This is a genomic window from Acidovorax sp. GW821-FHT10E03 (assembly GCF_059415205.1).
The window spans coordinates 1-56468 of record NZ_JBWKMU010000008.1 but is presented as its reverse complement, the minus strand read 5'-3'; the positions used below and the strand labels follow the sequence as shown (position 1 = coordinate 56468).

At 66.7% G+C, this 56468-nt stretch carries 49 protein-coding genes and 2 pseudogenes (1 of these 51 running past the window's edge); 23 read left to right on the top strand and 28 right to left on the bottom strand.

Features of this window, described 5'->3' with window-relative positions:
• On the bottom strand, nt 1–1331 hold the 5' portion of the coding sequence (locus tag AC07OD_RS15290; protein ID WP_218297646.1) for a transglycosylase SLT domain-containing protein. The gene continues 196 nt to the left of window position 1, outside the view; the window shows 1331 of its 1527 coding nt (coding positions 1–1331); its start codon is at nt 1329–1331; its stop codon lies off the left edge, out of view.
• Nucleotides 1328–2104: a hydroxyacylglutathione hydrolase gene (gene gloB, locus AC07OD_RS15285; RefSeq protein WP_494597397.1), complete on the bottom strand. Its 777-nt coding sequence runs from the start codon at nt 2102–2104 to the stop codon at nt 1328–1330. The genes AC07OD_RS15290 and gloB overlap by 4 nt, the downstream gene beginning before the upstream one ends.
• Between gloB and AC07OD_RS15280 the strand changes: the two genes are divergently transcribed.
• From AC07OD_RS15280 to AC07OD_RS15265, 4 genes are all read left to right on the top strand, one after another.
• A complete protein-coding gene (locus tag AC07OD_RS15280) occupies nt 2103–2972 on the top strand; it encodes a class I SAM-dependent methyltransferase (protein ID WP_218297644.1) in 870 nt (289 codons plus the stop codon). The two genes, gloB and AC07OD_RS15280, sit on opposite strands and share 2 nt — an antisense overlap.
• On the top strand, nt 2969–3418 hold the full coding sequence (rnhA, locus tag AC07OD_RS15275; protein ID WP_218297643.1) for a ribonuclease HI: 450 nt from the start codon (nt 2969–2971) through the stop codon (nt 3416–3418). Before AC07OD_RS15280 ends, rnhA begins: the two co-directional genes overlap by 4 nt.
• 178 nt (nt 3419–3596) lie before the next feature.
• Complete coding sequence (locus tag AC07OD_RS15270; RefSeq protein WP_494597396.1) at nt 3597–4991, top strand: efflux RND transporter periplasmic adaptor subunit; 1395 nt, start codon at nt 3597–3599, stop codon at nt 4989–4991.
• Nucleotides 4992–5006: 15 nt separating this feature from the next.
• Nucleotides 5007–8162, top strand: coding sequence for an efflux RND transporter permease subunit (locus AC07OD_RS15265; RefSeq protein WP_218297641.1), 3156 nt, complete (start codon nt 5007–5009; stop codon nt 8160–8162).
• Between the two features lie 97 nt (nt 8163–8259).
• On the opposite strand, the gene AC07OD_RS15260 is transcribed toward AC07OD_RS15265, so the two are convergent.
• The 6 genes from AC07OD_RS15260 to moaA form a co-directional block, all read right to left on the bottom strand.
• Complete coding sequence (locus AC07OD_RS15260; RefSeq protein WP_218341613.1) at nt 8260–8592, bottom strand: thioredoxin family protein; 333 nt, start codon at nt 8590–8592, stop codon at nt 8260–8262.
• Nucleotides 8593–8693: 101 nt separating this feature from the next.
• Nucleotides 8694–10052, bottom strand: a complete 1359-nt coding sequence (gene moeA, locus AC07OD_RS15255) for a molybdopterin molybdotransferase MoeA (protein ID WP_494597395.1) — start codon at nt 10050–10052, stop codon at nt 8694–8696.
• A gap of 19 nt (nt 10053–10071) precedes the next feature.
• A complete protein-coding gene (locus AC07OD_RS15250) occupies nt 10072–10617 on the bottom strand; it encodes a GNAT family N-acetyltransferase (protein ID WP_218297638.1) in 546 nt (181 codons plus the stop codon).
• Between the two features lie 17 nt (nt 10618–10634).
• Nucleotides 10635–11291: a molybdenum cofactor guanylyltransferase MobA gene (mobA, locus tag AC07OD_RS15245; protein WP_494597394.1), complete on the bottom strand. Its 657-nt coding sequence runs from the start codon at nt 11289–11291 to the stop codon at nt 10635–10637.
• 31 nt (nt 11292–11322) lie between these two features.
• Nucleotides 11323–11706, bottom strand: a complete 384-nt coding sequence (locus AC07OD_RS15240; RefSeq protein WP_369642774.1) for a DUF6713 family protein — start codon at nt 11704–11706, stop codon at nt 11323–11325.
• Nucleotides 11707–11830: 124 nt separating this feature from the next.
• Nucleotides 11831–12970 carry a GTP 3',8-cyclase MoaA gene (gene moaA / locus AC07OD_RS15235; RefSeq protein WP_218297635.1) on the bottom strand — a complete coding sequence of 380 codons (1140 nt, stop codon included), beginning with the start codon at nt 12968–12970 and terminating at the stop codon, nt 11831–11833.
• A gap of 166 nt (nt 12971–13136) precedes the next feature.
• Between moaA and AC07OD_RS15230 the strand changes: the two genes are divergently transcribed.
• Entirely contained in the window at nt 13137–13979 is an 843-nt protein-coding gene (locus AC07OD_RS15230; protein WP_492245460.1) for a type IV pili methyl-accepting chemotaxis transducer N-terminal domain-containing protein, read from the top strand.
• 34 nt (nt 13980–14013) lie between these two features.
• On the opposite strand, the gene AC07OD_RS15225 is transcribed toward AC07OD_RS15230, so the two are convergent.
• From AC07OD_RS15225 to AC07OD_RS15205, 5 genes are all read right to left on the bottom strand, one after another.
• Nucleotides 14014–14667 carry a hypothetical protein gene (locus tag AC07OD_RS15225; RefSeq protein ID WP_494597393.1) on the bottom strand — a complete coding sequence of 218 codons (654 nt, stop codon included), beginning with the start codon at nt 14665–14667 and terminating at the stop codon, nt 14014–14016.
• A 17-nt stretch (nt 14668–14684) separates the two neighbouring features.
• A complete protein-coding gene (locus tag AC07OD_RS15220) occupies nt 14685–15659 on the bottom strand; it encodes a bactofilin family protein (protein ID WP_369642771.1) in 975 nt (324 codons plus the stop codon).
• 389 nt (nt 15660–16048) lie between these two features.
• Entirely contained in the window at nt 16049–16810 is a 762-nt protein-coding gene (locus AC07OD_RS15215) for an SDR family oxidoreductase (protein WP_218297631.1), read from the bottom strand.
• Between the two features lie 58 nt (nt 16811–16868).
• Nucleotides 16869–17486 (bottom strand): DUF2889 domain-containing protein, encoded by a 618-nt coding sequence (locus AC07OD_RS15210; protein WP_494597392.1) that lies wholly within the window; start codon nt 17484–17486, stop codon nt 16869–16871.
• 356 nt (nt 17487–17842) lie between these two features.
• Complete coding sequence (locus tag AC07OD_RS15205; protein WP_218341622.1) at nt 17843–19276, bottom strand: aldehyde dehydrogenase family protein; 1434 nt, start codon at nt 19274–19276, stop codon at nt 17843–17845.
• A gap of 391 nt (nt 19277–19667) precedes the next feature.
• Between AC07OD_RS15205 and AC07OD_RS15200 the strand changes: the two genes are divergently transcribed.
• From AC07OD_RS15200 to AC07OD_RS15180, 5 genes are all read left to right on the top strand, one after another.
• A complete protein-coding gene (locus tag AC07OD_RS15200) occupies nt 19668–24425 on the top strand; it encodes an RHS repeat-associated core domain-containing protein (protein ID WP_494597391.1) in 4758 nt (1585 codons plus the stop codon).
• A complete protein-coding gene (locus AC07OD_RS15195; RefSeq protein WP_494597390.1) occupies nt 24416–24793 on the top strand; it encodes a hypothetical protein in 378 nt (125 codons plus the stop codon). The genes AC07OD_RS15200 and AC07OD_RS15195 overlap by 10 nt, the downstream gene beginning before the upstream one ends.
• A gap of 328 nt (nt 24794–25121) precedes the next feature.
• The gene (locus AC07OD_RS15190; RefSeq protein WP_494597389.1) at nt 25122–26636 is read left to right on the top strand and encodes an RHS repeat domain-containing protein; all 1515 of its coding nucleotides are present in this window, start codon (nt 25122–25124) and stop codon (nt 26634–26636) included.
• A complete protein-coding gene (locus AC07OD_RS15185) occupies nt 26605–26973 on the top strand; it encodes a DUF6984 family protein (RefSeq protein WP_492253475.1) in 369 nt (122 codons plus the stop codon). Before AC07OD_RS15190 ends, AC07OD_RS15185 begins: the two co-directional genes overlap by 32 nt.
• 251 nt (nt 26974–27224) lie before the next feature.
• The gene (locus tag AC07OD_RS15180; RefSeq protein WP_492253474.1) at nt 27225–27485 is read left to right on the top strand and encodes a hypothetical protein; all 261 of its coding nucleotides are present in this window, start codon (nt 27225–27227) and stop codon (nt 27483–27485) included.
• Nucleotides 27486–27745: 260 nt separating this feature from the next.
• On the opposite strand, the gene AC07OD_RS15175 is transcribed toward AC07OD_RS15180, so the two are convergent.
• Nucleotides 27746–27925, bottom strand: coding sequence for a hypothetical protein (locus tag AC07OD_RS15175; protein WP_492253473.1), 180 nt, complete (start codon nt 27923–27925; stop codon nt 27746–27748).
• A 16-nt stretch (nt 27926–27941) separates the two neighbouring features.
• On the opposite strand from AC07OD_RS15175, the pseudogene AC07OD_RS15170 reads away from it, so the two are divergent.
• The 3 genes and pseudogenes from AC07OD_RS15170 to AC07OD_RS15160 form a co-directional block, all read left to right on the top strand.
• Nucleotides 27942–28553: pseudogene (locus AC07OD_RS15170) on the top strand (RHS repeat-associated core domain-containing protein); the annotation flags it as partial.
• 8 nt (nt 28554–28561) lie between these two features.
• Entirely contained in the window at nt 28562–28966 is a 405-nt protein-coding gene (locus tag AC07OD_RS15165) for a type II secretion system protein GspG (RefSeq protein WP_492253472.1), read from the top strand.
• 141 nt (nt 28967–29107) lie between these two features.
• Nucleotides 29108–30436, top strand: a complete 1329-nt coding sequence (locus tag AC07OD_RS15160) for a hypothetical protein (protein ID WP_494597388.1) — start codon at nt 29108–29110, stop codon at nt 30434–30436.
• On the opposite strand, the gene AC07OD_RS15155 is transcribed toward AC07OD_RS15160, so the two are convergent.
• On the bottom strand, nt 30345–31049 hold the full coding sequence (locus tag AC07OD_RS15155) for a Crp/Fnr family transcriptional regulator (protein ID WP_492253470.1): 705 nt from the start codon (nt 31047–31049) through the stop codon (nt 30345–30347). The genes AC07OD_RS15160 and AC07OD_RS15155 overlap by 92 nt on opposite strands.
• Nucleotides 31050–31199: 150 nt before the next feature.
• Between AC07OD_RS15155 and AC07OD_RS15150 the strand changes: the two genes are divergently transcribed.
• The 3 genes from AC07OD_RS15150 to AC07OD_RS15140 all read left to right on the top strand — a co-directional run bounded on the left by AC07OD_RS15150 (nt 31200) and on the right by AC07OD_RS15140 (nt 33800).
• The gene (locus AC07OD_RS15150) at nt 31200–31724 is read left to right on the top strand and encodes an Mpo1 family 2-hydroxy fatty acid dioxygenase (protein ID WP_218297627.1); all 525 of its coding nucleotides are present in this window, start codon (nt 31200–31202) and stop codon (nt 31722–31724) included.
• Between the two features lie 169 nt (nt 31725–31893).
• Nucleotides 31894–32775 (top strand): bile acid:sodium symporter family protein, encoded by an 882-nt coding sequence (locus tag AC07OD_RS15145; RefSeq protein ID WP_494597387.1) that lies wholly within the window; start codon nt 31894–31896, stop codon nt 32773–32775.
• A gap of 5 nt (nt 32776–32780) precedes the next feature.
• A complete protein-coding gene (locus tag AC07OD_RS15140) occupies nt 32781–33800 on the top strand; it encodes an MBL fold metallo-hydrolase (RefSeq protein WP_369643759.1) in 1020 nt (339 codons plus the stop codon).
• Between the two features lie 42 nt (nt 33801–33842).
• Here AC07OD_RS15140 and AC07OD_RS15135 read toward each other — a convergent pair whose 3' ends face one another.
• From AC07OD_RS15135 to AC07OD_RS15115, 5 genes are all read right to left on the bottom strand, one after another.
• The gene (locus tag AC07OD_RS15135) at nt 33843–34997 is read right to left on the bottom strand and encodes an ABC transporter permease (RefSeq protein ID WP_494597386.1); all 1155 of its coding nucleotides are present in this window, start codon (nt 34995–34997) and stop codon (nt 33843–33845) included.
• 1 nt (nt 34998) lies between these two features.
• On the bottom strand, nt 34999–36171 hold the full coding sequence (locus tag AC07OD_RS15130; protein WP_218341627.1) for an ABC transporter permease: 1173 nt from the start codon (nt 36169–36171) through the stop codon (nt 34999–35001).
• 218 nt (nt 36172–36389) lie between these two features.
• Entirely contained in the window at nt 36390–37382 is a 993-nt protein-coding gene (locus AC07OD_RS15125) for an HlyD family secretion protein (protein WP_218297622.1), read from the bottom strand.
• A gap of 30 nt (nt 37383–37412) precedes the next feature.
• Nucleotides 37413–38846, bottom strand: coding sequence for a TolC family protein (locus AC07OD_RS15120; RefSeq protein ID WP_218297621.1), 1434 nt, complete (start codon nt 38844–38846; stop codon nt 37413–37415).
• A gap of 133 nt (nt 38847–38979) precedes the next feature.
• Nucleotides 38980–39801: a metal-dependent hydrolase gene (locus AC07OD_RS15115; protein ID WP_218297620.1), complete on the bottom strand. Its 822-nt coding sequence runs from the start codon at nt 39799–39801 to the stop codon at nt 38980–38982.
• Between the two features lie 121 nt (nt 39802–39922).
• On the opposite strand from AC07OD_RS15115, the gene AC07OD_RS15110 reads away from it, so the two are divergent.
• On the top strand, nt 39923–40531 hold the full coding sequence (locus AC07OD_RS15110) for a TetR/AcrR family transcriptional regulator (RefSeq protein WP_218297619.1): 609 nt from the start codon (nt 39923–39925) through the stop codon (nt 40529–40531).
• Nucleotides 40532–40574: 43 nt separating this feature from the next.
• On the opposite strand, the gene AC07OD_RS15105 is transcribed toward AC07OD_RS15110, so the two are convergent.
• The 6 genes and pseudogenes from AC07OD_RS15105 to AC07OD_RS15080 all read right to left on the bottom strand — a co-directional run bounded on the left by AC07OD_RS15105 (nt 40575) and on the right by AC07OD_RS15080 (nt 45587).
• A complete protein-coding gene (locus AC07OD_RS15105; RefSeq protein ID WP_218297618.1) occupies nt 40575–40961 on the bottom strand; it encodes a VOC family protein in 387 nt (128 codons plus the stop codon).
• Between the two features lie 17 nt (nt 40962–40978).
• Nucleotides 40979–43522, bottom strand: coding sequence for a cation-translocating P-type ATPase (locus tag AC07OD_RS15100; protein ID WP_494597385.1), 2544 nt, complete (start codon nt 43520–43522; stop codon nt 40979–40981).
• Nucleotides 43523–43634: 112 nt separating this feature from the next.
• Nucleotides 43635–43787, bottom strand: a pseudogene (locus tag AC07OD_RS15095) (rubredoxin); the annotation flags it as partial.
• A gap of 47 nt (nt 43788–43834) precedes the next feature.
• A complete protein-coding gene (locus AC07OD_RS15090; RefSeq protein ID WP_494597384.1) occupies nt 43835–44602 on the bottom strand; it encodes a cytochrome b/b6 domain-containing protein in 768 nt (255 codons plus the stop codon).
• A 44-nt stretch (nt 44603–44646) separates the two neighbouring features.
• Complete coding sequence (locus AC07OD_RS15085) at nt 44647–45171, bottom strand: diheme cytochrome c (protein ID WP_494597383.1); 525 nt, start codon at nt 45169–45171, stop codon at nt 44647–44649.
• 11 nt (nt 45172–45182) lie between these two features.
• Nucleotides 45183–45587: a DUF1924 domain-containing protein gene (locus tag AC07OD_RS15080; protein WP_494597382.1), complete on the bottom strand. Its 405-nt coding sequence runs from the start codon at nt 45585–45587 to the stop codon at nt 45183–45185.
• Nucleotides 45588–45699: 112 nt separating this feature from the next.
• Between AC07OD_RS15080 and AC07OD_RS15075 the strand changes: the two genes are divergently transcribed.
• The 3 genes from AC07OD_RS15075 to AC07OD_RS15065 are packed head-to-tail and all read left to right on the top strand — an operon-like array spanning nt 45700 to nt 48188.
• Nucleotides 45700–46095, top strand: coding sequence for a PepSY domain-containing protein (locus tag AC07OD_RS15075; protein WP_010458002.1), 396 nt, complete (start codon nt 45700–45702; stop codon nt 46093–46095).
• Nucleotides 46096–46101: 6 nt separating this feature from the next.
• Nucleotides 46102–46776, top strand: coding sequence for a response regulator (locus AC07OD_RS15070; protein ID WP_218297611.1), 675 nt, complete (start codon nt 46102–46104; stop codon nt 46774–46776).
• Nucleotides 46773–48188: a sensor histidine kinase gene (locus AC07OD_RS15065; RefSeq protein ID WP_494597381.1), complete on the top strand. Its 1416-nt coding sequence runs from the start codon at nt 46773–46775 to the stop codon at nt 48186–48188. The genes AC07OD_RS15070 and AC07OD_RS15065 overlap by 4 nt, the downstream gene beginning before the upstream one ends.
• A gap of 276 nt (nt 48189–48464) precedes the next feature.
• On the opposite strand, the gene AC07OD_RS15060 is transcribed toward AC07OD_RS15065, so the two are convergent.
• Both AC07OD_RS15060 and AC07OD_RS15055 read right to left on the bottom strand, forming a co-directional pair.
• A complete protein-coding gene (locus AC07OD_RS15060; protein WP_494597380.1) occupies nt 48465–50813 on the bottom strand; it encodes a DUF1631 family protein in 2349 nt (782 codons plus the stop codon).
• A 114-nt stretch (nt 50814–50927) separates the two neighbouring features.
• A complete protein-coding gene (locus AC07OD_RS15055; protein WP_494597379.1) occupies nt 50928–53009 on the bottom strand; it encodes a sodium-translocating pyrophosphatase in 2082 nt (693 codons plus the stop codon).
• A 268-nt stretch (nt 53010–53277) separates the two neighbouring features.
• On the opposite strand from AC07OD_RS15055, the gene ppa reads away from it, so the two are divergent.
• The 3 genes from ppa to AC07OD_RS15040 form a co-directional block, all read left to right on the top strand.
• Entirely contained in the window at nt 53278–53817 is a 540-nt protein-coding gene (ppa, locus tag AC07OD_RS15050) for an inorganic diphosphatase (protein ID WP_218297607.1), read from the top strand.
• A gap of 305 nt (nt 53818–54122) precedes the next feature.
• A complete protein-coding gene (locus AC07OD_RS15045) occupies nt 54123–55280 on the top strand; it encodes an esterase-like activity of phytase family protein (RefSeq protein ID WP_492253456.1) in 1158 nt (385 codons plus the stop codon).
• A 244-nt stretch (nt 55281–55524) separates the two neighbouring features.
• The coding region (locus tag AC07OD_RS15040; protein WP_494597378.1) for a methyl-accepting chemotaxis protein at nt 55525–56468 on the top strand (944 nt) is incomplete at its 3' end.

The following is a 56468-nucleotide window of genomic DNA, read 5'->3' as shown; positions in this document are numbered from 1 at the left end:
GCCGCGAGCTTGTAGCGGCGGGCGATGCTCGCCACGGTTTCGCCCTTGCCCGCCCGCACGGTGGTGCGGCGGGTGACGATCTCCGGCGAGAAAGCGACCTGCCCGTTGTCCGCCAGGTGGGACGACACGTCCTGGCGGATGGCCGAGGAGCGCGGAACCATGAGGGCCGAGCCCGCCTTGATCAGCATGCGGGGCGGTATGTTGTTGACGCTGCGCAGGTCGTTCTCGCTCATGCCCGCGCGCTGCGCCGCTTCGGCCACCGTCATGGTGGAGGGCACGGACCACACGGTCCAGCTGGCGTACTGCCCTTCGCGGCGGGCTTCGAGGTTGCGCTGGAACACCTTGGCGTTGTCCCAGGGCAGCAGGATCTGCGGCGTGCCGGCCGCCAGGATCACCGGCTTGTTGAAGGAGGGGTTCAGCGCCCGGAAGTCCTCCTCGCGCACGCCCGCCAGCGTGGCCACCAGGGCCACGTCGATGTCGTGGGTGATGTCCACCGTCTGGAAGTAGGGGTGGTTCTCGATGAGCGGCAACTCGGTGCGGAAGGCCTCGGGGTGGGCAACGATGTTCTTGACGGCCTGCAGCTTGGGCACGTACATGCGGGTTTCGGCCGGCATGTTGAGGTCGGTGTACGTGGTGCCCAGCCCCTGCTTCTGGTTGCGGGCGATGGCCCGGCCCACGCTGCCCTCGCCCCAGTTGTAGGCGGCCAGGGCCAGGTGCCAGTCGCCGAACATGCCATGGAGCTTTTGCAGGTAGTCGAGCGCGGCGCGCGTGGAGGCGAGCACGTCGCGGCGGTCGTCGCGGAATGCGTTCTGCTTGAGGTCGAAATAGTTGCCCGTGGCGGGCATGAACTGCCACATGCCGGCCGCCTTGGCGCTGGAGACGGCCTGGGGGTTGAACGCGCTCTCGATGTAGGGCAGCAGGGCCAGTTCGGTGGGCATGCCGCGCCGCTCCAGCTCCTCGACGATGTGGAACAGGTACTTGCTCGAACGCTCGGTCATGCGCTGCATGTAGTCGGGCCGCGTGGCGTACCACTGCTCGCGGTCCTGCACCAGTTCGTGCTGCAGGTCGGGCATCGCGAAGCCCCGGCGGATGCGGTCCCATAGGTCGGCGGGGGTGGAGAGCGATGCGACCTCGCCGCTGGCCGCCTGCGCCGCCGTGATGGGGCGCAGCGGTCCGTTGGGAATGACGGGGGTGTGGGAGGCGGTGCGGGGCGCAGCGCCGGTGGAGGATGAAGGGGCGGTGCCGGCTGCGCTGTCCTGCGATGGCGCGGTGGTGGCGCAGCCCGTGAGCCAGAGCGCGCAGGCCAGGCAGGCGATGTGCAAAATTTTCATCGAAACTCGTTTTTCCATTGGCGCAGCGCGGCCAGTACCGCCACTGCATCGTCTTGATTCACCTGCGCGTCGTAGCCTCGGGCGGCCTGGGCCACCGCGGGCTGGCGCACACGCAGGAAGGGGTTGATGTCTCGCTCCAGGGCCATGTGCGAAGGCAGCGTGGGCTGGTGGCGTGCCCGCAGCGCCTCGCACTGGCTGCTGTAGTGGAGCAGCGCATCGTTGCCGGGTTCCACGGCCCGTGCGAATTTCAGGTTGGACAGGGTGTACTCGTGCGTGCAGCACACGCGGGTGTTGCCGGGCAAGGCCGCCAGCTGGTCCAGGGAGTCCAGCATCTGGGCCGGCGTGCCCTCGAACAGCCGGCCGCAGCCGCCGGAAAAAAGCGTGTCGCCGCAGAACAGCAGGGGCTCACCGTCGATGCGGGGGCAGTAGTAGGCGATGTGGCCGGCGGTGTGGCCCGGAACGTCGATGACCTCGAAGCGCAGCCCCAGCGCGTCCACCGTATCGCCCTGCGCGAGGCGGTGCAGGGGCCCGGGGATCTGCTCCCGCGCGGGGCCATACACCGTGGCGCCGGTGGCGTCGCGCACGGCATCGACGCCACCGACATGATCGGCGTGGTGGTGCGTGACTAGAATGGCCTGCAACTGCAGGTCCAGTTGCTGCAGTGCCTGCAGCACGGGCGCGGAATCCCCCGGGTCGACGACGAGCGCCTGGCGGCCGTTGTGCAGCATCCAGATGTAGTTGTCGGTAAAGGCGGGCAGCGGCAGCAAGTTCATGAGCGATCAAATTATAGGTTTGCACCACTGGTTCGATTCCCCGCCGGGCCGGTACCTGCTGGCGTGGGAGCAGGCGCGCTTCGACGAGGCGGTGGCGGATATTTTTGGATACCACAGCCTGCAGCTTGGCATGCCCCTGCTTGACGGCCTGCGCGCCAACCGCATGCCGCACCAGTGGCTGGCCCTGGGCCAGGAGGGCGTCCAGGGCTCCCTGGGCTTTCTGGAGGCAGGCAGTGGCGTGGACGCACCCCTGCAGTGCCGCATGGTCAACCTGCTCGCCGAGCCCGTGGCCCTGCCGTTCGCGCAGGCCAGCCTGGACCTGCTGGTCCTTCCCCATACGCTGGAGCTGAGTGTCGACCCCCACGCCGCCCTGCGCGAGGTGGAGCGGGTGCTGGTGCCCGAGGGCCGCGTGGTCATCAGCGGGCTGAACCCCACGAGCCTGTGGGGGCTGCGCCAGTGGCGCGCACGCATGTACCAGCGCATGGGCAATGGCACGCTGTACCTGCCCGACGTGGGCGAGTTCATTGGCTACCGGCGGCTGCGCGACTGGCTCAGGCTTTTGAGTTTCGAGGTCGAATCCGCCCGTTTTGGCTGTTATCGTCCAGCGGTGCGCACCACCCGGTGGCTGGAGCGCTTTGGCTTCATGGATGGGCTGGGTGAGAAATGGTGGCCCATTTTTGGCGCCGCCTATTTCATCGTGGCGGTCAAGCGGGTGCATGGCATGCGTTTGCTGGAGCCCGCCTGGCGCACCAGCCGCCAGCGGTCCGCCGCCACGGTGCCCATCGCCAACCGCGCACACGCGGCGGGTACGCCCGCGCGCACCTCCCGGGCCATCACGGCCGCCGAAAGAGACAGGAACACAGTTTGAACCAGGTAGAGATATACACAGATGGCGCCTGCAAGGGCAACCCGGGTCCGGGGGGATGGGGCGCCGTGCTCCGTTCCGGCCCGACGGAGAAGGAGATTTTTGGCGGCGAGCTGGGCACCACCAACAACCGCATGGAGCTGTTGGCCGTGATCGAGGCGCTCTCCGCCTTGAAGCGGCCCTGCGCCGTGACGCTGTATCTGGACAGCGAATATGTGCGCAAGGGCATCACCGAATGGATTCATGGCTGGAAGGCCCGGGGCTGGCGCACCGCCTCCAAGCAGCCCGTCAAGAACGTCGAGCTCTGGCAGCGCCTGGATGCGCTGGTGAGCACCGGCGGGCATCGCATCGAGTGGCGATGGGTGAAGGGGCATTCTGGCGATCCGGGCAATGAGCGCGCGGATGCGCTGGCCAACCGCGGCGTGGACAAGGCCCTGGGCCGCGCGTGACGGCGCTCTTCGCCAGCCAAGGCTCCTTCGGGAGCCTTTTTTGTGCGCGCCTTGTGTAAAGCCTGCGTAAAACTGCCGCAATTGACCTTGGGGTCAAGCCGCGAGTTGCTGCAGGTCAAGACACGCACTGATACATTCTTTGGTTGCGCTTTCCCACTTCACCCGGTTTCATTGATCCATGGCGTCCAAGCACAGATACATCGTTTTCGCCGTCATCGGCATCGCTGCAGCCTCCGGTGCCGCATGGTGGCTGCAGAAGAAATCCGTGCAGGCCCCGCGCACCGAGGCGGCCCTGGCCGGCGGTGGCAATGGTGCACCCGCCCGGGGCGGCGCCCCGGGTGGGGCCGGCCGGCCGGTGGCGGTCGAGGCGGTGGCCGTTCGGCAGATGGCCATGCGCGATGACGCCGAGGCCGTGGGCAGCCTGCGTTCGCGCCAGAGCGTGGTGCTGCGCCCCGAGGTGAGCGGGCGCATCACCCAGCTCAATTTCCGGGACGGCGAGCGCGTGCGGCGCGGGCAGGTGCTGGTGCAGTTCGACGACCAGTTGCCGCGTGCCCAGGTCCAGCAGGGCCAGGCCGAACTGTCGATTGCCCGGGCCAACCACAAGCGCAACCAGGAGCTCGTGGCCCAGGGCTTCATCAGCCAGCGGTCCGTGGACGAAAGCGCCGCGAATCTGGAGGTGGCCCAGGCCAAGCTCTCCCTGGCGCAGGCCACGGCCTCGCGCCTGAAGATCGTGGCGCCGTTCGACGGCATTGCGGGCATCCGGGGCGTGAACGTGGGCGACTACCTCAAGGATGGCGCCGACATCGTCAACGTGGAAGACCTGGATGCCGTGTACGTGGACTTCCGCCTGCCCGAGCGCCTGCAAGGCAAGATCCGCACGGGCCAGACCGCCCAGGTGGCGTTCGACGCGCTGCCGGGCGTGCGCTATGCCGCCGTGGTGCAGGCCATCAACCCCCAGATCGATGCCGACGGCCGGGCCGTGGCGGTGCGCGGATGCATCGACAACCGCCGCCTGCAGCTGCGCCCTGGCATGTTTGCCCGGGTGACGGCGGTGTTTTCGGAGCGCGCCGACGCCCGGGTCATCCCGGAAGAGGCTGTCGTGCCGGACGGCACCAGCCCCTACGTGCTCAGGATCGTCGAGGGCAAGGAGCCCGGCAGCCGGGTCACGCGGCGCACGCCGGTCAAGCTGGGCGTGCGCACGCCGGGGTTTGTGGAAGTGGTGGACGGCCTTGCCACGGGTGACCTGGTGGTGACCGCAGGGCAGCAGCGCATCCAGAAGGACGGCACCGTGGTGCGCGTGGTGGAACTGGGCAAGCCGGCCACCGGCGCGGCGCAGCCCGCTTCGGCGGCGCCCGCGGCGCTGGCCGATGCCCCGGCACCGGGCGCGGCCGGCTCCGCGGCGGGCATGCCCGCCGCGCAGCAGCCGCCGGCCGCCGTTCCCGCCCCCGTGCCTGTGGCCGCGGCGCCTTCGCCGGCCCTGGTGGCCCCGCTGCCCGGGGCCAGCCCCTGCCAGCTTGCGGGCGCATCCGGCAAGGCGGTGCCATCCGGCCCGCGTCCCGCGCGCGATCGATGAAGCACCAGGACTGCCATGCAACTCGCTGAAATATCGATACGCCGGCCGGTCTTTGCGACCGTGCTGTCCCTGCTGGTGCTGCTGATCGGCGCCGTGAGCTTCACGCGCCTGTCGGTGCGCGAGTACCCCAAGATCGACGAGCCCGTGGTGACGGTGAGCGTGCGCTATGCGGGCGCCTCGGCGGAGGTGATCGAGTCGCAGGTCACCAAGCCGCTGGAGGATTCCATCGCCGGCATCGACGCGGTGGATGTGATCACCTCCATCAGCCGCCCCGAGCAGAGCCAGATCAGCGTGCGCTTCCGCCTGGAGAAGGACGCGGACAACGCGGCCGCCGAAGTGCGCGACCGCACGGCCCGCGTGCGCAACCGCCTGCCCGACGCGGTGGACGAGCCCGTGATCGCCAAGGTGGAGGCCGACGCCTCGCCCGTGATGTGGCTGGCCTTCAGCAGCGACACGCGCACGCCGCTGGAGATCAACGACCTCGTCAACCGCATCGTCAAGCCGCGCCTGCAGACGGTGACCGGCGTGGCCGACGTGCCCATCTATGGCGAGCGCAAGTACGCGATGCGCGTGTGGCTCGACCCCGAACGCATGGCCGGCTACCGCCTGACCACGCAGGACGTGGAAGACGCCATCCGGCGCAACAACCTGGAGCTGCCCGCGGGGCGCATCGAGTCGCAGCAGCGCGAGTTCAGCGTGACATCGCAGACCGACCTGGCCACGCCCGGGCAGTTCGCCGAGGTGGTGATCCGCACCGTCAACGGCTTTCCGGTGCGCATCCGCGACGTGGCGCGCGTGGAGGAGGGCGCGGCCAGCGACCGCAGCCGCGTGCGCCTGAACGGGCGCGAGGCCATCTCGGTCGGCGTGATCCGGCAGGCCACGGCCAACCCGCTGGAGCTGTCGCAGGGCGTGCGCGCGATGATGCCCGTGCTCAAGGACGACCTGCCCTCGGACATCGTGATCGACGTGGCCAACGACAACTCGCTGTTCATCGACCGGTCCATCAAGAGCGTGTACTCCACCATCGCCGAAGCCGTGGTGCTCGTGGCGCTGGTGATCTTCGTGTTCCTGCGCACGCTGCGCGCGTCCATCATCCCCATCATCACCATCCCGGTGAGCCTGGTGGGCAGCTTCGCGCTCATGTCGCTGGCGGGCTTTTCCATCAACACGCTCACGCTGCTGGCGCTGGTGCTGGCCATCGGGCTGGTGGTGGACGACGCCATCGTGATGCTGGAGAACATCTACCGGCACATCGAGGAAGGCCTGGACCCGTTCTCCGCCGCCATCAAGGGCGCGCGCGAGATCGGCTTTGCCATCGTGGCCATGACGCTCACGCTGGTGGCCGTGTATGCGCCGCTGGCCTTCACGCCCGGCCGCACCGGGCGCCTGTTCGTGGAGTTCGCGCTGGCGCTGGCCGGCGCGGTGGTGGTGTCGGGCTTCGTGGCGCTCACGCTGTCGCCCATGATGTGTTCGCTCCTGCTCAAGCACAACCCCAAGCCCAACTGGTTCGACCGCTCCATGGAGCGCTGGCTCACGGCACTGTCGGACGCCTACGGCCGCCTGCTGCGCTGGATCGTGACGGCGCGCTGGGGCGGTCAGGGCGCGGGGCGCGGCGGCATCCGTGGCGCGGTCTTCCAGGCGCGCTGGATCGTGATCGCGGTCATGGCGGTCAGCGGCGCCGCGCTGGTGGTGGTGTACCCGAGCATGCGGCAGGAGCTCTCGCCGCTGGAAGACCGGGGCACGGTGCTTGTCAACGTCACCGCCCCCGACGGCGCCACGCTGGACTACACCAACCGCTACGCGCTGGAGCTGGAGAAGGTCGGCCGCGAGTACCCCGAGTTCGACCGCATCTTCGCCAACATCGGCAACCCCACCGTGGCGCAGGGCAGCGTGATCTACCGCACGGTGGACTGGGAAAACCGCAAGCGCACCACGCTGGAGCTTGCGCGCGAGCTCCAGCCCAAGGTGGGCAACCTGCCGGGCGTCAGCTCGTTCCTCATCACCCCGCCGTCGCTGGGCCAGGGGTTCCGGGCGCGCCCGCTCACCTATGTGATCCAGACCTCGGACAGCTACGAGAACCTCAACCAGGTGACCACCGCGTTCATGGCCGAGATCGCCCGGAACCCCGGCATCATCGGGCCCGACATCGACCTGCGCCTGAACAAGCCCGAGCTGCGCATCGAGGTGAACCGCGAGCGCGCGGCCGACCTGGGCGTGAGCGTGGACGTGGTGGCCAAGGCCATCGAGACCATGCTGGGCGGGCGCACGGTGACGCGCTACAAGCGCGATGCCGAGCAGTACGACGTGATCGTGCAGACGGCGGCCCGGGGCCGCACCACGCCCGAGAACATCGACACCATCTACGTGCGGGGACGCAACGATTCGATGATCCCGCTGTCCAGCCTGGTCAAGGTGCGCGAGAGCGTGAGCCCGCGCGAGCTCAACCACTTCGGGCAGCGCCGCTCGGCCACCATCACGGCCAACCTGTCGCCCGACTACTCGCTGGGCGAGGCGCTCAAGTTCATGGATGACACCGCCGCCAAGGTCATCCGGCCGGGCTACACCACGGATCTGAACGGCACGTCGCGCGAGTTCAAGAGCTCGCAGGGCGCTTTGGGCATCGTGTTCGTGCTGGCGCTGGTGTTCATCTTCCTGGTGCTGGCGGCGCAGTTCGAGAGCTTCATCGACCCACTGGTGATCATGGTCTCGGTGCCGCTGTCGATGATCGGGGCACTGCTGGCCCTCAAGTGGAGCGGGGGGTCGCTCAACGTGTATTCGCAGATCGGGCTGATCACGCTCGTGGGGCTGATCACCAAGCACGGGATCCTGATCGTCGAGTTCACCAACCAGCTGCGCGAGCAGGGCATGGAGATGGTGGACGCGCTGGTCAAGGCCTCGGCGCAGCGCCTGCGCCCCATCCTGATGACTACGGGCGCGATGGTGCTCGGCGCCATCCCGCTGGCGCTGGCCTCGGGCGCGGGGGCCGAGACGCGCACGCAGATCGGCTGGGTGATCGTGGGCGGCATGTCGCTGGGCACATTGCTCACCATCTTCGTGGTGCCCACCATGTACACGCTGTTCGCGCGCCGGGCCGTGCCGGGCGCGAACACGGCGGTGGCGGCCGAGGAGCCCGCGCATCCGCTGCACCCGCATGACTACGTGGCCAAGTAGCGCCCCTTCCGGTCCGGGGCGCCGGGCGCGTGCATGAGGAACGGATGAAAGGAAAGCCCCCTCGGGGCTTCTTTTCGTTCAGGACGCCGGGGCGTGGTCAGGCCGGCCCCGCGTTCGCCTGCAACGCATCCAGCACCTCCTGCAGGGCCTGCGGCCGCACGAGGCGCGCCACTTCCTGCCCGTTCTTCAGGAACACCAGCGTCGGCCACAGCTTGACCCCAAAAGTGCGGCCCAGGCGCTGGCCGGGGCCGTCTTCCACCTTGATGTGCGCCACGTCCGCGCGGCCCTTCAGCGCCTGCTCGATGAGGGGCTGGGCCCGCTGGCAGTGGCCGCACCAGGGCGTGCCGAACTCGACGACGGCCGCGCCCGGCAGGCGGTCCACGTCGTCGCGGGAGGGGGGCGTGGCAAGGTGCTGGGCGGCGTAGGTCATGGGCAGAGTCCACGGAGGGAAATAAAAATAAATGGAAGGCAGTGGGTTCCAGATTAGCGGGACAGGGGTGGACGGGTACCGGCCCGGTACCCGTGGCCGTGTCAGATCACGCCGTCAAAGAGCATCACATCCACCGTGTCGCCCACCGCCACATTGCCCTGGCCGTGGTGCAGCACGATGAGCCCGTTGGCCTGCACCATGGAGCTGAGCACGCCCGAGCCCTGGTTGCCCGTGGTGCGCACCTGCAGCGTGCCGTCGGCGGCGGTGGTGACGGTGCCGCGCTGGTACTCGGTGCGGCCGGGTTTCTTGCGCAGGGCTTCGGTGCTGGTGGCGCGCACCAGGGGCGGGGCGGTGTGTGTGCTGCCCATCATGCGCAGCAGGGCGGGGCGCACGAAGGCCAGAAACGTCACCATCACGGCCACCGGGTTGCCGGGCAAGCCGAACAGCACCGCGCCGTTGTGGGATTGTTTGCTATTATTTTGGTAGCTATTGGCGCTTGCTGGATCAGCGCCAGAGGCTGTTTTTTCCTCAAATTCCGTGGCGGCGATGCTCCCTGCGGCCATGGGGCGGCCGGGCCGCATGGCGATGCGCCAGAAGGCCACGTCGCCCAGCTTTTTCATCATGGTGCGCGTGTGGTCGGCCTCGCCCACGCTCACGCCGCCGCTGGTGATGATGGCGTCGGCGCGCTGTGCCGCGTTGCGAAATGCCGCCTCCAGCAGCGCGGGCTCGTCGCGCACCACGCCCAGGTCGATCACCTCCACGCCCAGGCGGGTGAGCAGGCCGAAGACGGTGTAGCGGTTGCTGTCGTACACCGCGCCTTCGCGTGGGGCTTCGCCCAGGCTCAGGATCTCGTCGCCGGTCGAGAAATACGCCACGCGCAGGCGGCGGAACACCGTCACCGTGGGCAGGCCCAGGCTGGCCACCAGGCCCAGCGCGGCGGGTGCCAGCAGCGTGCCCTGGGCCAGCGCAACGCCGCCTTCCAGGAGGTCTTCGCCCTTGAAGCGGCGGTTGTCGCCGGTCTTGAGCACGCCGGCCGCGATGGTGATGTGGCCATCATCGGCTGCGGCCGTGGTGAACTCCTGCGGCACCACGGTGTCCAGGCCCGGGGGCATGATGGCGCCGGTCATGATCTTCACGCAATCGCCCGCCGCCACGGTGCCCACCCAGGCCTTGCCCGCCAGCGCCGTGCCCACCACCCGCAGCGTGAGGGGCTGCCCTGGGGTGAGTTGTGCGCCGGCGAACGCATAACCGTCCATCGCCGAGTTGTCGTGCGGGGGCACGCTGAGGGGCGAGACGACGTCCCGCGCCAGCACGCGGCCCAGGGCGTCGAAGAGGGGGAGCTCTTCGGTGGCGGTCACGGGCTCGACCAGCCGCTGCAGAAACGCGTTCACATCGGCGGCGCTCAGGGCCTGCGGGTCGTAGCCTTGCAGTTCGGCGGCAATCTGGGCAATGGTTTTCATGGGTCTCAATAGCTTTCAATCAGTCGTGCAGCACGCGCACCATGTGCAGCTTGTCGAAGCCCACGCCGTCCACCACGATGGCGTGGGGCAGCAGGCCCCAGGCGCGGAACCCGGCCTGCTCGTACAGGCGCACGACGTGGGTGTTGGAGGCGGTGACGGTCAGCACCAGCTGGGTCAGCCCGGGCACGCGGCTGGCGGCCTCCACACAGGCGGCCACCAGCTGCTGGCCGATGCCCTGGCGCTGCGCACGGGGTGCCACCATCATGCCCACCACCACGGCGCAGTGGCGCTGCTTGGCGCGCTGCTCGCGTTCACAGCCCAGGCAGCCGAGCAGCTGGCCCGTGGCATCGAAGGCCCCCAGGAAGAACTGGCCGGATTCCAGGGGGCCAAAGCGCGCCACGTACTCGCTGGCATCGCGGCCCACCGAGGATTCGTAGTCGGAGGTGAACGCATCCGGCGCCGTGCGCAGCGCCTCGTCGCGCAGGGCCTTGTAGGCCACGGCATCCGCGGCGGCCAAGGGGCGGATCTGTACGGAGCTGGTGGCCGGAAACGGGCGCGTGTTCATGGCGGTTGGGAGGCGCGTCAAGCCTGTGAGGCCTGTGGGGCCTGCGGTGTGCTGGTGCTCTCCAGCGCGTGCAGCTCGGCCAGCGTATTGGCGTTGAAGAAGGCCTTGGGGTCATCGCCCGGCTGGTCGAAGGGCACGATGGCGCAGTGGTGCTGGCCCGTCCAGGCGTCGATCTTGCGGCCGCCGGCCTGGGTGAAGGCGACGAGGCTTTCGAGCAGGTCCACGCGCAGCAGGCAGAACACCGGCTGGGTGCGCACGCTGGTGCGGCCCGTGCCATCGTCTTCGGGCGCCGCGGCCATGGCGATGTCGGCGTCCTGGGCGTCCGCCGCGGCCGCCAGGCGCTGGGCCAGGTCCAGCGGGAACAGCGGGGTGTCGCAGGGCACCGTCAGCAGCCAGGGTGTTTCGCAACGCTCCAGCCCCGTCAGAAAGCCCGCCAGCGGGCCGGCATAGTCGGCCAGCACATCGGGCCACACGGGGGCGCCAAACGCCTCGTAGGCCGCGAGGTTGCGGTTGGCATTGACCATGGTGGCGCCGGTCTGCATCTGCAGCCGCATCAGCGTGTGCAGCGCCAGCGGCAGGCCGCGAAAGTTCTGCAGGCCTTTGTCGACGCCGCCCATGCGGCTGCCGCGTCCGCCTGCGAGCACGAGGCCGGTGATGTCTTGGTTTTCGATCATGGGGGTGGGCGATGGGGTGAAAAGCTGGGTGCTACAGCGGCTGCCGGGCACGCAGCGCGGTCAGTTGCAGGCACGAAAGGACGGCCGTGCAGGCCAGCAGGCCCAGGGACACGGGTTGCGCGAACGCCCCGTGCCCCAGGGCAAAAAACAGGCCGTGGATCGCCACGGTCAAGGCTCCCAGGCAGGGCATGAGCTTGTAGAAGGCCAGGGCCGAACGGCCGTCGCCCCGGGCGACCTGCGCCTGGGCATACAGCACCAGCGCAATGATGGGCAGGTTGAGCAGCAGGTTGACCTGGTTGCCGCCGGGAATGTGGAACAGCTCCCATTCATGCCAGTACGCGGCATCGATCTGGTGCGTGACCAGGACGGTGGCATTGGCCAGGAACAGTGCGCGGTGCGTGGATTGAAGGAGCATGGGGTGGGTGTGGGCAAGAGGTGAAGGCCGCGGCCACCCATGGTGCCTGAAAACCGTCGGCGCCCGGACCATGGCGCGGGGCGGGGGCTCCGCAGGGCCGAGATGCACGGGGCCGGCCCCACCGCTAGCCACCGATATAGCTCATCTCCACCCGCCGTGCGCCACCCTGTGTGGTGTCCGCCGGCAGGCTGCTGCGCAGCTCCGAATAGCGGTCGCCGCGCTGTTGCCAGATGGGGGCGATGGCCGAGGCGATCGCTTCGTCGCTGGCGCCGCCGCGCAGCAGGGTGCGCAGATCGTAACCCTCCGAGGCAAACAGGCACAGGTAGAGCTTGCCTTCGGTGGACAGGCGCGCGCGGTTGCAGTCGTGGCAGAAGGCCTGGGTCACGCTGCTGATCACGCCCACCTCGCCCAGGGCGGGGTCGTACTGGCCTTGTGCGTTGGTGTAGCCCCAGCGCTCGGCGGTCTCGCCGGGGCTGCTGGGGTCGAGCTGCACCAGCGGCAGCTCGGCGCGCAGGCGTTCGATCAGCTCGGCCGAGGGCAGCACCTCGTCCATGCGCCAGCCGTTGGTGGCGCCCACGTCCATGTACTCGATGAAACGCAGCGTGGTGCCCGTGCCGCGAAAGTGGCGCGCCATGGGCAAGATTTCATGGTCGTTGGTGCCGCGCTTGACCACCATGTTGACCTTGATGTGCGACAGGCCCGCCGCGTGCGCGGCTTCGATGCCCGCCAGCACGTCGGCCACCGGAAAGTCCACATCGTTCATGCGGCGAAAGATCGTGTCGTCCAGTCCGTCCAGGCTCACGGTCACGCGGTTCAGGCCCGCATCCTTCAAGGCCTGGGCCTTGCGCGCCAGCAGCGACCCGTTGGTGGTGAGGGTGAGATCGGGCGCCAGGCCGTCCACCGTGCGCAGCTGGGCCAGCTGGGCCACCAGCGCTTCCAGGTTCTTGCGCAGCAGGGGCTCGCCGCCGGTCAGGCGGATCTTGCGCACGCCGTGCGCCAGGAACAGCCGCGCCAGCCGGGTGATCTCCTCGAAGCTCAGCAAGGCACCGTGCGGCAGGTAGGGGTAGTCCTTGTCGAACACTTCCTTGGGCATGCAGTAGTTGCAGCGGAAGTTGCAGCGGTCCGTCACGCTGATGCGCAGGTCGCGCAGCGGGCGGCCCCGGGTGTCGGTGAGTTGGCCCGTGGGGGCCACCGGGTGCGTGGGCACCCGCGCCGCCAGTGCGGCGATGCGTTGGTCCACCAGGGGAATCACACGTTCGGCCATGGGGTGATTTTGCCGCAAGGGGCCCCGCGGAGGGGCAAGCCCCTGCGCGCGGAGTTGATCGCGGTCAAGTTCTGCCCCGGCGGCGGCGTGGCCCGCCTTTGACATGGCGCAGGGCGCTCTGGATGTTGCATTGCAACAATACGGCATCCGATTTCAGGGGATTCCCATGCCAGTTCGTGAGTTCTTCGCCGACGCCCTGCCATGCCAGCGCCGCGTGGCGGTTCAATGGGTGGCGGCGGGCATCCTGCTGCCCACCTGGGGCCACAGTGCCCAGGCGCAGATAGGGCTGTCGGGGGCCATCAACTATGCGGGCTGGTTCCGCGCCCTGTCGCAGCGGATGGCCAAGGCCTATTGCCAGCAGTACCTGCAGGTGCTGCCGGGGGCGGCGGTGGATGTGATGGGGCTGGCGCGCAAGATGGTGCAGTCGGGCGGCAGCGAACTGGCGCGGGGCCTGCAGTCGGGGCGCTGGCCGGCCGACGTGGGGCGCCAGCTGGAAGAAGTGCAAAAGCAGTTTGCCCTGCTCAACCAGTTGACCGCCGTGCCAGCCACCCAGACGGCGCTGGTGGTGGCGGCGTCCGACCAGGCCGACCGCACGCTGCTGGTTTCCCAGGCCGTGACCGAGTCGATCGAGAGGCTGGCGCAGGCCCCCAGCGCGCGGCTGGTGAACCTGGCGGGCCGCCAGCGCATGCTGTCGCAGCGCCTGGCCAAGAACTACTTTCTGCACGCGGCCAAGGTGGAGTCCAAGGTGGTGCAGGCGCAACTGGCCTCCGACGCCGCCGACTTCCGCCAGGCACTGCAGACGTTGAAGGCGGCGCCGGTGTCCACCCCCGCCATCCGCAACGAGCTGGAGCTGGCCGACTCGCAGTGGCTGTTCTTTGAATCGGCCCTGCGCCGCCCGGCCGATGACGTGGGGCTCAACGCCGTGGCCACCACCAGCGAGCGCCTGCTGGGCGTGATGGACAAGCTCACCAACCTGTACGAGGCAGCCCTGCGCGAGGTGCTGGGCTGAGCGTCCGGGGGCAATCCGGCCATCCGGCCCCCCATCAGCCGCTGCAGGCCGCGTGCTGCGTGAAGTCCGCCAGGCGGCAATCGCGCCCCACCAGCACCAGCCGGGTGTCCAGCGCGTCGAAGAATCCCGGGGGTGGTGGCAGGGGCAGGCGCTGCACGCGTTTGTGCGCGTCGATGCGCACCGCCGCCAGCTCATAGTCGCGCGCCAGGGCCATCCACAGGCCGTGGGCCCCGGCGGACTGGCGTGCCCCGGTCATGAGGCTGCGGCCCGAGTCCAGCCACCAGCGGTAGATGGCGGAGGCAATGCCCATGCGGCGGTAGCCGTCCACCACCTTGGTGTGGGGCGCGCGCAGGTGGCGGTCGGTGCGGCGGTCCACCTCGACCAGACGGTTGAACACGGTGTAGGCCACGATGCGGTTGCGCTGCGGGTCGATGGCGTAGACAAAATACTCGCCGTCGGCCTCGCGCAGGCGCAACTCCAGCCCGTGCAGGCGCAGGGGCAGCGCGCGCATCGCGTCGCGGGTGCGGTGGTTGGTGCGGATGCGTTCGTGCAGTGCGTCGAACTCGCGCTGGATGTCGCGGCCCGACAGGTCCACGTCGATGCGAAGTTCGGTCAGCAGGTGGCCCAGCGCACCCAGCCAGCCCCGGCTGGCCGGGGCACCGGGGGCGATGCGGGGCGCGAGGTGCAAGGCGCAGGCTCCGGGCATCATGGCGTGTGCCCCGGGCCATCGGTCCAGCAGCCGCTCAGCAGGCGCGCGGGCTGCTCACGGGCGCACACCCGGGCGCTGTGGGGCCAGTCGGGCAGCGGCACCACCAGGCCGGCGTACACGCCATAGGCTTCACCCGCCGCGATGGTTTCCCCCGCCGACAGGCTTTCGCCCGCGCGGATGGCCCCTCCTGCGTGGATGCGCCCGCCCGCGCGCACGCCCGAGCCCACCTGCAGGTGGCCGCGGCAGTCCACGTCGCCCGCCACCTGCAGGCCGTGCGTGGCCTGCACGGCCGCGTCGCCGTGCAGGTGGCCGCCCACCTTGATGCCTCCGCCGCCGTCCAGGGCGCCTGCCACGCGCAGGTCCTGGCCCACGGTGCAGTGGCCGCCGATGTGGGCCGAGGCGCCAGCGTCCAGCTCGCCGCCCACGCGCAGGCCGCCCGTGCACTGCAGCCGCTGCGCCACCACCAGGGAGCCGCCCACGCGCGCGTCGCCGTGCAGCCGCACGCTGCCCTCACAGCGCAGCGCGCCCGCGACGCGCAGGTCTTCTCCCACCCGCAGCGCACCGCCCACCCGCAGGCCACCCAGCACGCTGAGGCTGCGGCCGGTGCGCAGCACACCGTCCACGTCGGCGCTGCCCTGGCACCGCACGCTGCCGGCGAATACCAGCGCGTCGGCCTCCAGATGGTCCACCTCCAGCACGTCGTTGGTGGGGCCGAACTGGTCGAGCATCCAGCAGGCGTCCTCCACCCGGCCTTCGCGCACCAGGTCGTCCAGCAGGGCCTGGTAGTTGCTGGCGCCCTCCTGGCGGCGCAGGTACCAGCGGTAGCCGTCGGCGCAGGGCCGTTTGGCGCGGATGAAGTGGCGGGTGATGTCGGTGGCGGCCGTCAGGCCGGCAGCGGCTCCGTCAGCGGGGTCGTGGCGCGCGGGGGGGCACGGGGCGAGCGAGATCTCGCCGGAAGGGAACGGGGGCATCAACACTCCTCAAGGCTGCCCCGGGCCGTGGCCTGGGCGCAAGCAAGCGCCTGGGGGATGGGCCCGGCGACAGGAGGTGCGCGAAAGAACGTGGGGGAGAGGGTGTCGCCGGGCTCAGGAGTCTGCAGCAAGCGTGCAGACCCGGCGGTCGCCGGCCTGGAGGGTGGCTTGCGAGCGCGCGGCACGGCGCAGCGGCGCGGTGCCGCTGGGGGTCGTGACGGGAGAGGCGCTTGCAAACATGGATGGGCGGCACTATAGGCAGCTGCCCTGCAACCGTCAATCAATCCGCACCTCCCTGGTGCGGCTTGTGCCTGCGCGGGGCGGCCTCCGGCGGCCTTGCAGGTGGCGGGCGCCCGGGCGCGATCCCTCGCGAGACCGCCAGCAGGTGCCTACACGCAGCGCCCGCCGTCCACCTCGATGCACACGCCGCTGACGAAGGACGCCTCGTCGCTCGCCAGGTACAGCGCGGCGTTGGCCACGTCCAGCGCGGTGGAGAAGCGGCCCAGCGGAATGGTGGCCAGGAACTTGGCGCGGCGCGCCTCGTCCACCGGGCCGCCCGCGAACTCGGCGGCCAGGCCGGTGTCGGGGTTGAACACGGGGTTGATGCAGTTCACGCGGATGTTGTCGGGGCCCAGCTCGGCGGCCATGGACTTGCTGGTGATGATGACGGCGCCCTTGGAGCCGTTGTACCAGGTCAGGCCCGGGCGGGGGCGCAGGCCGGCGGTGGAGGCGATGTTGATGATGCTGCCGCCACCGGCCTGGCGCAATGCGGGCACGGCGTGGATGGCCGACAGGTAGATGCTCTTCATGTTGATGGCATAGACCTTGTCGAACTCGTCCTCGCTCACTTCGAGCATGGGGCGGTTGCGGTGCGTCCAGCCCGCGTTGTTCACCACCACGTCCAGGCGGCCGTACAGGCGCACGGCCTCGTCCACCATGGCCTTCACTTCGGCGGACTTCGTCACGTCGGCCTTGAAGAAAGCGGCCGTGCCGCCTGCCGCCGTGATCTCGGCCACCACGCGCTGGCCTCCTGCCTCGTTGATGTCATTGACGATGACCTTGCCGCCCTCCGCGGCCAGGCGCTTGGCGATGCCTTCGCCAATGCCGTTGCCGGCGCCGGTGACGATGATGGATTTGTTCTGCACACGCATGGGTGTCTCCGATGGGTTGTGGTGAGATATATCAAAATTGATAGCTGCCAGCGCTTATTCAACCAGTGCTAGAGCCCGATGGGGCTGAAACTTCAGTGGCAGGGGCCGTCGGGGCGGCCGGGGCGGGTGCCTTGGGTTCCCGGCCATGGAACTGGGGGAAAAATTCCTTCACGCCGCTGCCGTTGAAGTCCCACCCCGTGCACTGGCCCAGGTGGCGCGGCGGCTCGTCGGGGTGGCTGGCGGCAAACACCGCAGGCACCGACTGGAAGGCCGCCGTGGCCAGGTTGAACAGCAGTTCGCGCAGGTGTGTGCAGCTTTCCACGCCGCCCAGGTGCTTCTGGATGGCCTGGCGCCAGCCGCGCGCCATGCTGCAGCCCACCATGCGCTGCAGCGCCGCCTGGGCCTCGGTGCAGCCTTTGAGCGGGTGCGAGTCCATGGACACGTCCACCGCCTGCACCACCAGCTGGCGGTTCACGGTCACGCGCAGCCACATGTGGTGGATGGCCTCACCCGCCAGGCGCGTGCGCGTCGGGTCGCGGTGCGAGGGGGCGTCGTAGGCCTTGCTGTCGTGCAGCTCGCCCTCGATGTCCCACAGGCCATCGTCGCGTTCAAAGCCCTGGTAGTTCACCCGGCGGACATGCTTCAGGGTGCGGGGGGCGGGGGGGCTCAGGGGCATGGAGGAAGAAAAATCGTCGTACAGAAGCAGCCGAGGTTAGCGGGGCCTGCCCGTGCCGTCGTGCGCGGGCGAGACACTGAGAACGTGTTCACGATCTCGCAGGGGATCGCGTTGGAGCGCAATCGGGATGAGTGGATGCTTCGGATGCGCCGCATGGGCTCCTGCCCATGCAAGCAGCCGAGGCGCCCAATCGCCCGATTTCGCTCCAACCCTTCGGGCAGTGGTCTTTGCGGGCGGTCTGCGGCGTTGCGGCGCTTGCCAATAGCCGAGCTATTGGCTGCCCACCGCGCCTTGCATCCCATCCCGCAAAAACCACTGCGCGACCCCTGGGAGATCGTGAACACGTTCTAAGGCCTTCAACCGTACTTGATGGCGACGGTCTTCAAGGTGGTGAAGCCGTACAGCGCCTCAAAGCCCTTTTCGCGCCCGTAGCCGCTGGATTTGACGCCGCCAAACGGCAGCTCCACACCGCCCGCAGCGCCGTAGTTGTTGATGAACACCTGGCCGCTGTGCACACGCTTGGCCATGCGGAACTGGCGCGCACCGTCGCGCGTCCAGATCCCGGCCACCAGGCCGAACTGCGTGGCGTTGGCGAGTTCCACCGCATGGTCCTCGTCCTGGAAGGCCATGGCCGACAGCACGGGGCCGAAGACTTCTTCCTGCGCCAGGCGGTGGCCCACGGGCACATCGCGCAGCAGGGTGGGGGCCTGGTAGTAGCCAGTCTCGGGGGCTTCGTCCACCACCACGCCCTGGGCCACCATGGGGATGCCGGCCACCTGGGCGTCGGACAGGAAGTCCCACACGCGCTGCTGCTGCGTCTGGCGGATCAGCGGGCCCACGTCCAGGTCCATGGCGGCGGGGCCCACGCGCAGCTTTTCAAACGCCTTGCCCAGGCGTTCGAGCAGGGGCTCATAGATCAGCGAGTCGATCAGCACGCGCGAGCCCGCCGAGCAGGTCTGCCCGGCGTTCTGCACGATGGCGTTGATGACCACGGGAATGGCGGCGTCCAGGTCGGCATCGGCAAAGATGATCTGCGGGCTCTTGCCGCCCAGCTCCAGCGTGACGGGGCAGTGGCGCTCGGCGGCCACCTGCTGGATCAGCGTGCCGATCTTGGGGCTGCCGGTGAAGCTGATGTGGTCGATGCCGGGGTGGCGCGCCAGCGCGTCGCCCACCTCGTGGCCGTAGCCGGTGACGATGTTCAGCGCGCCGGAGGGGAAGCCCACCTCGGCCGCCAGCTGCGCCACGCGGATCAGCGACAGGCAGGCGTCCTCGGCGGGCTTGACCACGCAGACGTTGCCCGCCGCCAGGGCGCCGCCCACGCTGCGGCCGAAGATCTGCATGGGGTAGTTCCAGGGGATGACGTGGCCCGTGACGCCGTGGGGCTCGCGCCAGGTGAGCACGCTGTAACCGTCGGGGTAGGGAATCGTCTCGCCGTGGAACTTGTCGCACGCACCGGCGTAGAACTCGAAGTAGCGCGCCAGCGCAATCGCATCGGCGCGTGCCTGCTTGGTGGGCTTGCCGCAGTCGCGCTGCTCCAGGGCCGTGAGTTCGTCGGCATGCTCCAGGATCTTGGCCGAGAGCTTTTGCAGCAGGCGGCCGCGCTCCACGGGCGCCATCTTCTGCCACACCGCGTGGTAGCACTGGCGCGCCGCATGCACCGCCGCATCGATGTCGTCGGCGTTGCTGCGCTGGATTTCGTCGAAGGTCTGGCCGTCGGACGGGTCGATCACGGGGATCGTGCGGCCCGAGGCGGACGGAACCGAGGCGTTGGCGATGTAGTTCAGTTGCATGGCCGTCATTTTGCCCGGAAATGGAATGTGTGCTTATTAATTTTTTCAACCTTTGCGTCTCTCTTCGCGGCATGTGACACACGGTTTGGCGGGAAAGGGCGAGGCGGTTGGTAGCGAAGGCTTTCCATGCCGTGGGGCGAGTGATGGCTGTCACTCATGATTAGCCAGCTGCCCCCTGTGCAACGCATGGCGGAAGATCAGAGTTTGTGATAATGAACAAGAAAGTGACGCACTGGTCTGCTCAAATATGAAGTTAATATTATGGCCGCAAGTGCGTATACACGAAGCCATCGGTGCAAGTTATCTGCTATTCAGGTGTTGAACCTCAGGTTTGAAGCAACCCGTGCTGGGCGCTTTAGGTCAGCTTATTAATAATAATTTCTGAGATCTTATGTTGCAGTATTTTTTGAAAATTATTTCAGTATCGTTGGCACTCCTTGGGCCGCTATTTGCATATCAAAATCCAGCGTGGATGTTTAGTGCCGAGGAGTGCGGCAAGGTTGGAGCGCTTTGTGTCCCTCCCATCCCGACCGAGTGGCGTTATTTTGATCAACCTATTTGTTCAGGGGGGGCTGGGTTGGGTGTGCCAGAGTCGGAAGGTGGCGAGGCGATAGTTCTAAATTGCTCGATTGGTTTAATGGAATCGTACGGTATGCCCCCGCAGAGGCTGGGGAGTCGCTGTTCAAGATATACAGTTACTGCTCACGGCTGGAAAGCCACACAATATTTTTCGGCTCTTTCAAATGTTTCCTATGCTGAATCACCAGATTCACCATTCATAAAATACAAGTCCTGGGATATTGCCAGCCCTGCGGATAATTTGACATGTATCGGTAACGGGGAGGTAATCTCTACAATGTACAGAACAAGGCACCTTAGTTGCCCGCCTGGATTTATTGGAAATGATGGTTTGGTCGAGAGTCCGAACATCAGATACTGTTATAGATATTCTGAACAGCAACCTATTGAAAAATCCTGCAACCGGGCAGCTTTTGGGGAGGGAGCTGGTACTTTTTATTCTGGAAATCCCGCAACAGAGAGGGATCAGTACGGATTGTTCTTTGGCAATCCAGTAGAAACGGCCACCGGGGAGAAGTTTCAGGTCGAGTACGATTGGATTGACCCATCGGGAAGAGGCTTCAGTGTTTTGCGTCTTTATCGCACAGATTGGGCTGAACTTAAAAATGGCTTGATCGGCAATGCCTGGCAGTTTTCTATTTCTGCTCGCCTGCATTCAGTAACGGATAAACAAAAAGCAATCAGGCTACCTGATGGTTCCTTGAGGCGGTTTGTGGCTAATCTTGCTACAAGTCCAGTGCAATGGCAACCCAGCGGGCATGGCAGTACCTTGGTTGCATTGGGGGATAAGTTCTCGTATAAACATGCTGAAGATGGAAGTTTGTGGCTATTCCAAGGCGAACTATTGCAGGAGGTTGTAAGCCGGAACGGCTGGCGAAGAAAATACTTCTATAATCTTGGAAAAATTGAGAAAATTCAGGATGAATTTGGCAGGGAGATGATCTTCTCTTATGAGGGGAATGGGCCTATTTCCATATCCCTTCCTGGGGGTGGCTTGATCCGATATGCGTACAACGAGCTTGGCCAGTTATCGAGAGTGATCTATCCAGATGGTAGCTTCAGAAGCTATACATATGTGGGTTCTGGTTTATCTCCGCTTCTTGAGAAGATATATGATGAAAATGGGAATTTATTTTCAGAATTTGGCTATGACAGCAAGCGAAGGGCGGTAAGAACTTCTCAGTCCAATGGAGTGAATTCCTATGGATTTATATATTTTGATGGGGCAGGGCCAATTACCCATGTCAAAGACCCCTTGGGTCATCTGCGCGAATATGCCTTTTCTGTAAAATCTGGTGTAATCAATGTTACAAGTTCATCGCGTATCAGTCTGGACGGCACAGATGCTCGTTGGCGCACTGTTAATGAAAAAGGGCTTGTAGCCAGTTCCACCAACTCGCTCGGCGTGGTTACAAAACACTCTTGGGACACTGCGCGCTATCTACCGACATCGGTGGTTGAAGCCGCAGATACTGCAGATCAGCGTGCAACCAGCGTCACCTGGCACTCTCAATGGCGTCTGCCGTTGACTATCACCGAGCCAGGCCGGGTTACCACCTACACCTACGACAGCCAGGGGAACCCTCTGACCCAAACCGTCACCGACATCAGTGGTGGCTCCGGCGGCAGCTCCCGCATTACCAGTTGGACCTATTACCCCGGCGGTCTGGTCGCCTCTGAGACCGCCCCCAACGGCGCCACCAGCAGTTACCAGTACGACAGCACAGGCAATCTCACCGCTGCCACCGACACGCTGGGCCATGTGGACACCTACACCCACGACGCGGCAGGCCGCGTGCTCACCCACACCGTCCCCACGGGCCTGGTGATCACCTACACCTACGACCCTCGGGGTCGCATGCTCACCGTCAATCGGGGTGGCTTGTTGACGACAGTCACCTACAGACCCAGTGGCCAGGTCGCTACAGCCAGCCTGCCGCACGGCCACGTTGTCAGCTACACCTACGACCTTGCCCAGCGCCTCACTGGCTGGAGGGACAACCGGGGCAACGCGGGCGCCTACACCCTGGACAACATGGGCAACCGCACGCAGGAAGAGATCCTCAACGCCCAAGGGCAGTTGGTGTGGCGGCTGGCACGCACCATTAACAGCCTCAACCGCGTGGAGAGCGTGATCCTGGGGGGCAGCCAAACCACCACTTTTGCCTACGACAATAACGGAGACCGGGTGGCTATCTACAATGGCCTGAACCAGAGCACCCGCCAATCCCTGGACGCCCTGCGCCGCACCAAGGCCATCACCAACGCCGAAAACGCCACGGCCAACCTGGCCTACAACGCTCTCGATGCCATTACCCGGGCCAGCGACTTCAAAGGCGTAGCCACCACCTACACCCGCGACGCTTTAGGCAACGCCACCACAGAAACCAGCGCAGACACCGGCGCGCAGACCGCCCAGTACGACGCACTGGGCCTGCCCAGCACCATCACCGACGCCCTGGGCCAGGCCACCACCATCGAACGCGACCTGCTGGGCCGCCCCACGCTCATCACCTATGCCGACGGGCGCACCACCACCCTGCGCTACGACCTCACCACCGCCAGCCGGGGATACCTTGGCGAGATCGTGGACGCCAGCGGCACCACCACCTACCAGCGCGACCTGCTGGGCCGCATCACCACCAAGACCCAGACCCTGATCAACGGCGACACCCGCAGCGTGAGCTACGGCTACAACCCCCAGGGCCTGCTGGCCAGCACCACCTACCCCGGCGGGCAAGTGCTGCAAAACGTCTACGACACCACCGGCCAGCTCACGGGCCTGACCTGGGCGGGCCAGCCCCTGGTCAGCGGCATCACCTGGAACCCCCTGGGCCAGCCCACCGGCTGGAGCTGGAACCTGCCCGGCGGTGCGGCCGCCATCCCCGCCACCCGCAGCTACAACACGGCGGGCCAACTGGCCACCACCGAATTCAGCAGCTACCAGTACGACGCAGCGGGCCGCATCACGGCCATCAGCCAAGACCTGTGGCAGCCCGCCAGCACCAACCCCCAAGACAGCACCCTCAGCCAGGCCACCAAGCTCTGGACCGTCAAGTACGACCTGGCGGGCCGCATCATCGAGCTTGGAGACACAGGGCGCACCACCACCTACACCTACGACGCCAACGGCAACCGCAAAACCAGCGTGCAGACCACCACCGTGGGCACCCCTGGCACCCTCAGCCGCACCTACGGCAGTGCCAGCACCCACAACCGCCTGCTGGGCTTTACGCAAACCGCCACCGCGGGCGGCAGCGCGGCCAACACCAGCGTCACCTACCAATACAACAGCGCAGGCGACCTGCTGGGCGACGGCCTGACCAGCTATCGCTACGACAGCGAAGGCCGCATGGAAAGCGCCAGCACCGGCCAGGGCGAAGACGCCCCCACCACCAAATACGCCCACAACGGCCTGGGCCAGCGCGTGTTCAAGACCGAGCCTTTGTACAGCGGCACACAAAGCAGTGGCAGCACCGGCAACAAAACCGGCAAGAACCTGAACAACCTGCTGGCCGACGACGACGAGGCAGAACCCGCCAAGGCCGAACAACCCGGCCTGGTCCAATGGCTCCTGGGCTTCTGGAGCAAACTCTGGAGCCCCAGCACCAGCGACGCAGAAAAGCTGGGCTACAGCTACGTCTACGCAGAAGACGGCAGCCTGCTGGGCGAATACGGCTCGGGCGGCAGCAACAGCACAGGCACCGCCCAATACATCTACCTGCCCACCGCCAGCGGCCCCATGCCGATAGCGGCAGTGATCAAAGGCCAAACCTACGCCGTCCACAGCGACCACCTGAACACGCCCCGCAAACTCACCCAGCCCGACGGCCAGGTGGCCTGGCAATGGGCGTACAGTGCGTTTGGAGACGAACAGCCCACTATCGGGGCCAAGCGATTCACCAGCGAGACCACCACCCCCACCACGGGCGCCACCAGCATCCCGGAAGTCACGTTCAACCTGCGGTATCCGGGGCAGTACTTTGACGCTGAGACCAAGCTGCACTACAACTACTTCCGCACGTACGCGCCGGGCACGGGGCGGTATACGCAGGGCGATCCGATTGGGTTGGATGGGGGGTGGAATCGGTTTGGGTATGTTGATGCTGATCCATTGAGATATTTTGATTCCCTCGGTCTTTGCCGGTGTGAAAACATTCTCGAGCAAGCTGAGTTACTCAATAATGACTCTCGTTATTCATTGCGTGCCCCGTATCGCCCTGGCCCAAATACCAATAAATGCAATACCTTCGTTGATGATGTTCTCGAATCAACTGGTGTTGCACCTCGGCGCAATTGGTTGAGTATGCCGATTAGTGCAGGAAAATGGGCAGACCCTACTGCAACCATACCGAATTTTCCGGTGGTGACTGATCCTCGACCGGGCGATATCGTCGCTATAGCTCGTTGGACACCTGACTCCTCGGGGCATGTAGCAATCGTGAAAGTTCCGGGGGTGTCGACAATTGGAGCGGGTACTGAAGCGGGCTCTCACACGACCAGCTGGCCTTGGGATTTAAACAAATTTCCCCAAGGAATCCCCGTATATAGGAGGTGCATGTGCCAGTGATTTCAATAAATCGAAGGGTTCAAAAACATCTGTTTGTCAGATTGCTTTTTTTGGTAGGGGCTGTTTTTTTGTCAGGTTGCGAGTTCAAAGATAATGAATTTCCTGAGAGGTGGAAAATCAATTACTCGGGAAAGAGAATTTATGAATTGAAATTGCTATTTGGAAAGCCTGATGAGGATGTTTCTGAAAAGCAATTTTTAAACTGGATTGATCGAGATGAGGAGGGTATGAAAATTCTGAAGGTTGTTTGTTCCGATAAGTGTAGTGATGATGAATATCCAACTAGAATATTGTTTTATAAATACTTTAATAATGGAGATAGATCAAAATACACTGTGATTTTTGATGGAGGCAGAGGAATTCGCTAGTTGAGGCACTTCAAGCATAAGCGGGGCGGAAAAATGACGGATTCAAAAATGAAGCGCAACACGCCCCACACATGCCAGCTTGTGATTATTGAGAACTCCTAAATTCATAGCTGTCAGCGCTTTCCTATCAAGCGCTAGCGGCCAATTTGGCCCAAAAACCGGCAAAGCCAGCAGGCTCCACCCCCTGCTGGCCTTGACCCTCGTCTTTGCCGGAGAGTTATTAGGGTCAGGTCTTGCCTTTTGCCTAAATCACGCAAAACCTGAAGCCCTTCGACGGTGGATTTAAAAGTGAAGTCCAACGCGCCCTTCGCATGCCGTTTCGCAGCCATTGAAAACTCCTAAATTCATAGCTTCCAGCGTTTGCCAATCAAGCGCCAGCGGCCAGTTTGACTTCAAACCCGGCAAAGCAAGCAGGCTTCGCGCCCTGTTGGGCCTGGCCCTTGTCTTTGCCGGGGCCACGTCACACGCCATCAGCATCCCCAGCATTCCCCCAGTCAGCCACAGCCACCCGCACCTGCTGGGCGATGGCCTGACCACCTACCGCTACAACAGCGAAGGCCGCATGGAAAGCGCCAGCACCGGCCAGGGCGAAGACGCCCCTACCACCAAATACGCCCACAACGGCCTGGGCCAGCGCGTGTTCAAGACCGAGCCGCTGTACAGCAGTACCACACAAAGCAGCGGCACCAGCAATAGCAAAACCGGCAAGAACCTGAACAACCTGCTGGCCGACGACGAAGGCGACGACAACAAGGAAACCCAGGCAGAACCACCCGGCCTCATCCAGCAAATCCTCAGCTTCTTCAGCAAACTCTGGAGCCCCGGCACCAGCGACGCCGAGAAGCTGGGCTACAGCTACGTGTATGCAGAAGACGGCAGCCTGCTGGGCGAATACGGCTCGGGCGGCAGCAACAGCACAGGCACCGCGCAATACCTGTACCTGCCCACCGCCAGCGGCCCCCTGCCGATCGCGGCAGTGATCAAGGGAACGGCCTACGCCGTGCACAGCGACCACCTGAACACCCCCAGAAAGCTCACCCAAGCTGATGGGCAAACCGCGTGGCAGTGGGCATACAGTGCGTTCGGCGACGAACAGCCCACCATTGGGGCCAAGCGATTCACCAGCGAGAGCACCACCCCCACCACGGGCGCCACCAGCATCCCGGAAGTCACGTTCAACCTGCGGTATCCGGGGCAGTACTTTGACCCAGAGACCAAGCTGCACTACAACTACTTCCGCACGTATGCGCCGAGCACGGGGCGGTATACGCAGGGGGATCCGATTGGGCTAAACGGCGGTTGGAGCCGGTTTGGATATGCCGAACAAAATCCGTTGTTCTTCACCGATCCGAACGGACTTTGCCCCATTTGCGTCGGTGTTTTTGCGATGGCAGAAGTCACCATGCTGCTCCACTCTGCAGCGATGGACCCGGTGCCGCTGCCGGGCTCCAGCATTGCAGCACGATCCTCTGTTGGCGCTGCGATGGTGGGGCAGGCGATTCCTGCAGCGGTTTCTAAAATGACGCCTGTCTCCCAGGCCATCATTCATGGAGTTGATACTGGCGCGTACTGTGCAGCTAAAAGCATTGACGAATTAGCAATACAGTTCGGTAAGGTAGAAAATCAAATATCTCACACTTTCAGGCATGTAGAAAAAGCAGGATTTGATCGGAAGGCGGTGCAAGAGACTATTAGGCAAGACCTTTTGAGATCTGCTGAATCCTTGGTAGGCGGGCAGTACAGTGGTAGTGTTGTGTTAAATGGCACAAAACTTGAATATAGTGCGTTTAAATTATCGGATGGGACTATAAATGTCGGACGAATTACTCCGCCAAGAAAATAAAAAAACGCGTTTTTTGCGCGAAGATGAAAAAATGCTTTTGACTGCATTGCTATCTAAGCATGCAGACTTTCTTCGCTTTAAAGAAGAGATCGCGCGGGGGAAGGTGTGTGATATGTCGGATGGGGGTATGGGGAGCGTAAAATTCGTTATGACTGAAGAGCGGTCACTAGGTGGAATTCTGGTTGAGGCGGATTATTTTGATGACGATGGCGTCCCTGTGGTTATTTCGATTAATGTGGATGAAAAGGGAAATCTTTATGAGATGGATTTTTGGAAAACTGATTTCTCACCCTTGATTAAATATCCGCAGCCGGAGTCGGTGCTAATAAAAATTTGATTGATCTGCGGATGATTTTTACAGATACATGGGTCAGGTTGCCTTCTACTAAAATCGTGCAAACCTATTTCCTTTGACCAATAGAGGGTGAGGGTGAACTCAAAAACGAAGTGCAATACTCCCTACCGGGGTTTAGTTAGCAGCTATTGAAAAATCCTGAATTGATAGCTGCTAGCGCTTACCCATCAAGGGCTAGCAGCCAATTTGGTTCCAAACCCGGCAAGGCAAGCAGGCTTCGCGCCCTGCTTGCCTTGGCCCTCGTCTTTGCAGGGGCCACATCCCACGCTATCAGTCTCCCCAGCATTCCCCCGGCCAGCCACAACCATACGCACCTGCTGGGCGACGGCCTGACCACCTACCGCTACGACGGCGAAGGCCGCCTGGAGAGCGCCACCACCGGCTCGGGCGCAGACGCCCCCACCACCAAATACGCCCACAACGCCCTGGGCCAGCGCGTATTCAAGACCGAGCCGCTGTACAGCAGCGCCACCCAAAGCACCAGCAAGAACTAGGACAACCTGCTGGCCGACGACCAGGAGCCTCAAGAGCAACCCAGCTTCATCCAGCAACTCCTCACCTTCTGGAGCAAGCTGTGGAGCCCGGGCACCAGCGATGCCGAGAAACTCGGCTGGAGCTACGTCTATGCAGAGGACGGCAGCCTGCTGGGCGAATATGGATCGGGCGGCAGCCACAGCAGCGGCACCAACCAATACCTCTACCTGCCCACGGCAGCAGGGCCGATGCCGATAGCGGCCATCATCAAAGGCCAACCCTACGCCATCCACAGCGACCACCTGAACACCCCGAGGAAGCTCACCCAGGCCGATGGGCAAGCCGCGTGGCAGTGGGCGTACAGCGCGTTCGGGGACGAGCAGCCGACGACGGGGGCAAAGCGGTTCACGAACGAGACGACCAACCCCACGACGGGGGCCACCAGCATTGCGTAGGTCACGTTCAACCTTCGGTATCCGGGGCAATACTTTGACCCAGAGACAAAGCTGCACTACAACTACTTTCGCACGTATGCGCCGAGCACAGGGCGGTATACGCAGGGCGATCCGATTGGGTTGGATGGGGGATTCAACAGATTTGGGTACGTAAATCAAAACGCATTGTCATTTATTGATCCTGCGGGATTGAGTGCGACTGATATTGAGATTATGCTTAGGGAACTAGCATATGAATTTGGCGAATTTCGGCCAAGAGGAACTTGGATGTTTGGTGTTCCTAGTAACCCTGATGACATTGCTGCGACAGAATTAATATCTGGAAATATGATTTTTCGTCCTGAATGGTCCACCCCTGGGTGCTTGTCACCTGAAGAGTTTAATACTCGAATTAGCAAGGTTTTTCATGAGAGTATGCACAGTACGGATAGTGCATTTCGGAGAATTTTTGGAGGCGAGGCAAATCACGAATTAATATGGAATCGTGAGAGATGGGAATTTGGGGTTATGCATCCAAGTAAGAGAAAAAAGCAGGGAACGATGTGGGGAAATCCGAGATCAACCCCCGTGGATGAGGATGCCATCTACAGCAGGTATTTAAAGAGCAATCCAGACTGCACTTGTAGGCGATAGGAAAAAGCATGAACCGTCCAAAAGTTGTTGTTTTGCTTTTATTTCTATCGATTGGTTTTATATTATTTGGATTTTTGTTCTTTGGGAAGGTGCATGAAAATCAGCGCGTGAAGACCACAAATATGAATATTTCTGATGTGGGTGCCGCTATTGGTTTGTTTGAAAAAGAATTCCATCATTATCCTAAAGTATTGGAGGATTTGGCTCCGCCGCAAGGGAATTTTATATATCCAACCGCGCGTGTTCTTGATGGATGGGAACAACCGATCAGGTATTATTTGACGGAGGGGGCTATAAAGCCTTTCAATCTGTACTCGATTGGTAAAAATGGCAGGGACGAGCATGGTTCTGGGGATGATTTGAGTTTTTGGTCTTTAGAAAATGCAGGCCTGGAAGGGCGGATTCAAAAGTGAAGTGCAACACGCTCCACTCATGCTGGCTCTCAGCTATTGAAAACTCCTAATTTCATAGCTGCCAGCGCTTACTCATCAAGCGCCAGAGGCCAATTCGGCCTCAAACCCGCCAAGGCCAGCAGGCTCCACACCCTGTTGGCCTTGGCCTTCGTCTTTGCCGGGGCCGCATCACACGCCAGCATTCCCAGCGCTCCCCCTGCCAGCATCGGTTGTTTCTCTGAAATCCTGGACGCCAGCGGCACCACCACCTACCAGCGCGACCTGCAGGGCCGCATCACCACCAAGACCCAGACCCTGATCAACGGCGACACCCGCAGCGTGAGCTACGGCTACAACCCCCAGGGCCTGCTGGCCAGCACCACCTACCCCGGCGGGCAAGTGCTGCAAAACGTCTACGACACCACCGGCCAGCTCACGGGCCTGACCTGGGCGGGCCAGCCCCTGGTCAGCGGCATCACCTGGAACCCCCTGGGCCAGCCCACCGGCTGGAGCTGGAACCTGCCCGGCGGTGCGGCCGCCATCCCCGCCACCCGCAGCTACAACACGGCGGGCCAACTGGCCACCACCGAATTCAGCAGCTACCAGTACGACGCAGCGGGCCGCATCACGACCATCAGCCAAGACCTGTGGCAGCCCGCCAGCACCAACCCCCAGGACAGCACCCTCAGCCAGGCCACCAAGCTCTGGACGGTCAAGTACGACCTGGCGGGCCGCATCATCCAGCTTGGAGACACCGGGCGCACCACCACCTACACCTACGACGCCAACGGCAACCGCACAACCAGCGTGCAGACCACCACCGTGGGCACCCCTGGCACCCTCAGCCGCACCTACGGCAGTGCCAGCACCCACAACCGCCTGCTGGGCTTTACGCAAACCGCCACCGCGGGCGGCAGCGCGGCCAACACCAGCGTCACCTACCAATACAACAGCGCAGGCGACCTGCTGGGCGACGGCCTGACCAGCTATCGCTACGACAGCGAAGGCCGCATGGAAAGCGCCAGCACCGGCCAGGGCGAAGACGCCCCCACCACCAAATACGCCCACAACGGCCTGGGCCAGCGCGTGTTCAAGACCGAGCCTTTGTACAGCGGCACACAAAGCAGTGGCAGCACCGGCAACAAAACCGGCAAGAACCTGAACAACCTGCTGGCCGACGACGACGAGGCAGAACCCGCCAAGGCCGAACAACCCGGCCTGGTCCAATGGCTCCTGGGCTTCTGGAGCAAACTCTGGAGCCCCGGCACCAGCGACGCCGAGAAACTGGGCTTTAGCTACGTGTACGCAGAAGGCCGCAGCCTGCAGGGCGCGTACGAAGAATGCAGCACCGACACCTCAGGTAGCGCGCAATACGCAATACCTCTGGCTGCCCATGGACTCAGTAGCAGCCAGCCCGCAGCGCCGCCAGGTCCAAGATCTCCACCTCGCCACGCTGCACGCGCACCAGGTGGCGCGACTCCAGGTCCTTGAGGATCTGGTTGGTGGTCTGGCGCGAGATGGCCAGCATCAGCGACAGCTGCTCCTGCGAGATGCCGATCACGCGGCGCGACTGGCCCTCGGCCGTCCACTGGCCGTAGCCCTCGGCCATCATCACCAGGCGGCGTGCCAGGCGCTGCGGGGCGGGCAGCAGCGCCAGTTCCTCCATGGCCACGAAGGCGGTGCGCAGCTTGTCGGTGAGCAGCAGGGCCAGCGCATGCCAGTGTTGCGGGTGGGCCTGCAGCCAAGCCTGCAGCCGTTCGTGCGGCACCTGCAGCAGCGTGCTGGCCTCGGCGGCATGGGCGTCGTGGGTGCGCGCCGAGCCGTCGAACACCGAGATCTCGCCAAACCAGTGCGGCGGCTCCAGCCGCGTGAGCAGCGCAGCGCGCGCCTCGTGCGCCCGCCCGCCCGTGCCCGAGATGCTGATGGCCCCGCGCACCACCGCGTACAGCCCGCAGGGGGCGTCGCCGCGCAGGAACAGCACCTCGCCCGGCTGCAACTGGCGCAGGTGGGCCATGGCGATCAGCGGCTGGGCAAAGTCCGGCGGCAGGTGGGCAAACCAGCGGCCGGACTGGAGAACGGGCAGGTAGGCGGCGGGGTGGGTCATGCGGGGAGGGCGGGGCGCGCGCGGGGCGGAAGGAAGGGGCTGAAGGGGAAGTGCTGAAGGGAAGGGGGCTTTTTGTCGTGTGTACGACAGACGTTGCGGCCCCTGCGGGGCGACCATTGATCCTGCTCAAAACAATACCAGGAGACACCCATGAAAACCCTGATCGACCACCTGGCCCAGTACGCCGACTACCACCGCGACCCGCGCAACATCCACACCCACTTCGTGGGCGTGCCGATGATCATGTTCGCGGTGGTGGTGCTGCTCTCGCGCCCCGCGTGGGCGGTGGGCGGCCTGCCCCTGACCCCGGCGCTGTTCTGCGCGCTGGCCAGCAGCGTCTTCTACCTGCGGCTCGACCTGCGTTTTGGCCTGGCCATGGCGGCGCTGCTGGCCGCGATGCTGGTGGTGGCGCAGTGGGTGGCGCTGCAGTCCATGGCCGTGTGGCTGGCCACGGGCATCGGCCTGTTCGCCGTGGGCTGGGTGATCCAGTTCGTGGGCCACCATTACGAAGGCCGCAAGCCCGCGTTCGTGGACGACCTCGTGGGCCTGATCGTGGGCCCGCTGTTCGTGGTGGCCGAGTGGGCCTTCGCGCTGGGCCTGCGCAAGGAAGTGCAGGCCGCCATCGAACTGCGCAGCGGACCGGTGCGCCTGCGCACGGGCCAGGCGGCGGCCTAGGGGCACGCCGCTTTTTCCGCCCGCCTCGCTGTCCCTTTTTCCTTTTCTTTCTCTCTCTCCTTGTCGTCCGGTCGCGGCACTCCGCCCACGGCGCCCTTGTGGCGCCGTGGGCATCGCCGTTTCCACCCGCTTTGAACGGAGCACGGCCCTCTGCGGGCCGTGTGTGCACATGAGCTTTGTTTCCATCCTTCCCACCCTGCTGTTCATTGCGCTCGGGCTGGTCATGTTCGGCCTGGGCCTGTCGCTCACGGTGGGCGACTTCAGGCGCCTGCTGCAGCATCCGCGCGCGGTGCTGCTGGCCCTGGTGCTGCAGGTGCTGGTGCTGCCGGCGGCGTGCTACGCCCTCATCGTGCTGCTGGGCGTGGCCCCCGTCTACGCGGTGGGGCTGATGCTGCTGGCGGCATCGCCCGGCGGCGTGTCGGCCAACCTGTTCAGCCATCTGTTCGGCGGCAACGTGGCGATGAACATCTCGCTCACCGCCATCAACACCGTGCTGTCCATCGCGAGCCTGCCGCTCATCACCAACTGGGCCATCGACACCTTTGCCCGCAAGGGCCAGGTGGTGCCGCTGCAGTTCGGCAAGGTGGTGGAGGTGATCGTCATCGTGCTGGTGCCCGTGGTGCTGGGCATGGCGGTGCACCGGCGCGCGCCGGCGTTCAGCGCACGCATGGAAAAGCCCATGAAGATCTTCAGCGCCGTGGTGCTGGCGGCGTTCGCGCTCATCGCCATCGCCAAGGAGTGGACGGCGCTCGTGGAGTCCTTCGCGGGCATCGGCCCGGCCGTGCTGCTGTTCAACGCCATCAGCCTCGCATCGGGCTACTACCTCGCACGCGCGGCGGGGCTGGACAAGTCCATGGCCACGGCGATCAGCTTCGAGATCGGCATCCATAATTCCACGCTCGCGATCTTCATCGCGCTGTCGGTGCTCGGCAACTTCCAGCTCGCGCTGCCCGCCGCCATCTACTCGGTCAGCATGTACCTCCTGGCCACGCTGTTCGGCATGCTGGTGCTGCGCCGCCCTGGCACGGCGGCCGCGGCCAAGGTGGCGTGAGCGCGATGCGGCCGCTGATGAAGAAGGCGCTGCTGGCCCTGGGGCTGCTGGCGGTGTTCGCGCTGGGCGCGCTGGCCTGGGCGCTGCAGCAGCACCCCTCGCTGCAGCCGTACGCGGATCTGCGCTGGAAGGTGCCCGCCGGCGGCGAGGCGCCGCCACCCGTCAAGGTGACCTTCCTGGGCGTTTCCACCGTGCTGCTGGACGACGGCGAGACGGCGCTGATGACGGACGGATTTTTCTCTCGCCCCGGCAAGCTGCAGACCTTCCTGGGCAAGGTGGAGCCCGACATGCAGGCCATCACGCAGGGCCTGCGGCGTGCCGGCCTGCCGGGCGAAACGGGCAGGCTGGCGGCGGTGATCCCCGTGCATTCGCACTACGACCACGCCATGGATGCGCCCGAGGTCGCGCGGCGCATGGGTGCGCTGCTGCTGGGCTCCGAGTCCACGGCCAACGTGGGGCGCGGCTGGGGCCTGGCCGAGGCGCAGATCCGCGTGGCGAAGCTGGGCGAGCCGCAGCGCTTTGGCCGCTTCACGGCGACGCTGTTCGCCAGCCGCCATGCGCCCACCGGCTTCACGGGGGGCGAGGTCACCGCCCCGCTGCACCCGCCGGTGCGTGCCAGCGACTACAAGGAGGGGCAAAGTTATGCCCTGCATGTGGAGCATGGTGGCAGGACGCTGCTCATCGTGGGCAGCGCGGGCTTCGAGCCTGGTGCGCTGCGCGGCGTGCAGGCCGACGTGGTGCTGCAGGGCATCGGCGCGCTGGGGCCCCGGCCCGAGAGCTACCGCGACGCGCTGTGGACCGAGGTGATCGCCGCCGTGGGCGCCCGGCGCGTCATTCCCATCCACTGGGACGACTTCTGGCAGCCTCCGGGCCGGCCCATGCAGCCCATGCCCCCGCCGCTCGATGCCTTCGATGTGTCCATGGCCTACCTGCGCGAGCGGGGCGCGCGCGACGGCGTGGATGTCCGCCTGCCGCTGGAGTGGCAGGCGATGGACGTGTGGGCCGGGCTGCCCGCCCGCCGGTGAGCGGTGAGGGAGCAGGGCGGCGGGCCCGGCGCGGCGTGGTGCTCAGACGGCTGGCAGGGGCCGGGGGCGGGTCTTGTTCAGCAGCGCCGCCGTGGCCACCGCGCACAGCGCCACCAGCGCGCTCAGGTGGGGCAGGGCGGCCGACAGCGGCGCGCCCAGCTGGTTGAGCCGCAGCGAGGCCTGCACGCCCGAGGTGCTGGGCAGCAGCCAGCGCAGCCACTGCAGCGGCTCGGGCAGGGCCTCCACGGGCCACGAGAAACCGGCCACGAACGCGATGGGCAGCGTGGTGAACAGCAGTACCTGCAGCGCGCGCTCGCGGTTGCCGAACCACAGCCCCAGCAGCGACCCCAGCGCGGCGATGGCGGGCACGTAGCAGGCCAGGAGCGCCAGCGCGCCCAGCGGGTTGCCGCCGCGCGGGTAGCCGTGCAGCACGAAGATCCAGCCAAAGTAGAACAGCCCGCTGGCCCAGCCCAGCGTGCTCAGCGCCAGCAGGCGGCCCAGCCAGGTGGTGGCGCTGGCGCGGTGCTCGCCGGCCTCCACCCAGGTGCCGGTGAGCAGGGCGGCGCCCATGAGCAGGGTCTGCTGCAGGATCAGCAGCGCCACGGCGGGCACCACGAAGCTGCCATAGCCCTCGATGGGATTGAAGAGCGCCACCATCTGCAGCTGCACCGGCGCGCGGCTGGCCGCGGCCTGCTGCGCGCTCTGGCCGCCGGCCTGCAGCTTGCGGATCTCGACCCCGGCGGACACCGTGCCCACCGCCTCGGCGAAGCCGTACTGCACGGCCTTGTTGAGCAGCGCATAGGCACCGTTGGCCTCGATGCTGACCACCGCGTTCTCGCCGCGCACCACGCTGCGCTTGAGGTTGGCGGGGATCAGCGCATAGCCTTCGATCTCGCCGCGCCACAGGGCCTCCTGCGCCTCGCGCTCGCTGCCCGTGACTAGGCGCACCTCGATGCGCGGGTCGGCGTCGGCAAAGCGCGTGATCTGGCGCGACAGGCTGCTGTGGTCCATGTCCACCACCGCCACGGGCACGCGGGTGAGCACCTCGTCGGCATAGAACCAGGGGTAGAAGAAACCGTAGAGCACGGGCGCGCCGATCAGCAGCAGCAGCACGCCCTTGTCGCGCGCCATGGTGGCCAGCGCCAGCAGCCAGGCGTGCAGCAGGCCCCGGGGGGCGGGGTTCGTGTGGACGTGCATGTCAGCGGCCTCCCCAACTGGCGGGCTGGCCCGCGGCAAGGCTCAGCCCCATGGCGGCCACGAGCCAGAGCACGCCGGTGGCGATGAGCAGCGCCGCCATGGTGGACACGCTGGTGGCCAGCGGCGCGCCCATCTGCAACTGCTCGATCTGCAGCCGGATGTAGTGCGTGAACGGCATGGCCTCGGCCCAGGCGCGCGCGCTGGCGGGCATGCCCGCCAGGGGAAACGCCACGCCGCTGAACGCGAACGCCGGCGCCGCGAAGAACCCCGCGCCCGACAGCGCGGTGCGCAGCGAGCGCGTGAGGGCCGCCAGGGCCGCGCCCGCCGCCACCGACACGGCCATCAGCAGCGCCAGCGCGGCGGCCACCCAGGGCAGGCTGCCCGGCGGGTGCCAGCCCCGGCCCCAGGTGATGCCCGCCAGCGCCAGCAGGCCCACCAGCGTGAGCGTGGCCCAGGGCAGCACGAGCTTGCCCAGCAAGGCGCCTGCGACAGGGACGAAACGGCCCGTGCCCAGCCACTCGCCCAGGCTGCGGTCGCGCAGCTCGCGGCCCACCGTCCAGGCTCCGGCCGTCATGGCCAGGATGTGCAGCAGCGCGGGGATCAGCGCCGCGCCCAGGAACTGCTCGTAGTTGCTCGACACGTTGAACAGCGCCACCAGCTGCGTGTGGATGGGCTCCATGCTCACGCGCATGGCCTGCGCGCTTTCGCCGCGCTTGTTGCGCGCGGCCATCTCGATGCCCGCCGACAGCGTGCCCACGGCGGCGCGCACGTCGCGCTGCAGCAGGCCCGAATGCGTGCCCATCTGCGCGTTGTGCAGCAGCGTGACCTGGGCGGCGCGGCCTTCCTTCACGGTGCGCGCGAAGTCGCGCGGGATGGTGACGACGGCATAGACCTCGAGGGCGCGCAGCGCGCGCTCCGCCTCGGCCGCGTTGGCGTGGTTCTGCGCGATGCGCACGCCCGGCGTGGCGTCGAGCATGCGCACCAGCTGGCGCGACAGGCTGGAGTGGTCCTCATCGACCACCCCCACGGGCAGGTGGCGCGGCAGGCCGGCCGAGAAAATCCACCACAGCAGCGCCACGGCCAGCAGCGGCACCCAGGTGACCATGGCCAGGTCCCAGGGGTCGGCCGCCAGGCGGCGGGCCTCGCGGCGAAAGCTGTTTACTATTGAATTCATAGCTGCTAGCGCTTATCTATCAAGCGCTGAAGGCAATTTTTACATCGATGATCCATTGCGCTTCACGGCCATCGCAGGGCATGGAAGACGCGCGGCCCAGCCAGGGCAGCCGGACAAGGGCCGCCCCGCGGCGAGGGCTGCGTTCCCCTGCCCGCAACGCACAGCGTTGCGAGAGCCGGGGGGAAGCGCCGCAGGCGCTCAGGGGGTGTCGGTACATTTCACTGCACCAGCACCGTCATGCCGGGGCGCGCGCCCTCGATGGGCGCGGCGGGGCGGGCGCGCACCTCGAAGGTGCGGGCGTCGAAGCCCTGGCCCGCGCGCGTGGCGCGCCAGGTGGCGAAGTCGGGCAGGGCGCCGGTGTGGTAGACCTTGAACTTCACCGCCTTGTTGCCCAGGGCCGGCAGCGTGGCGTCGAACTCGCTGCCGATGGCAAAGCGCTGCAGGCGGTCCTCGCGCACGTTCAGCACCACCCACTGGTCCTTGAGGTCCACCACGGTGACCACGGCCACGCCCTGGGGAGAGAGTTCGCCGGTGCGGGCCAGCACCTTGGCCACTTCGCCCGCCACGGGGCTCTTGAGCTCGGTCTCGGCCTGGGCGGCCTCGACCTCGGCCACCACGCCCGCGACCTGGCGCGCCTGGGCGCTGGCGGCCGAGCGGTCTTCGGGGCGGGCGCCGGCGCGGGCCAGGTCGTACTGGGCCCTGGCGGCCAGCGCCTGGTCGCGCGATGCCTTGAAGTTGGCCTCGGCCTCGTCACGCTTTTGCGCGGCCACCAGGCCCTCGCGGGCCAGGCCGTCCACGCGCTTGAAGGAGGACTCGGCCAGGTCGGCGGCGGCCACGGCGCGCTGCCAGTTCAGCCGGGCCATTTCGATTTCCTGCGGGCGGGCGCCGTGCTGGGCCTTGTCGGCCACGGCCTGGGCGGCCTCCTGCGCGGCGGTGGCCTGGGCCAGCTTGGCCTTGACCTCGGGGCTGTCCATGCGGATCAGCGGCGCGCCCACGGCGATCTGGTCGCCTTCCTTCACCAGGATCTGCGCGATGCGCGCGGTCACCTTGGGAGCGATGTCGGCCTCCTGGGCCTCCATCTGGCCCTGGAAAAGCTCGGGTGCGGGCTGCGAGGCCTTCCACAGGCCAAAGCCCACGAAACCGGCCACGGCCACGACGGCCACGGTGCCGATCACGGCGGCCTTCTTGCTGTTGTTCTTGCTGTTGCTCATGTCATTCGCCTTCGTTCGTTTCGCCTTCGTTCATTCCAGCCGCACTGCATCGGCGCGCGCCATGTAGTTGCCAAAGTCTTCCGACAGGCCGCAGCTCTCCAGCAGGTCGGCCAGGGCCTTCACGTAGTCGTGCGCCGCCTGGGCGCGTTCAGTCTGGGCCTTGGCCTGGTTCACCTGCGCGTCGATCAGGTCCAGCGTGGTGCTGGTGCCGGCCTTCAGGCCCGCGGCGCGCAGGCGCAGCACCTCGTCGGCCAGTTCCAGGCTGGGGGCCATGGCCAGGAACTGGCGGCGGGCCTGCTCCACGCCCAGCCAGCGCTTTTCCACCAGCAGGGCGATGTCGTTCTGCGCCTGCGCGCCGGTGCGCTCGGCCTGCTCGATCTGGCGGTTGGACGACTCGGCCAGCGCATTGCGGTCGATCGAATCCCACAGCGTCCAGCGCACGCCCACGCCCGCCACCCAGTCGGCCTCCTTGCCGGTCTTGAGCTGGCGCTGGCCGAAGGCGAACACCTGGGGCTTGCGCAGTGCCTCCTGCGCGGCGTGCAGCTGCGTGGCCTGCTCCTTCTTGGCGGCCACCTTGGACAGGCCCGGGTGGCGCGCGAGCGCGGTGTCGATGAACTGCGGCAGGGGCTCGAGCGGCCCGTTCAGCACGAACAGCGGGCTGGTGGGCGTCACGCGTTCGCTGGCCTTGAGCGTGCGGGTGAGGGCGGTGGCGGCCAGCTCGGCGTCGTCGCGCGCCTTGCGGGCGTTGCGGCGGGCCTCTTCCAGGGCGGAGCGGGCCTGCAGGCGCTCCACGCGGGCGATCACGCCGGCGTCCAGCATCTTCTGCGCGGCCGCGTCGTGCTGCTCGATGGTGGCCAGGGCCGCCTCGCGCAGCGCGGCCGCCCGCTCGGCCAGCTGGGTGCCGAAGTAGCGCTGCACCAGCAGCGTGGTCGCTTCATGGCCCGTCCTGGCGGCGTCGGCCTCGGCCTCGTGGGTCTGCGCATCGAGCAGGCCGCGCGCCGCCTGGCTGGCGCCCCCCATGTAGATCGGCCAGACGGCCGAGACGGAGCTGGTGGTGTCGCTCTTGTGGCGGTTGAGCGTGTAGCTCGACGGCAGGTGTGGCAGCTGCGCCAGTGGGGCCGCCAGCTGTGGCGGCAGCTGCGACAGCACGCCGGGCAGCACGCGGTTGAGCGGGTTCAGGTCCACATCCAGGTTGGCGTTGTAGGCATAGGCCGCTCCGGTCAGGTTGACCACCGGGCCGCCCAGGCGCTGCATCGCATCGCGGCGCAGCCGTGCGCTCTCGATGGCGCTTTTCGAGGCGGCAAGCTGGTCGGAACGCTGGCCGAGCTGCTGCAGCGCGGCGTCGAACGCCATGGGTTGCGCATGTGCGGCCCCGGCGGCAAGCGCGAGGGGGACGGTGGCGATCAGGCACAGCAAAGCTTCGCCTGCCCGGCTCTTGCGCCGGTGCGTTCTGTTGGATGTCATGTTTCAGCTCGTCGTGGTCAGCGCCTGCCCCGGTGGCCGGGGGCAGGCCGCGCGGTGCAGGGCAGGTGGTTGGTTTGTAGCAGCACGGGGCTTGCGGGTCAAAGGGGCGGTGCGCGGTGGTCCGTTGCCGGCATCAGCGCGCGCCCACGGGGGTGAAGGCGTCGCTGTGTTCGGCCAGCCAGCGCGCGGACAGGTCGCTGCCGTGCTGGCCGGGGTGGAAGTCGCGCCGCAGGTATTCGCGCCAGGGCCGCCACGTCTCGCGCACGAGGCCGCCCTTGCCAAGCAGCGTGCGGGCGGCACTGGCCCAGGTGCTCCACTTCCACAGCGTGCCGTCGCGGCGCAGGTTGCCCAGGGTCTGGCGCAGCACATCGCCCAGGAACACCAGGGTGATGCGGCGAAACCAGGTGATGCGCCATTCGTGGTTGCCGCCCAGGGCCTGGTACAGGTCGAAGGCCGTGTTCCGGTGCTCCGATTCTTCGGCGCAGTGCCATTGCCACATCGTGGCCAGGCGCGGCTCGGCGCCGGCGAGCGTTTCGGGGTGCGCCAGCAGCCATTCGGCCAGCAGGGCGGTGAAGTGCTCGTTGGCGGCGGTCACGGCCAGCGGGTGGCGCGGATCGGCATGGGCGAAAAGCTTCATGCGCTCCTGCGCGCGGGGAGCCCATTCGTTGACCAGGCCCTGCTTTTCCAGGTGGCCGTTGAACAGCGCGTGGATGCGGCGGTGCGTGGCCTCCTGGCCGATGAAGCCGCGCACTTCGTCCGCGAACCGCGCATGCTGTTCGGGCGGCAGGGCCTTGTGGCCGTCCTTCACGGCGTCGATGAAGAACTGCTCACCCACCGGAAAGCTCATCGACAGCGCATTGAAGAACGCCGAGCGAAACGCATCCCCCCCGCACCAGTGGCGCTCGAACGGGGTTTCAAGGTCGATCAGCAGGCGGCGGACAACAAGTTCGGTCATGGAAAACACTCCTTGGGAAGGCCGGGGAACAGGGCTGGTACTGGTAAGTACCAATGATCTGGATCATGCCTGCCAGGTGTGGTACTGTCAAGTACCCGCTGTGATTCCTGCCCCCATCCGCATGCCGACCCCTGACGCCGCCCCCTCCGCCCCGGCCCCCGAGCCCCGCGCCCGTCTGCTCGAGGGCATGGCCCGTGCGGTGGCCTCCAAAGGCTATGCCGACACCACCATCGCCGACATCGTGCGCGAGGCCAGCGTGTCGCGCCGCACGTTCTACGAGAACTTCGCCGACAAGGCCGAGTGCCTGATCGCTCTGTACGAGGTGGCCAGCGGCAATGCGATCGCGGTGCTGCGCGCGGCGATCGACCCGCACAGCGACTGGCAGGCGCAGGTGGAGCAGGCGATGGGTGCGTACTTCGGCGTGCTCACGCGCAACCCGGTGCTGCTGCGCACGCTGTTCATCGAGATCCTGGGCCTGGGCGCTCCGGGCCTGGGAGCGCGGCGGCGCGCCAACCAGCAACTGGCCGACCTGATGCTGGACGTGGTGAACAACCGCCCGGGCGAGCGCCTGCGCAAGACGCCGCTGCAGCCCACCATGGCCATGGCGGTCGTGGGCGGCATCAACGAGATGGTCCTGCAGGCGATCGAGCAGGAGCGGGCGGGCCAGTTGCAGGAGCTGGTGGAGCCCGCCGCAGCGTTGCTGCGGGCCGCGATTTCGGCGGAGTTCTGAGCGTGTTGTCGGCACGGGTGCCGCAGCCCGCGCCGCGAGCCGGTCACACCTCGTTGGCAATCTCGATCAGGTTTTCGTCCGGGTCGTAGATATAGACCGAGCGCAGCCTGTGGCGTGCGCCCGTTGCACCCACCGGGCCTTGCACGATGGCGACGCCTTCGGCCTGCAGGTGCGCGATGACATCGTCAAGCGGCATCCTGGTGAGAAAACACAGGTCGCCCGAGCCCGCAGTGGCATGGCGCACATTGGGGTCCACCACCGTGCCTACTTCGTGCAGGTTGATCTTTTGCGCGCCGAAGTGCAGCGCGTACCGCCGGGGCTTGAACTCCCGCGCGATCATGCCCAGCACGCGCTCATAAAACGCAATGGTCTTGTCGATGCTGGCAACGGTGAGGACGACGTGGTCGATTGATTCCAGAGCGATGGGCATGGCGTGCGGCGGTGTGGTCAAGCAGGCGGGTGATTGTGCTCCAGTGTCGCGGGCTGCAGCCACCGCTTGTTGGCCGCAAACACTGCCGTCAGCGCCAGCCCGGCCAGCAGCGCCATGAACCAGTGCGGGGGCGATAGCGGCGCAAACTTGAAAGCGCTGGCCAGCCCCGGCACGGTGGTGATCGCGGTCAGCGCCGCCAGCGTGCCCCCTGACACCCACAGGCTGACGGGGGTGAGGCCCGCCCACAGGCTGCGCCAGCTCAAGATGCCGGGGGTGTCGCTGCTGCGGCTGGGCAGGATGAGCGCTGCGTTCGCAGCCACCAGCACCACGAATGCGGCCGTGCTGGCAGTGGCGGCATGTGCCGGCTGGCCCAGGAGCCAGGCATACAGGCCCACCACGGCGGCGGTCACCACGCTGCCTTGCAACATGCTCAGCAGGAAGTGGCGTGCCGAGAGCAGGGGCTCGCCAGCCCCGCGCGGCGGCTGCTGCATGAGATCGGCAGCGCCTTCCTCGGCCTCGAACACGATCGAGCAGGCCGGGTCGATGACCAGTTCCAGAAACGCGATGTGCAGCGGCGCCAGCACCAGCGGCAGCCCGAGCAGCACCGGCAGCAGCGCCAGGCCAATGATGGGCACATGCACCGCCAGCGTGTAGACCATGGCCTGGCGCAGGTTGGCAAAGGTCTGCCGCCCCCGATGAATCGCCAACACGATGGCTGCGAAATCGTCGTGCAGCAGCACCAGGGCTGCGGCCTCGCGCGCCACGTCGGTGCCGCGCTGTCCCATGGCGATGCCGATGTGGGCGGCCTTGAGGGCCGGGGCGTCGTTCACACCGTCGCCCGTCATGGCCACCACCTCGCCCTGGGCCTTGAGGGCTTCGACCAGCGCCAGTTTCTGGTGCGGCTTGATGCGGGCAAACACACTGACCTGCCGTACCTTGTCGGCCAGTACCTGTGGCGGCATCTGGGCCAGCTCATCGCCGGTGACCACGCTCTCATGGGCGATGCCCGCCTGGGCCGCAATGGCGCGGGCGGTGCGGGGGTGGTCGCCGGTGATCATCACCACGCGGATACCCGCCTGGCGGCATTGCGCGACGGCCTGGGGCACCTCGGGGCGCAGCGGGTCGGCCAGGGCCACCAGGCCCAGCCACTCAAAGTCAAAGTCGTGCTGAATGTCAGGCCAGGTGTCCTGTGCGCGGTGCCGGGCCTTGGCCACGCCCAGTACCCGCAGGCCCCGGTCGGCCAGGCGGGCGGCCTGGGCGCTGACGGCGGCGCGTTCGGCGTCGGGCAGGTGGCAGAGGTCCGCCACGGCTTCGGGCGCGCCCTTGGTGGCCACGGTGTCGTGCGCCGAGGTGCCGTCGCGCCACAGGTGGCTCATGGCCAGCAGCCGGGGCGACAGCTCGTATTCGCGCGCCAGCGACCATGTGGGGTGCAAATGATCAGTGCCCAGCAGATGGTCGCCCGCCATGCGGTGAAAGGCCTGCTCCATCGGGTCGTGCGGTTCGATCTCGCTGGCCAGCACGGCGTATTCCAGCAGTTCGTGGAAAGCCTCCGGCAGCGCCGTGCCGCCTGCTGCTGCGCGCAGGTTCTGTACATCCAGCTCTTGGCCGGCGATGCACAGCGCCGCCACGGCCATGCGGTTTTGCGTGAGGGTGCCGGTCTTGTCCACGCACAGCACGGTGGTCTGCCCCAGCGTCTCGATAGCGTTGAGCCGCCGCGTCAGCACCTGCTGTGCCGCCAGCCGCCGCGCGGCCAGGGCGAGGAAGACGATCATGATCACGGGCAGCTCTTGCGGCAGGATGCCCATGGCCAGCGTGATACCCGCCAGCACGGCCTGCAGCGCGTCGCCGCGCAGCGCCCAGAACAGGGCCACCAGCAGCGCGCACAGCGACAGCCCGATGAGCACCAGCTTGTGCGTGAGTCGCGCCATTTCCTCGCGCAGCGGCGAGGCCTGCAGCGCAATGGTGTCGAGCGACTGGCCAATGCGCCCCAGCTCGGTGTGGCGCCCCACGGCCGTGACCCGAACCAGGCCCTGGCCGCCGACCACCAGCGTGCCCGCAAACACCTTGTCGGCAGTTTGCTTGGCCACGGGCTCGGATTCACCGGTCAGCATCGACTCGTTGGCGGCCAGCTCGTGGGCCTGCAGCAGCGTGCCGTCGGCCGGTATGCGGTCGCCCTCGGCAACCATCAGCAGGTCTTCGCGCACCACGTCGCGGCCCGCAATGCGCACCAGGGTGCCGCCGCGCAACGCCAGCGCGCGGGGGCTGGAGAGGTCGCGCAAGGCATTCAGCGCGTTGTCGGTGCGGCGCTCCTGCAGCACCGTGATCGCCATGATGATGACCACAAAGCCCAGCAGGATCAGCGCCTCGTGCGCATCGCCCATCGCGAGGTAGATGGCGCCTGCGCCCAGCAACAGCAGGAACATGGGCTCCGTGACCACGTCCCAGGCCATGTCGCGCAGCGTGCGGCGCTGGCTGATGCCCAGTTCGTTGGGGCCTTCCTCGCGCAGGCGCCGGGCGGCAACGGCTGGGTCGAGGCCGGTAGTGGAGTCGGTAGTGGGCATGTGGACCGTGAAGCTGCGTTGCAAGGAGGGTCGCAACGGTGCAACCGTTATACCGCGCGCTGGTGTCTGCAGCCCTGATGCAGCGCAGTGCGCTGCGCCCGGTGTTCCTTCCTCACACCTCGCACATCACAAAGTCTGCCTTGCCGACATTGCACTCCGGGCAGCGCCAGTCGGCGGGCACGTTCGCCCAGAGGGTGCCGGGCGGCGCGATCCCGTGGTCGGGCAGGCCCGCAGCCTCGTCGTAGATCCAGCCGCAAACGGCACACATATAGATTTTCATGGGGTGTTTCCTTCGTGGTCGGTGGCTATGACTCAGTCGTCATCGTGGTGCCGTTGGCGTTCGGCTGATATGCCGCTGGCAACCCAGCCGCTGGGCGATTGCTGCCACTGCCAGGCACCGAAGGCCAGTGTCGCGATCAGCAGCAGGGCTGCGAGCCAGGTGCGGTTCTTCGGGACCAGATCCGGCCCCTTGCCCTCCACCCGGCCGGTGAGCATGGGCAGCGCCTGGTTCTTGCGGCACAGCACGCTCAAGCCTGCAATCAGCGCGATGTGGGCCAGCACCACAAACAGCAGGGCGTTGCCGAAGAACTCATGCACCTCTTCCATCACTTCTCCCATCCAGTGGCCACCCAGCGCAGTGCCCCAGTCGTTGTACGTGGCGTAGCCACTGAGCGTGAGGGGCACCACCAGCGCCAGCAGCAACACGATGGCCAGCGCCATCAGCAGGTTCTGACCCTGGCGCCAGTTGATCTGCGTGACCGATGGAGCCTGGGGCAGGGCGCGCAGCCATGCGGGCGCCCCCGCCAGCTTGCGCCACAGCAGGCCCAGGCCCGAGGTGCGCGGCCCGAAGATGCCGTACAGCAAGCGAAAGCCCAGCAGCCCCGCCATGGTGTAGCCCAGTGTCACGTGCAGCAGCCGCCAGTGCTCGCCGTCGGCCGTGGCGTAGGCCCCCGCAAAGCACAGTGCAAACAGCCAGTGGAACATGCGCGTGGGCGCATCTGTCACCCTGCGGCTGGGGGCCTTGGAGGGGGGGGATTGCGCCGTGGCATCGGCGGGATGAAGGGTGGGAGTGTTGTTCATCGTGTTCTCCTTGTGGGGCTCCAGAGGTGGGCTGTGCGTGGCGGTCAGTCGTTCCAGGCGCGACGCGAACGGGCATCCAGCCCTGCGGGCATGCGCAGGTCGTGGTCGTCAAACTGCCCCTGGTCCGCGCCCGTGTGGCAGGCCGCGCAGTTGGCGGCGCTTTTCACGCTAGCGAGCTTCCAGGTGGCGGGTTCTATCTTTCGGTGCTTGCGTTCAAACCAGGCCGAGCGGGTGATGCGATCTGCGGGCAGCTCCTCGTTCACGCGCTTGTAGGTGCCTGCGTGGGCCTGCAGCCACTGGTTGAGCTGGCGCACGGTGGCTGCGTCGAGCGATGCGTCGGTGCCGTAGTGCTTGTGCAGGCCCGTCATCACGCGGTTCCACGACGCAGCGGGCAGCAGGCCGGGCGGGTAGGCGGTGTGGCAGGCGGCGCATTCCTGCGTGTAGGCACTGGGCACGTTGCGGGGCACTGCGCGCCCTCTGTCTGCATGGGCGTCGGACAGCGTCATCGTGGTGAGCACGCAGAGGACGGCGGCCATGGCAGCGGGGCCGAGGTGGGAAAGTTTTTTCATGGTGCTGCAGTTCAAGGCTTGAGGGCGCTGAGGTAGGCCAGCACATCGGCTTTTTCGACGGCTGTGCATTCGCGGCTCAGCACGTCGTTGCAATTGCGGCGAAACCATTTTTCGACCTTGGCGGTGTCGGTGAAGGCCTTGGGGTTGAACGCCGGGGCCAAGGGCGCAATCGATTTGCCAGTGCTGGCGTGTTTGCCTTGCGCGGTGGGCGGCGTGCCGTGGCACGAGGCGCAGGACCACTCGCCGCCGTGGCGGGTGGTGAAGAGCACTTGGCCCTTGTCGGCGTTGCCCGGACTGCCGGCCTGTGCGCTCCAGTGGGCGAGCTGCTGGGCGGCGGTGGTGTCTGCGGCGTGGCTCGGGCTGGCTACTGTCCAAGCAAACAGTGCTGCAAGTGCCAGGTGGCGAACGGTTGTCATCGTGGGGTCCTTTTGAGTGTCTTCGTGTGTTGCCATTGTTGAAACGGCGGCCTGAACGGCGCGTGAAAGAGCCGTTCATCGGCCGTTCAGAAACTGCGCAGGACAATGGCCCATGTTTTCGACGAGCTGCCGCACACCCACTCGCCGCCACGCCGCACGCCTGGCGGTGGCTGCGTGGGCGCTGTGGGGCACGGCGTTGGTCGCGCCGTCCGCTGCGGCCAGCGGCCATGACGACCATGACCGCGCCCGGCAGGCCGTGCAGGCAGGCCAGGTGCTGCCCTTGCCCGCAGTGCTGGAGCGCCTGCAGCGCGAAGTGCCCGGTCAGGTGCTGGAAGTGGAGCTGGAGCAGGAGCGGGATCGCTGGATTTACGAGATCAAGCTGCTCACACCTGCGGGGCAGTTGACCAAGGTCAAGCTGGATGCGCGCACGGCCGAGGTATTGCGCATCAAATCGCGCGACGATCAACGCACCGGCCGAGAGCATCGGCAAGAGCGGCCTCGCAATTAGCCATCCATGCGCATCCTCCTGGTAGAAGACGACACGCTGCTGCGCGCCCAGCTGCGCACGGCGCTGCACGGCGCTGGCTACACCGTGGACGAAGCCGACAACGGGCGCGACGCGCAGTTTCTGGGCGACACCGAGGCGGTGGATGCCGTGGTGCTGGACCTGGGCCTGCCGGTGGTGGACGGGCTCACGGTGCTCAAGCGCTGGCGGGCCGAGGGGCGCAACATGCCGGTGCTGATCCTCACCGCGCGGGACAACTGGCACGAAAAGGTGGCGGGTATCGACGCCGGTGCCGATGACTACCTGACCAAACCATTTCACCAGGAAGAACTGCTGGCGCGCCTGCGCGCACTCATCCGCCGCGCCAGCGGGCTGGCGTCGGCGGTGCTGCAGTGTGGCGACTGGTCGCTGGACACCCGCAGTGGCCGTGTGACCTGCGCGGGCCAGCCCGTGGCGCTGACGGCGCATGAGTACAAGGTGCTCGCCTACCTCATGCACCGGCCCGGCGTGCTGGTATCGCGCGCCGAGCTGACCGAACACATCTACGCACAGGACTTTGACCGGGACTCCAACACCATCGAAGTCTTTGTCGGGCGCTTGCGAAAAAAGCTGCATTCGCTGTCGGTCCACGCTGCGCGTATCGAGACGGTGCGTGGCATGGGCTACCGCCTGGTGCCGCCATGAGCTGGAGCGGTCTGCACTGGTCGCGCTCCCTGCGGTTTCGGCTGCTGGCCGTGACGGTCGCGGGGGTGGCGGTGGCCGTGGTGCTGGCTGGCGTGGTGCTCAGCGGGCTGTTCCGCGAGCATGTGCAGCGCCAGTTCGAGGCGGCCCTCCTGCAGCAGCTGGACCAGGTCACGGCGCGCCTGGAGTTTGATGCCCAGGGCCGGCCGGCGATCGCTGCGCAGGCGCTGTCGGACCCGCGCTGGCTCAAACCCTATTCCGGCCTGTACTGGCAGGTGGACGCCATGGCCCCCGATGGACACGGCCGTGCCGGGGTGCTGCGTTCGCGCTCGTTGTGGGACACCAGCCTGGCCTTGCAGGTGGATGCGCTGACCGATGGCGCCGTGCATGTGCATGAAGTGGCTGGCCCGCAGGGCGCGCCGTTGCTGGTGCTGGAGCGCTCGGTGCGTGCCGAGGGCGCGGAAACGGCGCGCTGGCGCCTGATCGTGGCGGCCGATCTGCAGGCCACGCAGGCGGCCACCGCGCGCTTCACGCGCGTGCTGGCGCTGTCGCTGGCGGCGCTGCTGGTGCTGCTGGCAGCGGCCGCCTGGGCCCAGGTGGCGGTGGGGCTCAAGCCCTTGCGGGCGCTGCAGCGGGGTTTGCTGGATGTGCAGCAGGCGCGGGCCACCCAGCTGCAGGGCGCATTCCCTGTCGAGGTGCAGCCGCTGGTGGATGACTTCAACGCCGTTCTGGGCCGCAACGCCGAGGTGGTGGAACGCGCGCGCACCCAGGCGGGCAATCTGGCGCACGCCTTGAAAACACCGCTGACCGTGCTGGAGAACGCGGCGCGCGCTCCACCATCCGATGATGGGGGCGCGCTGGCGGCGCTGGTGCACGACCAGGTGCGGGTCGCGCGGCGCCACATCGACTGGCACCTGGCACGGTCACGCTTGGCCGCATCGGCGCGCCTGCCCGGCCAGCGCACGGCGCTGGAGCCGGTGGTGGGCGGACTGGTGCGTGTCATGAACAAGGTGCATGCCGGGAGGGGCCTGGACATCAGGGTAGCGTTGCCCGATGCTCCGCTGTTCTTTGCAGGCGAGGCGCAGGATCTGCAGGAAATGCTGGGCAACCTGTTGGACAACGCCTGCAAATGGGCGCAGTCCACCGTGCGGCTGCGGGCGCAGGCCCTCGGCGGGCGGCAGCCACAGGTTGTGGTCAGTGTCGAGGATGACGGCCCCGGCATCGGTGCCGCGCAGCGTGCACAGGCTGTGGAACGTGGTGTGCGGCTGGACGAGACGGTGCCAGGCACGGGGCTGGGCCTTGCCATCGTGCAGGACCTGGCGGCCATCTACGGCGGGCGGCTGGACCTGGAGCCGGCCGACCTGGGTGGCCTGCGGGTGGTGCTTGCGTTGCCCGCCGCGCGGGAGGCTGTGTAAAAAGGCCTGCTGGAGCGGCACCGGCGTAAAAAAGCCCGCCGAAGCGGGCTAAGGCCCTGACAAATCCCCTCGATCTCTCGAATGTCGCAAAGCCTTGGACTGGACGTGGAGAGCCTATCACCCGCCGTGGCGTTTGACCATCAGGGGAACGATAGGCCGTGCCACGATATTTGGGACCTTGGGCGGCCGGACGGCGCGGCTCGCCGCGCGGTGGCAGGCAAGAAAGCCCTCAGCGCTTGTGAAATATGCGTTGGCTGCTCTTGATTCAGGAGCGGATCAGAGCCTGCTCTCCACGCTGTTGCGCATGGCGATCTGTGCCACGGCATCCAGCGCGCCGTCCACCACGGTCTGCTGGGAGAGCACGTGCAGGGCGCCTTGCTGGATGAGCCGGTCCACCAGCCGCAGGGTCATCGACTGGGTGTGGCCGGAGGCGCTGGTGAAAAGGAAGAAGGTTCCGTTCGAGCCGATCCACGACAGCTGGGTCCGCTCCCACTTGCCTGCGACCAGCAGGTTCACCCAGCTGCCGATGGCCAGCGGGGGGATGCCCGGCGCCTCGCCCGCCTCGGGCGCCGGCACGGGCTCCGGCCTCTCGGACTCGGGAGACTGCGAGGATTCCATGAAGCCCGACTCCCTGGCTTCGGAGGGCGCGACCCAGGGCTCTTCGTCCTCGAGGGGGGCGGGCTGCGCTGGCGCCGCCGCCTTCGCCTCGGTGGGCGGTGCGCAGGGCGCGGGCGGCGCAGCGGCCGGCCTCGGCGTGGGCTTGAAGGCCTGCTGGTGCAGCTGCATCAGCAGCGCGAAGACGGCCTCGGTCCGGTCCGGGGGGTAGTCGATGGACGCCAGCCCCTCGCGCAGCTTGGCCAGCAGCTTGGGAAGCAGGCGCGCGAGCTGGCCCGTGTTCATGCGCGTCAGTTCGGGCTGCGCGCTCCAGATGAGCGCCTCCACCACTTCCTGGTAGCGGCCCGGGTCGGTGCTGCCGGTCTTGTCGGCCAGGCGCGCCTCGGCCATGACCTTGGCCCAGGGGCCGAGCAGGAAGCGGGAGATGGCGTCGGGAACCTTGCCGATGTCGGGCAGCAGCCAGATGTCGCGCGATATCTTGGCCGCCAGGAGGTGGCGCTGCTCCGCGTGCTGCAGCGCCTCGATGGCGCGCAAGCGCTCCTGCTTGCCCGCCTGCTCTTTCTGCTCCCATTTGGCGTGCAGCTGCTGCAGCACCTGCTCGAAATCGTGGGGGCCCTCGATGGTGGCCGTGGCCAGCGGGCCCGCAATGTTCATGAGCGACCGCATGAAGCTCTGGAAACCGGGCGCCTCGGTGCTGTTGAAGGCGAGGCTGCGGTCGGTGATGTCCTGCAGCAGGCGGCGCGCGGAATGCTCCTTGTGGCTGAAGAAACGGGGGTCGGCCAGCGCCAGCTGCATCAGCGCGGGCTCCAGCGCCCGCACGAACTGCTGCACGGGCCACAGCAGCCGGCTGTCGCGCGCGATGTTGTCCACCATCAGCGCGACCACCTCCATGCTCAGGGCCTGACCGAGCCCGCTGGCGTGCCGGCGCGGCGTGGCCGCGGAGCTCGCTCCCTCGCCGCCGCCCGCCGGAGGGCGCTGGTTTCCCAGGCGCTCCATCATGTGGCCGACCTGGTTCATCTCCTGCAGTGCCTCGAAGGCGGCGGGCACGGTGATGGCGAAATCTGTGGGGGGTGGATCGAGCGCCGGAAGCTGGTCGGGGTTCTCGAACTCGCGCGCGAACCGCTCGGCGAAGTTCTCCTGGGGCGCAGGCCCGTGCTCCGGTACCGGGGCGGGCTTGTCGCTGAGTTCGCCCAGCAGGAGCCGGCGCAGGCGGTCGAGCGTGAGCAGCGGGTCGGCGGCCCCCCCCGAGGCGGACAGGTCGGTGTCGGCGGCGAAGCCGGGGGACGCGCCGCCCTCGGCCGGCGCGACATAGACGACCTGGCCGTCGGCCTGCCGCATGGCGTAGCCCACGGGCTGCACGCCGCTTTGCCGCAGCTGCGCGGCCTGGGCGAGGTACAGCCCGCGCAGCTCTGTACCCAGCGCCTGCGCCAGGTGCCCCATCCAGTCGTGCCGCACCTGGTCCGTGACCTGCATCTGCGACACCACGGCCTGCAGCGCCTGCAGGAAGACCTCGGGGCGCAGGGGGTTCTGGTCGGGCAGCACTTTCGGCAGCCCCTGCGCCGCGCACACCAGGGCGTCCAGGTCGGCCAGCGGCCCCTCGACGGCGGAGATCAGGATCTGGCGGGCACGGGCACGCTCGACGCTTTCGCTGATCTGCGACTCGTCCATCAGTTCGAGTTCATCGAAATGGACGGTGAACAGGGAGCGCGAGGATTTTTCATCCTTGCGCGTGGTTTCCTGGTCGAGCGCCTTGCGCAGCGCGTCGGGATAGCGCTCGCTCATCACGAAGGCCAGCCGCGAGAGCTGCTGCCGTGCTTCCAGCATGGCATGGTGCTCGCCCGGGGTGCGGGCGGTGTCCAGGCGCGCCTGCAGGGACATGCGCGCGGCCTCGGCGACGCGCTCCATCAGGTGCCTGGACTCCGCCACCACGCCGTGCACGATGCGCTGGTACGGCGAGGCGTGGCTGTCGGAGGGGGCAGGGGCGGACGATGCGGTGTGTTTCAAGGCCATCTTCTCTGAAGAGATACCGGTAGCCATCATGGTACGCGGCAAAAAGGGGCCGAAGCCCCTGGTTGCCCTCTATTCCAGGCGGGTCAGGCCTGGTGACTGCCTGGCGCGGGCGACCTACCCGCCGTGGAACTTGACCACCAGCGGTACGATCAGCAGCGCCACGATGTTGATGATCTTGATCAGCGGGTTGATGGCCGGGCCGGCGGTGTCCTTGTAGGGGTCGCCCACGGTATCACCGGTCACGGCGGCCTTGTGGGCCTCGCTGCCCTTGCCGCCGTGGTGGCCGTCCTCGATGTATTTCTTGGCATTGTCCCAGGCGCCACCGCCGGTGCACATGCTGATGGCCACGAACAGGCCGGTGACGATGGTGCCCATGAGCAAGCCGCCCAGCGCCTTGGGCCCCAGCAGCAGGCCCACCACGATGGGCACGACCACGGGCAGCAGGCTGGGGATCACCATCTCCTTGATGGCGGCGGTGGTCAGCATGTCCACGGCCTTGCCGTACTCGGGCTTGCCTGTGCCGTCCATGATGCCGGGGATGGTGTTGAACTGGCGGCGCACCTCCACCACCACGGCGCCGGCCGCGCGGCCCACGGCCTCCATGGCCATGGCGCCGAACAGGTAGGGGATCAGGCCGCCGATGAACAGGCCCACGATGACCAGCGGGTCCGACAGGTCGAACGTGATGGCGCGGCCGTAGCTCTCCAGCTTGTGCGTGTAGTCGGCGAACAGCACCAGCGCGGCCAGGCCGGCCGAGCCGATCGCATAGCCCTTGGTCACGGCCTTGGTGGTGTTGCCCACGGCGTCCAGCGGGTCGGTGATGTCGCGCACGCTGCTGGGCAGCTCTGCCATCTCGGCGATGCCGCCGGCGTTGTCGGTGATGGGGCCGTAGGCGTCCAGCGCCACCACGATGCCCGCCATGGACAGCATGGACATGGCCGCCACCGCAATGCCGTACAGGCCCGCGAGCTGGTAGGCCGAGAGGATGGCCAGGCACACGAAGATCACCGGCCAGGCGGTGGATCGCATCGATACGCCCAGGCCCGCGATGATGTTGGTGCCGTGCCCGGTGGTCGAGGCCTGCGCGATGTGCTGCACGGGCGAATACTGCGTGCCGGTGTAGAACTCGGTGATCCACACCAGCGCGGCCGTGAGCACCAGCCCCGTGGCGCAGGCGCCAAACAGGCGCATCTGGCTGCCGCTGGCCATGATGGCGTTGTCCGGCATGATCCACATCGTGACGAAGTAGAAGGCGATCAGCGACAGCACGCCCGCGATCGCCAGGCCCTTGTACAGCGCGGGCATCACGTTCTTCATGCCGGGCGAGGCCTTGACGAAGAAGCAGCCGATGATGGACGCCACGATGGACACGGCGCCCAGCGCCAGCGGGTACACCACGGCATTGACCGGAGCCGCCGCCACCAGCAGCGCGCCCAGCACCATGGTGGCGATCAGCGTCACCGCATAGGTCTCGAACAGGTCGGCCGCCATGCCGGCGCAGTCGCCCACGTTGTCGCCCACGTTGTCGGCGATCACGGCGGGGTTGCGCGGGTCGTCTTCAGGGATGCCGGCCTCCACCTTGCCCACCAGATCAGCGCCCACGTCGGCGCCCTTGGTGAAGATGCCGCCACCGAGCCGCGCGAAGATCGAGATCAGCGACGAGCCGAACGCAAAGCCGATCAGCGGGTTGAGCAGATTGGCCAGGTTGGCCGTGGGCGTGAGGTTGCCGTTGCCCGCCAGGAACCAGTAAAAGCCCGTGACGCCCAGCAGCCCCAGCCCCACCACCAGCATGCCGGTGATGGCGCCGCCACGGAACGCCACGTCCAGCGCCGGGCCGATGCCGTGTGTGGCGGCCTGCGCCGTGCGCACATTGGCGCGCACCGACACGTTCATGCCGATGAAGCCGCAGGCGCCCGAGAGCACCGCGCCCACCACGAAGCCCACGGCCGTGGTGCCGTCCAGAAAGATGCCGATGAGAACCGCCAGCACCACGCCGACGATGGCGATGGTCTTGTACTGGCGGGCGAGGTAGGCGGCGGCGCCGGCCTGGATGGCGGCGGCGATCTCCTGCATGCGGGCGTTGCCGGGGTCCTTGGCCAGGATCCATCCCCGGGCCCAGATGCCATAGGCCACCGCAATCAATCCGCAAACCAGAGCCAGTATCAGAGGGGCAGTCAGCGCTGTATTTCCAGCCATTCGTCACTCCTTGAAATATTCAGTTGCACGGAAGGAAACATCACAACGCGGGACGGTGGTGCTTCCGTTGCGTTGCTTCCTCGTGCTCCCTGGGCATTTCGCGGCAGGAGTCGATTGGCCAACGGGCCCAATTTACAGGCAAACGCCGGTTTGCAAGCGGGCAGAAAGGGGCGTGCGCCTAAAATCAGGGTTAATCCCGACGCTTCATTGCGCTGCGTCAGCGCCGGATGCCTCGCGGGTTATCGTTTTCAAACCACTATCCAAAGACATGTCCCTCAACAACGTCCCCCCAGGCAAGAACGTCCCCGACGCCTTCAATGTCGTCATCGAAATCCCGATGAACGCCGACCCGATCAAGTACGAAGTGGACAAGGAATCGGGCGCCATTTTCGTGGACCGTTTCATGACCACGGCCATGCACTACCCCACGAACTACGGCTACGTGCCGCAGACGCTGTCGGGCGACGGCGACCCGGTGGATGTGCTGGTGATCACGCCTTACCCCCTGTTCCCCGGTGTTGTCGTGCCCTGCCGCCCGCTGGGCATCCTGATGATGGAAGACGAGGCCGGCGTGGACGGCAAGGTCATCGCCGTGCCCACCTCCAAGGTGCTGCCCATGTATGACCACTGGAAGACCATCGACGACGTGAACGCCATGCGCCGCAACGCCATCGCCCATTTCTTCGAGCACTACAAGGACCTGGAAAAGGGCAAGTGGGTCAAGGTGCTGGGCTGGGAAGGCCTGGACGCCGCCAAGAAGGAAATCACGGACGGCATCGAGGCCTACAAGAAGTCCGGCAACGCCTGATTCCCGCACCCGGCCTCCGCACCGGCCGTTCGTGCCGGATTGGAGGCCGTGGAGGCCGCCAGCGATTGATGGTAAATCGCTGGCAGCTATCAAAATAGAAGCAATTGGTGAAAGCGCACAGGTTCCTGGCCTGTGCGCTTTTTTCATGGCCGGGGGGCGGCACGCCCGCGCGGTGCCGGTCTGCCGCGCCCGGTCCCGTCTGTCATGGTCCCGCAACACGGCCGTCCTAGGCTCTGGCGCTTTCCTGGTTCATTCATTCATTCATTCCATTCAATCAACGGCCCGGCAGGGCGGGAGCGGCGGCGATGGCACTGGTGCATTCATGGCGGCGCATGGCCGTGGGCGTGGCAACCGCCGTGGCGATGGCGGCTGCATTGGCGGGCTGCGGCGGCAATGGTGACGATGGCCGCGCACAGCCCATTGCCTCGCTGCGGCTGCTGGGCAGTGCGTCACTGCCCACGGGCACGGTGTTCGAAGGGGTCGAGTTCGGCGGCATCTCGGGTCTGGACCGGGCGGCGGACGGCAGCTACTGGGCGATCTCGGACGACCGGGGCGGTGAGCGGGGCACGCCGCGCTTTTACAACCTGGGCATCGACTACGGTGCCAGCGGCAACGTCACGGTCAAGATCAACCGCCAGGCGAACATGCTGCGCGAGGACGGCACGCCGTTCCCCGCCACGGCCCGCACGGTGGACCCCGAAGCCATCCGCACCGCACCGGACGGCAGCCTGTACTGGGCCTCGGAAGGCAACTGGAGCCCCACGGCCGCCAGCCGCTTCCAGCCGTTCGTGCGGCAGATGACGGCCCAGGGAGCCTTCGTGCGCGAACTGGCGATGCCCGCCATGTACCGCTACGTGGACAACGCCACGGAAGGCGCGCGCAGCAACAAGGTCTTCGAGGCGCTGGCGGTGGCGCCCGACGGCACGGTGTACGCGGCCAACGAGGACGCGCTGGTCCAGGACGGGCCCCTCACCACGCTGCAGGCCGGCAGCGTGGTGCGCGTGACGGCCTTCGACCCAGGCACCGGCCGGCCCCGGGGCCAGTACGCGTACGCCTTGCCCCCGATTCCGGTGGACGCGGCGCCGGGCGCGCCGTTCGGGCCCGACAACGGCCTGTCGGACCTGCTGGCCGTGGGCAACGGCCAGTTCATCGCGGTGGAGCGTGCCTTTGCCTCGGGCGTGGGCAACACCATCCGCCTGGTGTGGACCGAGATCACCGGCGCCACCACCGATGTGATCGGCACCCCGCGCCTGGCGGGCGCCACCTATGCGCCCATGACGCGGCGGGTGCTGCTGGAGATGCCGCTGGCCTACCAGGGCGTGAAGCTGGACAACATCGAGGCCATCACCTGGGGCCACACGCTGCCCAACGGCCACCGCACGCTCGTGCTGGCGGCCGACAACAACTTCACGGCCGACACCCAGGCCAGCCAGTTCATCGTGTTCGAGGTGCTGCCGCAGTAGCGCCTGGGAGCGGCGCGCGGCGCCCGGTTGAGGCGCCCGGCGGCCGCCCGGTGCCCGCCGGCACGGCGCGGGCAGCTATCGAATCGGAAGCGTCTGGAGGCCGCTGCGGCCGCAGGCCGCGCCTGGCGTGGACGCCGAAACCGTGAAACACCTGAGAGAAGATGCCGCGCCGGACTGATAGACTGGCTCAGCATTTTGTTACAAATGGGGGCGGCCGTGGCGGCGCCCTCCGGAAGGGTGATTCATGAAAATTTCCGATCTGCGCATCGGCGTCAAACTGGGCGTGGGATTCCTGTCGCTGGTGCTGTTCACGGCCTTGCTGGGCGCCATCGCGCTGGTGCAGATGTCGCGCATCCATGCCAATGCCGACGAGATCGCCACCAACCTGCTGCCCAGCGTGTCCCAGACCGGCGAACTGCGGGTGCTGCTCAACCGCATGCGCCGCTCGGAGGCGGGGGTGGTCACCGCGCGCAACGCGGCCGAGGTCAAGGCGTTCTCCGAACAGGTGGCCGCGCGCCACAAGGACCTGGACCGCGTCGAAACCACGTACGAAGCCCTGGTCGACATCCCCAGGGAGCGCGAGGTCTACGGCGCCTACAAGAAGCGCAAGGCCGCCTATGTGGAGCTGCAGGCCAAGCTGATGGACATCGCACGGAACGTGGACTTCAGCACCACCGAAACCCTGGAGCTCACGAGCGACGCGCTGGGCATGCTCTATGCGGGCGAGTCCGAGGCCGCGTTCGTGGCCACCGCCGAGACACTGGGCGAGCTGCAGAAGATCAACACCGAGGCCGCGCAGCAGGCCAAGGAGGATGCCTACCAGGTCTTCTCGCTGGCGCGTATCTGGGTGCTGGGCACGCTGGCGGTGTGCGTGGCGCTGGCGGCGGTGCTGGGCATCGGCATCACCCGCGCCGTGACGGGCCCTGCGCGCCATGCCGTGCAGGCCGCCCGCGCGATCGCCGGGGGCGACCTCACCTCCGAGGTGCCGCCCGGCGGCAAGGATGAAATGGGCCAGCTGCTCACCGCCCTGGGCGAGATGCGCCACAGCCTGGCGCGCGTGGTCTCGGGCGTGCGCGGCAACGCCGAAGGCGTGGCCTCGGCCAGCTCGCAGATCGCCTCGGGCAACAACGACCTGTCGGCCCGCACCGAGCAGCAGGCCTCGGCGCTGCAGCAGACGGCCGCCTCGAT

What these genes read in the sequence shown, in the direction of transcription:
- AC07OD_RS15105 (WP_218297618.1), bottom strand. Translation starts at nt 40,961, where the DNA reads ATGCCCATCGCTCTGGAATCAATCGACCACGTCGTCCTCACCGTTGCC.
- AC07OD_RS15155 (WP_492253470.1), bottom strand. Translation starts at nt 31,049, where the DNA reads ATGACCCACCCCGCCGCCTACCTGCCCGTTCTCCAGTCCGGCCGCTGG.
- AC07OD_RS15230 (WP_492245460.1), top strand. Translation starts at nt 13,137, where the DNA reads ATGCCAGTTCGTGAGTTCTTCGCCGACGCCCTGCCATGCCAGCGCCGC.
- AC07OD_RS15210 (WP_494597392.1), bottom strand. Translation starts at nt 17,486, where the DNA reads ATGCCCCTGAGCCCCCCCGCCCCCCGCACCCTGAAGCATGTCCGCCGG.
- ppa (WP_218297607.1), top strand. Translation starts at nt 53,278, where the DNA reads ATGTCCCTCAACAACGTCCCCCCAGGCAAGAACGTCCCCGACGCCTTC.
- AC07OD_RS15115 (WP_218297620.1), bottom strand. Translation starts at nt 39,801, where the DNA reads ATGACCGAACTTGTTGTCCGCCGCCTGCTGATCGACCTTGAAACCCCG.
- AC07OD_RS15250 (WP_218297638.1), bottom strand. Translation starts at nt 10,617, where the DNA reads ATGAACACGCGCCCGTTTCCGGCCACCAGCTCCGTACAGATCCGCCCC.
- AC07OD_RS15215 (WP_218297631.1), bottom strand. Translation starts at nt 16,810, where the DNA reads ATGCGTGTGCAGAACAAATCCATCATCGTCACCGGCGCCGGCAACGGC.
- AC07OD_RS15090 (WP_494597384.1), bottom strand. Translation starts at nt 44,602, where the DNA reads ATGAACAACACTCCCACCCTTCATCCCGCCGATGCCACGGCGCAATCC.
- AC07OD_RS15220 (WP_369642771.1), bottom strand. Translation starts at nt 15,659, where the DNA reads ATGCCCCCGTTCCCTTCCGGCGAGATCTCGCTCGCCCCGTGCCCCCCC.
- AC07OD_RS15135 (WP_494597386.1), bottom strand. Translation starts at nt 34,997, where the DNA reads ATGCACGTCCACACGAACCCCGCCCCCCGGGGCCTGCTGCACGCCTGG.
- AC07OD_RS15080 (WP_494597382.1), bottom strand. Translation starts at nt 45,587, where the DNA reads ATGACAACCGTTCGCCACCTGGCACTTGCAGCACTGTTTGCTTGGACA.
- AC07OD_RS15265 (WP_218297641.1), top strand. Translation starts at nt 5,007, where the DNA reads ATGCAACTCGCTGAAATATCGATACGCCGGCCGGTCTTTGCGACCGTG.
- AC07OD_RS15055 (WP_494597379.1), bottom strand. Translation starts at nt 53,009, where the DNA reads ATGGCTGGAAATACAGCGCTGACTGCCCCTCTGATACTGGCTCTGGTT.
- AC07OD_RS15280 (WP_218297644.1), top strand. Translation starts at nt 2,103, where the DNA reads ATGAGCGATCAAATTATAGGTTTGCACCACTGGTTCGATTCCCCGCCG.
- AC07OD_RS15150 (WP_218297627.1), top strand. Translation starts at nt 31,200, where the DNA reads ATGAAAACCCTGATCGACCACCTGGCCCAGTACGCCGACTACCACCGC.
- AC07OD_RS15085 (WP_494597383.1), bottom strand. Translation starts at nt 45,171, where the DNA reads ATGAAAAAACTTTCCCACCTCGGCCCCGCTGCCATGGCCGCCGTCCTC.
- AC07OD_RS15145 (WP_494597387.1), top strand. Translation starts at nt 31,894, where the DNA reads ATGAGCTTTGTTTCCATCCTTCCCACCCTGCTGTTCATTGCGCTCGGG.
- AC07OD_RS15185 (WP_492253475.1), top strand. Translation starts at nt 26,605, where the DNA reads ATGTCGGACGAATTACTCCGCCAAGAAAATAAAAAAACGCGTTTTTTG.
- AC07OD_RS15205 (WP_218341622.1), bottom strand. Translation starts at nt 19,276, where the DNA reads ATGCAACTGAACTACATCGCCAACGCCTCGGTTCCGTCCGCCTCGGGC.
- AC07OD_RS15200 (WP_494597391.1), top strand. Translation starts at nt 19,668, where the DNA reads ATGTTGCAGTATTTTTTGAAAATTATTTCAGTATCGTTGGCACTCCTT.
- AC07OD_RS15240 (WP_369642774.1), bottom strand. Translation starts at nt 11,706, where the DNA reads ATGCTCCTTCAATCCACGCACCGCGCACTGTTCCTGGCCAATGCCACC.
- AC07OD_RS15120 (WP_218297621.1), bottom strand. Translation starts at nt 38,846, where the DNA reads ATGACATCCAACAGAACGCACCGGCGCAAGAGCCGGGCAGGCGAAGCT.
- AC07OD_RS15125 (WP_218297622.1), bottom strand. Translation starts at nt 37,382, where the DNA reads ATGAGCAACAGCAAGAACAACAGCAAGAAGGCCGCCGTGATCGGCACC.
- gloB (WP_494597397.1), bottom strand. Translation starts at nt 2,104, where the DNA reads ATGAACTTGCTGCCGCTGCCCGCCTTTACCGACAACTACATCTGGATG.
- moaA (WP_218297635.1), bottom strand. Translation starts at nt 12,970, where the DNA reads ATGGCCGAACGTGTGATTCCCCTGGTGGACCAACGCATCGCCGCACTG.
- AC07OD_RS15070 (WP_218297611.1), top strand. Translation starts at nt 46,102, where the DNA reads ATGCGCATCCTCCTGGTAGAAGACGACACGCTGCTGCGCGCCCAGCTG.
- AC07OD_RS15065 (WP_494597381.1), top strand. Translation starts at nt 46,773, where the DNA reads ATGAGCTGGAGCGGTCTGCACTGGTCGCGCTCCCTGCGGTTTCGGCTG.
- AC07OD_RS15260 (WP_218341613.1), bottom strand. Translation starts at nt 8,592, where the DNA reads ATGACCTACGCCGCCCAGCACCTTGCCACGCCCCCCTCCCGCGACGAC.
- AC07OD_RS15100 (WP_494597385.1), bottom strand. Translation starts at nt 43,522, where the DNA reads ATGCCCACTACCGACTCCACTACCGGCCTCGACCCAGCCGTTGCCGCC.
- AC07OD_RS15165 (WP_492253472.1), top strand. Translation starts at nt 28,562, where the DNA reads ATGAACCGTCCAAAAGTTGTTGTTTTGCTTTTATTTCTATCGATTGGT.
- mobA (WP_494597394.1), bottom strand. Translation starts at nt 11,291, where the DNA reads ATGATCGAAAACCAAGACATCACCGGCCTCGTGCTCGCAGGCGGACGC.
- AC07OD_RS15110 (WP_218297619.1), top strand. Translation starts at nt 39,923, where the DNA reads ATGCCGACCCCTGACGCCGCCCCCTCCGCCCCGGCCCCCGAGCCCCGC.
- moeA (WP_494597395.1), bottom strand. Translation starts at nt 10,052, where the DNA reads ATGAAAACCATTGCCCAGATTGCCGCCGAACTGCAAGGCTACGACCCG.
- AC07OD_RS15130 (WP_218341627.1), bottom strand. Translation starts at nt 36,171, where the DNA reads ATGAATTCAATAGTAAACAGCTTTCGCCGCGAGGCCCGCCGCCTGGCG.
- AC07OD_RS15045 (WP_492253456.1), top strand. Translation starts at nt 54,123, where the DNA reads ATGGCACTGGTGCATTCATGGCGGCGCATGGCCGTGGGCGTGGCAACC.
- AC07OD_RS15270 (WP_494597396.1), top strand. Translation starts at nt 3,597, where the DNA reads ATGGCGTCCAAGCACAGATACATCGTTTTCGCCGTCATCGGCATCGCT.
- AC07OD_RS15075 (WP_010458002.1), top strand. Translation starts at nt 45,700, where the DNA reads ATGTTTTCGACGAGCTGCCGCACACCCACTCGCCGCCACGCCGCACGC.
- AC07OD_RS15060 (WP_494597380.1), bottom strand. Translation starts at nt 50,813, where the DNA reads ATGGCCTTGAAACACACCGCATCGTCCGCCCCTGCCCCCTCCGACAGC.
- AC07OD_RS15140 (WP_369643759.1), top strand. Translation starts at nt 32,781, where the DNA reads ATGCGGCCGCTGATGAAGAAGGCGCTGCTGGCCCTGGGGCTGCTGGCG.